The sequence below is a fragment of the Colwellia sp. Bg11-12 genome (genome assembly GCF_014076955.1).
In the GTDB taxonomy this organism is placed as follows: Bacteria; Pseudomonadota; Gammaproteobacteria; order Enterobacterales; family Alteromonadaceae; genus Colwellia_A.
The window spans coordinates 57,672-115,342 of sequence record NZ_JACGUZ010000086.1 but is presented as its reverse complement, the minus strand read 5'-3'; the positions used below and the strand labels follow the sequence as shown (position 1 = coordinate 115,342).

At 37.5% G+C, this 57,671-nt stretch carries 52 protein-coding genes and 4 tRNA genes (2 of these 56 cut by a window edge); 35 read left to right on the top strand and 21 right to left on the bottom strand.

Features of this window, described 5'->3' with window-relative positions; all coding sequences use genetic code 11:
• Positions 1-47, bottom strand: partial view of a terminus macrodomain insulation protein YfbV gene (gene yfbV, locus H4J39_RS18505; RefSeq protein WP_259368891.1) — the start only. The gene continues 379 nt to the left of window position 1, outside the view; 47 of the gene's 426 nt are visible here — the first part of the coding sequence; the start codon lies at positions 45-47; the stop codon falls past the left edge of the window.
• A gap of 196 nt (positions 48-243) precedes the next feature.
• On the opposite strand from yfbV, the gene H4J39_RS18500 reads away from it, so the two are divergent.
• The 7 genes from H4J39_RS18500 (at position 244) to H4J39_RS18470 (ending at position 6,979) form a co-directional block, all read left to right on the top strand.
• Positions 244-1,458: an acetate kinase gene (locus H4J39_RS18500; RefSeq protein ID WP_182229798.1), complete on the top strand. Its 1,215-nt coding sequence runs from the start codon at positions 244-246 to the stop codon at positions 1,456-1,458.
• Positions 1,459-1,462: 4 nt separating this feature from the next.
• Positions 1,463-3,577: a phosphate acetyltransferase gene (pta, locus tag H4J39_RS18495; protein ID WP_182229797.1), complete on the top strand. Its 2,115-nt coding sequence runs from the start codon at positions 1,463-1,465 to the stop codon at positions 3,575-3,577.
• A gap of 542 nt (positions 3,578-4,119) precedes the next feature.
• Entirely contained in the window at positions 4,120-4,500 is a 381-nt protein-coding gene (locus tag H4J39_RS18490; RefSeq protein ID WP_182229796.1) for an ACT domain-containing protein, read from the top strand.
• A 14-nt stretch (positions 4,501-4,514) separates the two neighbouring features.
• Positions 4,515-4,862, top strand: a complete 348-nt coding sequence (locus tag H4J39_RS18485) for an arsenate reductase (RefSeq protein WP_182229795.1) — start codon at positions 4,515-4,517, stop codon at positions 4,860-4,862.
• Positions 4,859-6,022 (top strand): succinyl-diaminopimelate desuccinylase, encoded by a 1,164-nt coding sequence (gene dapE / locus H4J39_RS18480; RefSeq protein ID WP_182229794.1) that lies wholly within the window; start codon positions 4,859-4,861, stop codon positions 6,020-6,022. Before H4J39_RS18485 ends, dapE begins: the two co-directional genes overlap by 4 nt.
• A gap of 5 nt (positions 6,023-6,027) precedes the next feature.
• On the top strand, positions 6,028-6,720 hold the full coding sequence (locus tag H4J39_RS18475) for a M15 family metallopeptidase (protein WP_182229793.1): 693 nt from the start codon (positions 6,028-6,030) through the stop codon (positions 6,718-6,720).
• A complete protein-coding gene (locus tag H4J39_RS18470; protein WP_182229792.1) occupies positions 6,713-6,979 on the top strand; it encodes a hypothetical protein in 267 nt (88 codons plus the stop codon). Before H4J39_RS18475 ends, H4J39_RS18470 begins: the two co-directional genes overlap by 8 nt.
• A 145-nt stretch (positions 6,980-7,124) precedes the next feature.
• Here H4J39_RS18470 and bamC read toward each other — a convergent pair whose 3' ends face one another.
• Complete coding sequence (bamC, locus tag H4J39_RS18465; RefSeq protein ID WP_182229791.1) at positions 7,125-8,210, bottom strand: outer membrane protein assembly factor BamC; 1,086 nt, start codon at positions 8,208-8,210, stop codon at positions 7,125-7,127.
• Positions 8,211-8,552: 342 nt separating this feature from the next.
• On the opposite strand from bamC, the gene H4J39_RS18460 reads away from it, so the two are divergent.
• The 4 genes from H4J39_RS18460 to H4J39_RS18445 all read left to right on the top strand — a co-directional run bounded on the left by H4J39_RS18460 (position 8,553) and on the right by H4J39_RS18445 (position 10,799).
• Positions 8,553-9,080, top strand: coding sequence for a glycine cleavage system protein R (locus tag H4J39_RS18460; RefSeq protein WP_182229790.1), 528 nt, complete (start codon positions 8,553-8,555; stop codon positions 9,078-9,080).
• 23 nt (positions 9,081-9,103) lie between these two features.
• The gene (gene bcp / locus H4J39_RS18455) at positions 9,104-9,577 is read left to right on the top strand and encodes a thioredoxin-dependent thiol peroxidase (protein WP_182229789.1); all 474 of its coding nucleotides are present in this window, start codon (positions 9,104-9,106) and stop codon (positions 9,575-9,577) included.
• Positions 9,578-9,644: 67 nt separating this feature from the next.
• On the top strand, positions 9,645-10,154 hold the full coding sequence (locus tag H4J39_RS18450; RefSeq protein WP_182229788.1) for a M48 family metallopeptidase: 510 nt from the start codon (positions 9,645-9,647) through the stop codon (positions 10,152-10,154).
• 42 nt (positions 10,155-10,196) lie between these two features.
• Positions 10,197-10,799 (top strand): AAA family ATPase, encoded by a 603-nt coding sequence (locus tag H4J39_RS18445; RefSeq protein ID WP_182229787.1) that lies wholly within the window; start codon positions 10,197-10,199, stop codon positions 10,797-10,799.
• 21 nt (positions 10,800-10,820) lie between these two features.
• Here H4J39_RS18445 and H4J39_RS18440 read toward each other — a convergent pair whose 3' ends face one another.
• Together H4J39_RS18440 and H4J39_RS18435 are read right to left on the bottom strand one after the other, a co-directional pair.
• Positions 10,821-11,894 carry an AI-2E family transporter gene (locus H4J39_RS18440; RefSeq protein ID WP_182229786.1) on the bottom strand — a complete coding sequence of 358 codons (1,074 nt, stop codon included), beginning with the start codon at positions 11,892-11,894 and terminating at the stop codon, positions 10,821-10,823.
• Positions 11,895-11,916: 22 nt separating this feature from the next.
• Positions 11,917-12,162, bottom strand: a complete 246-nt coding sequence (locus H4J39_RS18435; protein WP_182229785.1) for a sulfurtransferase TusA family protein — start codon at positions 12,160-12,162, stop codon at positions 11,917-11,919.
• 153 nt (positions 12,163-12,315) lie between these two features.
• Here H4J39_RS18435 and H4J39_RS18430 point away from each other — a divergent pair, with 153 nt between their 5' ends.
• From H4J39_RS18430 to H4J39_RS18410, 5 genes are all read left to right on the top strand, one after another.
• Complete coding sequence (locus H4J39_RS18430; protein WP_182229784.1) at positions 12,316-12,951, top strand: hypothetical protein; 636 nt, start codon at positions 12,316-12,318, stop codon at positions 12,949-12,951.
• Positions 12,952-12,980: 29 nt separating this feature from the next.
• Positions 12,981-14,423 (top strand): M48 family metalloprotease, encoded by a 1,443-nt coding sequence (locus tag H4J39_RS18425; RefSeq protein WP_259368885.1) that lies wholly within the window; start codon positions 12,981-12,983, stop codon positions 14,421-14,423.
• Between the two features lie 100 nt (positions 14,424-14,523).
• Positions 14,524-14,862 (top strand): arsenate reductase (glutaredoxin), encoded by a 339-nt coding sequence (gene arsC / locus H4J39_RS18420; RefSeq protein ID WP_182229782.1) that lies wholly within the window; start codon positions 14,524-14,526, stop codon positions 14,860-14,862.
• Between the two features lie 54 nt (positions 14,863-14,916).
• Positions 14,917-15,315, top strand: a complete 399-nt coding sequence (locus tag H4J39_RS18415; RefSeq protein ID WP_182229781.1) for a DUF2069 domain-containing protein — start codon at positions 14,917-14,919, stop codon at positions 15,313-15,315.
• 53 nt (positions 15,316-15,368) lie between these two features.
• Entirely contained in the window at positions 15,369-17,222 is a 1,854-nt protein-coding gene (locus tag H4J39_RS18410) for a hypothetical protein (protein ID WP_182229780.1), read from the top strand.
• Here H4J39_RS18410 and hda read toward each other — a convergent pair.
• Positions 17,214-17,930, bottom strand: a complete 717-nt coding sequence (gene hda / locus H4J39_RS18405) for a DnaA regulatory inactivator Hda (RefSeq protein ID WP_182229779.1) — start codon at positions 17,928-17,930, stop codon at positions 17,214-17,216. The genes H4J39_RS18410 and hda overlap by 9 nt on opposite strands.
• Positions 17,930-19,102, bottom strand: coding sequence for a DUF2066 domain-containing protein (locus tag H4J39_RS18400; RefSeq protein ID WP_182229778.1), 1,173 nt, complete (start codon positions 19,100-19,102; stop codon positions 17,930-17,932). Before H4J39_RS18400 ends, hda begins: the two co-directional genes overlap by 1 nt.
• A gap of 159 nt (positions 19,103-19,261) precedes the next feature.
• Here H4J39_RS18400 and purM point away from each other — a divergent pair, with 159 nt between their 5' ends.
• The 3 genes from purM to H4J39_RS18385 are packed head-to-tail and all read left to right on the top strand — an operon-like array spanning position 19,262 to position 21,759.
• On the top strand, positions 19,262-20,308 hold the full coding sequence (purM, locus tag H4J39_RS18395) for a phosphoribosylformylglycinamidine cyclo-ligase (protein ID WP_182229777.1): 1,047 nt from the start codon (positions 19,262-19,264) through the stop codon (positions 20,306-20,308).
• Positions 20,309-20,312: 4 nt separating this feature from the next.
• A complete protein-coding gene (gene purN / locus H4J39_RS18390) occupies positions 20,313-20,984 on the top strand; it encodes a phosphoribosylglycinamide formyltransferase (RefSeq protein WP_182229776.1) in 672 nt (223 codons plus the stop codon).
• A gap of 34 nt (positions 20,985-21,018) precedes the next feature.
• On the top strand, positions 21,019-21,759 hold the full coding sequence (locus H4J39_RS18385) for a DUF3108 domain-containing protein (RefSeq protein WP_182229775.1): 741 nt from the start codon (positions 21,019-21,021) through the stop codon (positions 21,757-21,759).
• On the opposite strand, the gene H4J39_RS18380 is transcribed toward H4J39_RS18385, so the two are convergent.
• Positions 21,737-22,555 (bottom strand): class II glutamine amidotransferase, encoded by an 819-nt coding sequence (locus H4J39_RS18380; RefSeq protein ID WP_182229774.1) that lies wholly within the window; start codon positions 22,553-22,555, stop codon positions 21,737-21,739. The genes H4J39_RS18385 and H4J39_RS18380 overlap by 23 nt on opposite strands.
• Positions 22,556-22,712: 157 nt before the next feature.
• On the opposite strand from H4J39_RS18380, the gene fadE reads away from it, so the two are divergent.
• From fadE to H4J39_RS18365, 3 genes are all read left to right on the top strand, one after another.
• Positions 22,713-25,142, top strand: a complete 2,430-nt coding sequence (gene fadE, locus H4J39_RS18375) for an acyl-CoA dehydrogenase FadE (protein ID WP_182229773.1) — start codon at positions 22,713-22,715, stop codon at positions 25,140-25,142.
• Positions 25,143-25,390: 248 nt separating this feature from the next.
• On the top strand, positions 25,391-26,059 hold the full coding sequence (locus tag H4J39_RS18370; protein WP_182229772.1) for a TetR/AcrR family transcriptional regulator: 669 nt from the start codon (positions 25,391-25,393) through the stop codon (positions 26,057-26,059).
• Between the two features lie 126 nt (positions 26,060-26,185).
• A complete protein-coding gene (locus tag H4J39_RS18365) occupies positions 26,186-27,553 on the top strand; it encodes an aldehyde dehydrogenase family protein (protein ID WP_182229771.1) in 1,368 nt (455 codons plus the stop codon).
• 159 nt (positions 27,554-27,712) lie between these two features.
• Here H4J39_RS18365 and H4J39_RS18360 read toward each other — a convergent pair whose 3' ends face one another.
• The 9 genes from H4J39_RS18360 to H4J39_RS18320 all read right to left on the bottom strand — a co-directional run bounded on the left by H4J39_RS18360 (position 27,713) and on the right by H4J39_RS18320 (position 33,891).
• Positions 27,713-29,533 (bottom strand): acyl-CoA dehydrogenase C-terminal domain-containing protein, encoded by a 1,821-nt coding sequence (locus H4J39_RS18360; protein ID WP_182229770.1) that lies wholly within the window; start codon positions 29,531-29,533, stop codon positions 27,713-27,715.
• A gap of 270 nt (positions 29,534-29,803) precedes the next feature.
• A tRNA-Asp gene (locus H4J39_RS18355) sits at positions 29,804-29,880 on the bottom strand.
• Between the two features lie 129 nt (positions 29,881-30,009).
• A tRNA-Asp gene (locus H4J39_RS18350) sits at positions 30,010-30,086 on the bottom strand.
• Positions 30,087-30,233: 147 nt separating this feature from the next.
• Positions 30,234-30,310: transfer RNA gene (locus H4J39_RS18345), tRNA-Asp, on the bottom strand.
• A gap of 52 nt (positions 30,311-30,362) precedes the next feature.
• A tRNA-Asp gene (locus H4J39_RS18340) sits at positions 30,363-30,439 on the bottom strand.
• A gap of 170 nt (positions 30,440-30,609) precedes the next feature.
• Positions 30,610-31,878, bottom strand: a complete 1,269-nt coding sequence (locus tag H4J39_RS18335) for a TIGR03503 family protein (RefSeq protein WP_182229769.1) — start codon at positions 31,876-31,878, stop codon at positions 30,610-30,612.
• A gap of 44 nt (positions 31,879-31,922) precedes the next feature.
• Positions 31,923-32,651, bottom strand: a complete 729-nt coding sequence (dnaQ, locus tag H4J39_RS18330; RefSeq protein WP_182229768.1) for a DNA polymerase III subunit epsilon — start codon at positions 32,649-32,651, stop codon at positions 31,923-31,925.
• On the bottom strand, positions 32,648-33,163 hold the full coding sequence (locus H4J39_RS18325; RefSeq protein ID WP_182229767.1) for a DUF2919 family protein: 516 nt from the start codon (positions 33,161-33,163) through the stop codon (positions 32,648-32,650). Before H4J39_RS18325 ends, dnaQ begins: the two co-directional genes overlap by 4 nt.
• Positions 33,163-33,891: a DUF599 domain-containing protein gene (locus H4J39_RS18320; RefSeq protein ID WP_182229766.1), complete on the bottom strand. Its 729-nt coding sequence runs from the start codon at positions 33,889-33,891 to the stop codon at positions 33,163-33,165. The genes H4J39_RS18325 and H4J39_RS18320 overlap by 1 nt, the downstream gene beginning before the upstream one ends.
• A gap of 253 nt (positions 33,892-34,144) precedes the next feature.
• Here H4J39_RS18320 and H4J39_RS18315 point away from each other — a divergent pair, with 253 nt between their 5' ends.
• Both H4J39_RS18315 and H4J39_RS18310 read left to right on the top strand, forming a co-directional pair.
• Positions 34,145-36,520 (top strand): carbohydrate binding family 9 domain-containing protein, encoded by a 2,376-nt coding sequence (locus tag H4J39_RS18315; RefSeq protein ID WP_182229765.1) that lies wholly within the window; start codon positions 34,145-34,147, stop codon positions 36,518-36,520.
• Between the two features lie 171 nt (positions 36,521-36,691).
• On the top strand, positions 36,692-38,980 hold the full coding sequence (locus H4J39_RS18310; protein ID WP_182229764.1) for a carbohydrate binding family 9 domain-containing protein: 2,289 nt from the start codon (positions 36,692-36,694) through the stop codon (positions 38,978-38,980).
• A gap of 173 nt (positions 38,981-39,153) precedes the next feature.
• Here H4J39_RS18310 and H4J39_RS18305 read toward each other — a convergent pair whose 3' ends face one another.
• Complete coding sequence (locus H4J39_RS18305; RefSeq protein ID WP_182229763.1) at positions 39,154-40,209, bottom strand: hypothetical protein; 1,056 nt, start codon at positions 40,207-40,209, stop codon at positions 39,154-39,156.
• A gap of 79 nt (positions 40,210-40,288) precedes the next feature.
• Positions 40,289-41,341: a hypothetical protein gene (locus tag H4J39_RS18300; RefSeq protein ID WP_182229762.1), complete on the bottom strand. Its 1,053-nt coding sequence runs from the start codon at positions 41,339-41,341 to the stop codon at positions 40,289-40,291.
• 409 nt (positions 41,342-41,750) lie between these two features.
• Here H4J39_RS18300 and cysK point away from each other — a divergent pair, with 409 nt between their 5' ends.
• Positions 41,751-42,719, top strand: coding sequence for a cysteine synthase A (gene cysK / locus H4J39_RS18295; protein WP_182229761.1), 969 nt, complete (start codon positions 41,751-41,753; stop codon positions 42,717-42,719).
• A 59-nt stretch (positions 42,720-42,778) separates the two neighbouring features.
• On the opposite strand, the gene H4J39_RS18290 is transcribed toward cysK, so the two are convergent.
• Complete coding sequence (locus tag H4J39_RS18290; RefSeq protein WP_182229760.1) at positions 42,779-43,564, bottom strand: alpha/beta fold hydrolase; 786 nt, start codon at positions 43,562-43,564, stop codon at positions 42,779-42,781.
• A 265-nt stretch (positions 43,565-43,829) separates the two neighbouring features.
• Here H4J39_RS18290 and H4J39_RS18285 point away from each other — a divergent pair, with 265 nt between their 5' ends.
• The 9 genes from H4J39_RS18285 (at position 43,830) to kynA (ending at position 52,968) form a co-directional block, all read left to right on the top strand.
• A complete protein-coding gene (locus H4J39_RS18285) occupies positions 43,830-44,618 on the top strand; it encodes an SDR family oxidoreductase (RefSeq protein ID WP_182229759.1) in 789 nt (262 codons plus the stop codon).
• Between the two features lie 34 nt (positions 44,619-44,652).
• Complete coding sequence (locus tag H4J39_RS18280) at positions 44,653-46,110, top strand: aldehyde dehydrogenase (protein WP_182229758.1); 1,458 nt, start codon at positions 44,653-44,655, stop codon at positions 46,108-46,110.
• Between the two features lie 263 nt (positions 46,111-46,373).
• Complete coding sequence (locus tag H4J39_RS18275; RefSeq protein WP_182229757.1) at positions 46,374-46,856, top strand: RidA family protein; 483 nt, start codon at positions 46,374-46,376, stop codon at positions 46,854-46,856.
• 2 nt (positions 46,857-46,858) lie between these two features.
• On the top strand, positions 46,859-47,416 hold the full coding sequence (locus H4J39_RS18270; RefSeq protein ID WP_220462254.1) for a 3-hydroxyanthranilate 3,4-dioxygenase: 558 nt from the start codon (positions 46,859-46,861) through the stop codon (positions 47,414-47,416).
• Positions 47,417-47,419: 3 nt separating this feature from the next.
• Positions 47,420-48,427: an amidohydrolase family protein gene (locus tag H4J39_RS18265; protein WP_182229756.1), complete on the top strand. Its 1,008-nt coding sequence runs from the start codon at positions 47,420-47,422 to the stop codon at positions 48,425-48,427.
• Complete coding sequence (locus H4J39_RS18260) at positions 48,424-49,362, top strand: cyclase family protein (RefSeq protein ID WP_182229755.1); 939 nt, start codon at positions 48,424-48,426, stop codon at positions 49,360-49,362. Before H4J39_RS18265 ends, H4J39_RS18260 begins: the two co-directional genes overlap by 4 nt.
• 3 nt (positions 49,363-49,365) lie before the next feature.
• Entirely contained in the window at positions 49,366-50,679 is a 1,314-nt protein-coding gene (kynU, locus tag H4J39_RS18255) for a kynureninase (protein WP_182229754.1), read from the top strand.
• Entirely contained in the window at positions 50,676-52,112 is a 1,437-nt protein-coding gene (locus tag H4J39_RS18250; RefSeq protein ID WP_182229753.1) for an NAD(P)/FAD-dependent oxidoreductase, read from the top strand. The genes kynU and H4J39_RS18250 overlap by 4 nt, the downstream gene beginning before the upstream one ends.
• Complete coding sequence (gene kynA / locus H4J39_RS18245; protein ID WP_182229752.1) at positions 52,105-52,968, top strand: tryptophan 2,3-dioxygenase; 864 nt, start codon at positions 52,105-52,107, stop codon at positions 52,966-52,968. Before H4J39_RS18250 ends, kynA begins: the two co-directional genes overlap by 8 nt.
• 81 nt (positions 52,969-53,049) lie before the next feature.
• On the opposite strand, the gene H4J39_RS18240 is transcribed toward kynA, so the two are convergent.
• Positions 53,050-54,735, bottom strand: coding sequence for a M20/M25/M40 family metallo-hydrolase (locus H4J39_RS18240; RefSeq protein WP_182229751.1), 1,686 nt, complete (start codon positions 54,733-54,735; stop codon positions 53,050-53,052).
• A gap of 383 nt (positions 54,736-55,118) precedes the next feature.
• Between H4J39_RS18240 and H4J39_RS18235 the strand changes: the two genes are divergently transcribed.
• Complete coding sequence (locus H4J39_RS18235; protein WP_182229750.1) at positions 55,119-57,410, top strand: TonB-dependent receptor; 2,292 nt, start codon at positions 55,119-55,121, stop codon at positions 57,408-57,410.
• Between the two features lie 100 nt (positions 57,411-57,510).
• Here H4J39_RS18235 and H4J39_RS18230 read toward each other — a convergent pair whose 3' ends face one another.
• Positions 57,511-57,671 carry the 3' portion of an MGMT family protein gene (locus tag H4J39_RS18230; protein ID WP_182229749.1) on the bottom strand. The gene runs 211 nt beyond the window's last position, so 161 of the gene's 372 nt are visible here — the last part of the coding sequence; its start codon lies off the right edge, out of view; it ends in the stop codon at positions 57,511-57,513.

The window sequence follows — 57,671 nt, the reverse complement described above, 5'->3', positions numbered from 1 at the left end:
AGTTGCATGTACTTTCGACCTAGCTTGATTAGTTCTACTACACTCATATTCATAGGCGACACACTATAACAACTGTTATTTAAAAGATAGCACAAAGTTGTAACTAGTTTTAATGAAATAACCGCAAAGTGACTTTCCTTAGTTTATATCAATATTTCGCCGGTATAATTGGTCTATAATCATTTCCATTAACGTATTGTAATAAAACACTTAACCCCTTTTAAATGAGCATTAAATAATACAATGAAAAAAAATCTAATTTTAGTGTTAAATTGCGGAAGTTCTTCCCTAAAGTTTTCTTTAATAGAGCCTGAAAACGGTGAAACAGTGCTTTCAGGACTAGCCGAACGCTTATTATCTGACCAAGCAAGTATAAAAATCAAATATCAGGGGCAAACAACAAAAAGTATATTATCTAGCCCATTTGATCATCAAACAGCGATACTCACTTTAGTTGAAGCATTAGCCTTGTATAAACTGAATTTACAAATTTTTGCGATAGGCCACCGTGTTGTTCATGGCGGGGAAAGCTATTGCACGCCTACATTAGTTACCGATGAGGTAAAAAAATTAATCGATAATTTATCTCGACTTGCACCCTTACACAACTTTGCAAACTTAATCGGTATTAACGCGGCAGAAGCTGTTTTTTCAAATTTACCTCAAGTAGTTGTTTTTGATACCGCATTTCATCAAACTATGCCAGAAAAAGCTTATATTTATGGTATTCCCTACGCCCTTTACCAAGAAAATGGCATTCGCCGGTATGGTTTTCATGGTACTAGCCATTATTTTGTTGCACAAGAAGCCGCAAAAAAACTTAATAAACCGCTCAACGAAGGTAATTTCATCAGTGCTCATTTAGGTAATGGTTGCAGCGTTTCAGCGATTAAAAATGGGCAGAGTGTCGATACAAGTTTAGGCTTTACACCACTTGAAGGCGTTATGATGGGAACACGCAGTGGCGATGTCGACCCTGGTATTATTTTCTACCTCATCAATCAATTAGGTTATACCACAGAGCAAGTGAGTCATTTGCTGCATAAAGAAAGTGGTCTACTAGGGGTTTCAGGTTTAAGCAACGATTGCCGTGAAATTGAAGATGCTTGGTTGAAAGATAAGAATCCACGAGCAAAGTTAGCATTAGACATATTTTGCTACCGAATCGCAAAATCAATTGCTTCATTTACTGCCAGCTTGACTTCACTAGATGCCTTAATCTTCACTGGTGGCATAGGAGAAAATTCAGCGCTTATTCGTGAAAGTATTATTGAACAACTTAGCCTACTTAATTTTTGGGTCTCTAATGAAAAAAACATAGCATGTCGCTTTGGTCAAGCAGGTCATATAAATACTGAAAATTCTCGTCAAATCTTAGTTATCCCAACCAATGAAGAATGGGTTATTGCCGAGCAAACCTCACAACTTTTATTAAATAAATTACCCGATAAGGAATAAAGCGATGTCTCATAGAATAATGTTGATTCCTGTTGGTTTTGGCGTTGGGCTGACAAGTGTTGCGCAAGGTTTACTTCATGCTTGCCAACAAAAAGGTATTAAGGTCGGGCATTTTAAACCCATAAGCCAGCCCTCGCGCAATTTATTAACCCAAAAAAATAAACCTATTGAAAGTATGACTAACCTGGGTACCTCAATATCATTAGCGTATGTTGAACAGCAAATGGGTGACGGTAAGCATAATATTGTTTTAGAAAAAATTGTCGGTGATTTTATTGATTTTGAAAAAGAATATGATGTCGTTATTATTGAAGGCCTTATTCCAACAACTCGTCAACCTTACGCTGGTAGAATTAACCGCGATGTTGCACAAGCGCTTTCCGCAGATATCGTTCTCGTAGCAGCTCCAGACAACGATAGCCCAGAAGAGTTTGAAGACCGTATAGAAGTTAGTGCAGAAACCTTTGGTGGCATAAAAAACAAACGCGTAATTGGCTGTATCATCAACAAAATTAATAGCCCTGACAAAGACGAATATGGACTACTGCCCCGAGAAAATGAATTTAACAGTGAACTTGATATTACACCTCTGATTAACTTATCTATTTTTAATAACCGTCATTTTGGCTTATTAGGCACTATCATGTGGGAAATGGACTTAATTGCCCCCCGCGTCATTGATATTTGCCATTATCTTAACGCAGAAGTGTTAAATGCTGGAGATATGTCTCATCGCCGCATTCGCAGTATTAGTTTTTGCGCACGTAGCGTTGGCAACTTAATGAGCCATTTACAACCTAGCCGATTAATTGTCACCCCCGGTGACAGAACAGATATTATTATCGCTACCTGTTTATCTGCATTAAATGGTACCAAGGTTGGTGCGTTATTGTTGACCAATGGCTATAAGCCAAATGAACAAGTAATGACCTTATGCCAACAAGCTTTAGATGCTGGACTTCCTGTACTTTCAGTGCCTTGGGATACTTGGCAAACGTCTCGTCATTTAATGAACTTCAACCCAGAAACACCCCTAGATGATATTCAACGACATGAAAAAATAAAAGAATATATTGCTGATAACTTGTCTTCGACCTGGTTACAACAATTGTCCGAGAATGTGGCACAAAGTAGCCAAATGTCTCCACCTGCATTTAGACATAAGTTAACTGAGCTTGCCCGTAGTGCTAATAAACTGATTGTTTTACCTGAAGGTAACGATATCAGAACGATAAAAGCAGCGGCAATATGTGTTGAGCGTGGCATTGCTCGTTGTCAGTTACTGGGCGATAAAGAAAGCATTTTACTGATTGCAGAACAACAAGGCATTCAGTTACCTGATGGGTTATTAATCACCGACCCTGCCTTGATTCGTGACAACTACATAGCTCCCTTAGTGGCATTAAGAAAACATAAAGGATTAACGGACGTTGTTGCTCAACAAGAATTAAAAGATAACGTTGTATTAGCGACAATGATGTTGCAATTAGGTGAAGTAGACGGCTTAGTTTCTGGCGCAGTAAATACAACAGCGAATACGATTAGACCTGCTCTACAGCTAATTAAAACCGCTGAGGGAAGTTCACTCGTATCATCTATTTTCTTTATGTTATTACCAGAACAAGTTCTTGTGTACGGCGACTGTGCTATTAATCCCGAACCCAACGCAGAACAGTTGTCTGAAATAGCGATACAGTCAGCAGATTCAGCAATAAAATTTGGTATTGAGCCTAAAGTCGCCATGATAAGTTACAGCACAGGTAGCTCTGGTTTTGGAGCAGACGTAGAAAAAGTCGCCAAAGCAACTAAACTGGTACAAGCCAAACGACCTGATTTAATTATTGATGGCCCTCTGCAGTACGATGCTGCGATTATGGAAAATGTAGCGAAGAAAAAAGCCCCTAACAGCCCGGTTGCAGGTAAGGCTAATGTCTTTATTTTTCCTGATTTAAATACCGGTAATACCACCTACAAAGCGGTACAACGTTCAGCTAACTTAGTCAGTATCGGACCGATGTTACAAGGAATGAGAAAACCAGTAAATGATCTTTCCCGTGGCGCTTTAGTCGATGACATAGTCTATACAATTGCATTAACAGCTATTCAAGCAAAAACATAGTTTACTAAGCTAAAAGGTCGCTCTATTAACCTTTTAGCTTATATTTTCATTGAGTTGAGGCTGATTTAATATAGAGTTGACTATTTTTATAATTATTTATAATTACATCATTTATTAGCGACTAGACAAAAAACAACCAACAAAATTTTACCTTTAAAAACATAAAGATAAGTGATAAAGCAATAGTTATCCACAACAATGCCCACAGCTTTTGTGGATATCATTAATAACTTTTAGTGGTGATTTAAGAGGTTAACCACTGAGAATTCAATAACTTTTTAATGTTTGATGCTGATTCTATAAAATAACCATCTTTAGCACAAAATACTATCCAAAACAAACATAATATACGCACCAGCTCTGTATAAGTTACATCGGGTCCATAACGAAACAATAATATTTATTTCTGCCTCATTTTCTTGTATAGCGCAGCAACAAAGTACTTACCGATACATCATATAAATCGCTTTCCCGCGGTTATCACTACTTTAAACATTAGCCAGTAAACGCTATAGTAACCTTTTATCTAAAGGTGGCTTGCCATGAGTACGTTTACCCTCAAATTACTTGAAGAAACTTTTGCCATTCATAGCCTAGCGCGCGATGTCGACATACCCAAAGCGGTGTTTGACGCGCCAATATTTTTTATTGCCAAAACCTATGAGGAAACGTCCATTGTTCTCCCTCAAACAATCAATATTATGAGTGATGAAGTCGAAAAAGATTGGCAAGCGCTTGAGGTTGTCGGTCCACTGGATTTTACGCTGACTGGTATTCTCTCTAAAATATCAACAATATTAGCGAATGAAAAAATTAGTATTTTTGCAATATCAACTTTTGATACTGATTATATTTTAGTAAAATCACAAAATGTATCATTGGCAACAGCCGCTTTACTAGCCAATGATTATCAAATAATTTAGTTTTAGGAAATTTCATGACCACCATTTACGGCATAAAAAATTGTGACACTGTTAAAAAAGCGACTAAATGGCTTGATAATCAAGCGATTGAGTACACTTTTTTCGATTTTAAAAAACAACCGCTAACGCCAGAGTTACTCAATGAATTCGTAAGCAAAAGCTCATGGGATGTTTTACTTAATAAACGCAGTACTACCTTTAGAAATCTGCCTGATGAAATTAAAGACAACTTAACCGATGAGGCTATTTTTCAGGCGGTGTTAGCTCAACCCACGTTACTTAAAAGACCATTAGCTGATCACAACACGTGCTTTGAAGTGGGTTTTAAAGAACCGTTATATCAAGCGCTATTTTTATCATGAGTGATATTAACCTTACCCATGAAGTGATTTCACTCGCCATTGATTTAATCGCGCGCCCTTCGGTAACACCTGAAGATTTTGGTTGTCAAAAAATGATGGCTGAACGTCTAGAAAATTTCGGTTTTAATAATGAAACACTGATCTTTGAAGATACCACCAACCTGTGGTCTAGACGTGGAACAACCGCGCCCGTATTTTGTTTTGCTGGTCATACTGATGTTGTTCCTGCCGGGAATTTAGAACGTTGGCATACCCCCCCTTTTGAACCCACCATTATAGACGGCATGTTATATGGTCGTGGTGCAGCTGATATGAAAGGCAGTTTAGCGGCTATGATCATCGCTACTGAACGTTTTGTCAAAGATCACCCTGACCATCATGGTTCAATCGCATATTTAATCACCAGTGATGAAGAAGGCCCTTTTATCAATGGCACTACACGTGTTATCGATACACTCGAAGCCCGTAACGAAAAAATAGATTACTGTATTGTTGGTGAGCCAACAAGTTCTCATCAGGTTGGCGATATTGTTAAAAATGGTCGTCGGGGCTCTATCTCGGGAGAGTTAATTATACACGGTAAACAAGGCCATGTGGCTTACCCTGATCATGTCAAAAACCCCATTCACCTAGCAATGCCTGCATTAGATGAATTGAGTAAAATGCATTGGGATAACGGTAATGCCTATTTTCCTATGACGAGTTTTCAATTATCAAACATAGAGTCAGGCACTGGCGCAACTAATGTTGTGCCTGGTCATTTAACTGCTTGGTTTAATTTACGCTTTAGTACAGAGTTAAACTTTCAGAATATTATGGATAAGATTGATGCGGTACTTACAGAGCATCAATTAACCTACGAAATAAAATGGACATTTAACGGAAAACCCTTCATTACAGAACCTGGAACTTTACTTGATTCGGCGGTTAAAGCAATAAAAACGGTGACCAATATTGATGCCGAGCTATCGACATCTGGTGGTACATCCGACGGTCGATTTATCGCACCGACAGGGGCCCAAGTGATTGAACTTGGCCCTTGCAATGCGACTATTCACCAAGTGAATGAAAGTGTTCGCTGCGATGACTTAATCTCTCTCACTGATATTTATTATCATACGCTCGTTAATGCCTTAACTGATCAAACACCAGCAGCATAACGTTAATGACAAAAATATTAAGTGAAAAGCAATTAACAGGACATGACGATAGTCATATTACTTGGTTAGATGAGAGGACAGGAATTCATCAACAAGCATTGTCTGCATGGATAGCAATGTCTGAAGAGGCAAAGTCAGCGGGCTTGGATCTAAAAATAGCCAGTGGATATAGAGGTTTCGACCGGCAATTAACCATTTGGAATAGAAAGTTTTCTGGGCAATTACCGATTAAAAACCAACAAGGTGAAATCCTCAATATTGAAGTAATGACTGAGCAAGAAATTATTAATGCTATTTTATATTTTTCAGCATTACCTGGAGCAAGTCGCCATCATTGGGGATGCGATATTGATATCTATGCAGCAAATTTATTGCCGGCAAACCAGAAGTTACAGTTAGAGCCTTGGGAATTTGCCGCAGACGGGCCTTTTTACTTACTGAGCCAGTGGTTAGCTAAAAATGCCTGTCGCTTTGATTTCTATCTTCCATACGACAAGTTTCGCGGTGGTGTCGCGATAGAGCCTTGGCATTTATCATATTGGCCAATAGCGCAATATGGCGAAAAGCGATTAACCCTTAATTGTATTGAAGCCGTTATTCTAAAAGCAGAAATATCAGGTAAAAATGAAATAATGAGACAGTTGTCAAAAATTTATCAAAACTATATACAAAATATTGGGAGTATCCACTATGGATAACTGGCTAGTCATCGTCATTATTATTGCTGCTTTCGCTTTAGTCCTTGGCAACTTTAGTGTTGTTCAAAAGAATGCGCAAACGCCCTTACGAAAACAGAGTTTAAATGACTTAAAAGAAACCCTGCCGCGTACACATAAACAGGCACATAAAATGCCAACAATTGTTTCAAATGATCCTGTTGAGCTAAAAGAAAGAAGTACCTTAGTAACAGAAGCCAATGAAATAGCAAAGCAGTCTGCTTTAAAAAAAGAGTCTTAAGGTCGTCGCTTTCGTTACTTTAAAACTTTTATACTAACTCAGTTCACTAACAATAATGTTGTTAGTTATTTTAAATTATCGATTAAAACAAAAACGCCGCTAAATCAATTTAGCGGCGTTTTTTATTAACTACGTTTAAAGAGTATTACAAAGCGTCTCTAAAAGATAAGCCTGCTTCCATTACTGGAAAAATACGCTCTAATGTTTCTATCGGTAATACATTACCGTCAACATCATAAATAGTTACTGATGTTTTACCTTTTTCATCGCTAAGCACAAATTGATATTTGGCTTCATCAACATCAATGACAGGTACATCATCGCCCCAAATAACTGACCATAAGCTATTTTCGGGTTTAACAAAATCTACAAAGTAAATTTTCTTACTTTCATTTAAATCTGTTATTTCAAAGCCATAATCTGCAAAAAACAATGGCATGTTAGACCAAAGCATTTCAATATCAATTTCTGCGATATAAGCAGGCTCTGCTTGAGCATTTTCACCAATAGTGACAAACTTTTGATTCGCTCGCATTAAGCGGTTTTCACGTTGTTTTAAACGATACTTAAAGTCAACTTGGGCAACAATTTGATTGAGCATCGCCATTTCAGCCCGTTGCTTGTCAATTAAGTCCATCGTTTTACTCGCGCCACTTTTATCTGTACGCATGTAATCAATCAATTTCACCGTTAAGGCGACACTACGACCATGGGGTTTGCTTTCAAATGAATAGTTAAAACGAACACTTTCACTGCTATCTACCGTTTTAAATAACCAATACCCAGAAATTTCTTCATTATGGTACCAGTCTGATTCAAACACTTTATCTTCTGTGTCGAGAGCAGTTAACACAACACCATCATTAACGAGTTGCTCTCGCAATGCATCGGTTAAAAATTCTTTTAAATCAGTATCTTCTAATACTTGGTCAAACCAAATTTTAGAGTCTGTTGTGCCAGGAACAACACGTGAAGATGACGCCACTGGAAGTACAAGTGAAGGTGCTCTCACATCAACACTTTGACCCACGGGCCCTTTGTGATTAATATCATCAGAGATAAAAAACTTTGTATTTTTTTTAGGTTTATTTAAACCTGTTGGAATACTTAATTCTTGAGCTTCTTTCTCTTTGGCGTATTCAAAGTCGCCCATAGCGCTTTTGTTATTAATACTACCACAACCTGTTACTGCGAGACTTAACAAGGAAAAATAAAATATACGACGATTCATTAACACTCCTGAGGATACAATCTGAATCTTTTAAAGTTTGTTCTTATGTAAAGCTGATATAAAAGTTAACCTTGCGTCATTAATTTAACACAACGAAAACTTTAACCTGCTCTTTGAGTAAATTATCTGTATTAAGTTCCAATATTATCTTTAGATTTTATTGTTCAGCATTTACAAGCATGTTATCAGACAAATTAATGGGCTCCATGGTACTTGGCTGTTTTTACAAACACAAGAATTCAACTCGAAAAATCACAAATAAATATTTTCTCTCTTTAATACGGGTTTTTATCTGGTTCAAATACGTTACAATAGCCGCTTTTTAAAACACTTAGGTTAACTATGTCTCAATATTTAGTGCTCACAGCGATGGGCGCAGACAGAACAGGAAGTGTGAGCGAACTCACTAAGCTCGCCAGTAAATGTGGCTGTAATATTATAGACAGTAGAATGGCAATTTTTGGTCTAGAGTTTTCTTTGATTATGCTTTTAAATGGCAGCGCAAAAGCGATTAATCAAATTGAAAACAAATTACCCGCTATGGCAGTTAAACTTGAATTAACCACGATGATGAAAAGAACCTCTGGATATAAAAAGAGAGAGTTCACCCATCATTATCAAGTTGATTATGCTGGCATTGATCAACCTGGTGTATTAAAAGCAATGACTGCATTTTTTGCTACCCGAAATATTGACTTATCTTCTTTGAAATCAGAAATTGACCCGGTAAGTAATCAAATGTGCGCCACAATACTGATTGCCTTAACCGAAGAAACGAGTATAGAAAAGCTTGAAAGCGACTATTTTGAACTCTGTGAACAAGTTGGGGTGCAAGGCTGTATTAAAAAAGTTAATTCAAACCTTATATAAACATAATACTTAGTAGGATAACCATGAAAACAATAACTGTTGGCGAAACCGCCCCACTATTTACTTTACTTGATGAAAATAGCAATGAAGTTGCTTTAGCTGATTATATAGGTAAAAAACAAGTGTTGGTGTATTTTTACCCTAAAGCAATGACACCTGGCTGTACTGTTCAGGCGCAAGGACTAAGAGACAATAAAGCCGAACTTGAGCAATTAAATACGGTTGTATTTGGTATTAGTCCTGACGAGCCTAAACGCTTAATTAAATTTTGTCAGCGTGATGAATTAAATTTCACCTTACTTTCTGACGTTGATCACAGTGTTGCTGATGCTTTTGGCGTGTGGGGTTTAAAGAAATTTATGGGTAAAGAATATGACGGAATACATCGTTTAACATTCCTTATTGGTCTTGATGGTAAAATTAGTCATGTGTTTAATAAATTTAAAACCAAAGATCATCATCAAGTAGTGTTAGACTTTTTAAAGACTGAAAATTAATAAAACGGCTAGTTTGTTCAATGTAATAGCCATTGATATAAACTAGCCATTTAACTAGAATGAGATAATGACTGTACCTTTAAAATACCTTTCCGCTTACTCCTTAGATATTCAAACCAAAGTGCAAGAAATGATAAGCGGTAAAACGTTATCAGTGTATTTATTAGCAAAATACCCAACGGCTCATCAAATATACAATGATAAAGCCCTACGTGGTTACGTACTTGAGATTAAAAATCAGTATCTAAAAAAATCAGAACCTTTGAGCCAAATAAAATATGACGATAAAATTCATGTCATTAATAATGCGCTTGGCTTACACACTTATATATCGAGAGTTCAGGGCAGTAAACTGAAAAGTAAAAATGAAATTCGTATTGGCGCTTTATTTAAAAAAAGTCCTGAAACATTTTTAAAAATGATTGTTGTACACGAACTTGCCCATTTAAAAGAGAAAGATCACAATAAAAACTTTTACAAGCTATGCGAGCATATGCAAAGCGATTACCATCAAGTAGAGCTTGATTTACGTATTTATTTAACTCAAATAGAGTTATTTGGCGATATTTACCAATAACCTTTAAGCCTTTTTTATGCCAACTACCGTAAGAGAAAACTGATGAAAATAACAAATATAAAAAAACGTATCGTACTTACTGGTGGACCTGGAGGCGGAAAAACCACAGCGCTTGATCTTATTCGTCGCGAATTTTCAGGAAAAATTGCCACAGTACCTGAGGCAGCAACCATGATTTTTAGTGGTGGTATTGAGCGTTCAAACAATAATCAGGTATTAAAAGCCCAGCAAACCGCTATTTTTTATTTACAAAAACATTTAGAAAATATTCAGCGAGCGACATTTGAGCACAGCATCATATTATGTGACCGAGGTTCATTAGACGGCCTCGCTTATTGGCCAGATGGTCCTGATGAATTTTTTAAGACTATGAATACCAACCTTGAAGATGAACTCGCCCGTTACGATGCGGTTATATTCTTTGAAAGTGCGGCAAAATCTGGTGAAAGTATAAAAAGTAACAACCCTATTCGCAATGAATCAGAAAATGCAGCGATTATTATTGATGATAAACTGCAAGCAATTTGGTCGCAGCATCCCAACTTTAACTTAATTAACAGTGACGAATCATTTATTAATAAAGTTATGTTTGGTATAACGACCATTCAAAAAATCATCGAACAGTATCAAAAAGCAGCACGATAGGTTTGAAAAACCTTATCGTATTTAGCATTTATCCTGCTCGGGAAAGTCATTATTTGAGGGCCAAGCATTTAAAACAGCCTTGACGAGTGTTGCCAGTGGAATCGCGAAAAATATCCCCCAAAAACCCCACATACCACCAAAGAGAATAACAGCCACAATAATAGTGACAGGATGTAAATTCACGGCTTCTGAAAACAATAAAGGGACAATAATATTACCGTCAATGGCTTGAATAATACCATAAGCTATCATGACATAACCAAACTCACTGCCAGTACCAAATTGAAATAGCGCAACTAATAAAACAGGAAAAGTAACAATAGTTGCTCCAACATAGGGTACGAGAACAGACAAGCCCACTAAGACGCCCAGTAAAACACCATAATTCAACCCCAAAGCAACAAAAGCAATAGTAGAAGCGGCACCCACAATGATGATTTCAATAATCTTACCACGAATATAATTCATAATTTGTCGATACATTTCATCGCCAACTTGCGTAGCCATTAAGCGCTCTTTAGGTAAGAACGAGGTAAAACTCGAGATTAATTCTTTCTTATCTTTTAAAAAGAAGAACACCATTAACGGTACTAAAATTAAATAAATCATTAACGCGACAATATCAGAAATAGAATTAAGTGAAGCTCTTAAGGCAACTTGTCCCCATTCAATTAACTTATCATTCACCGCTGATATTAAGGTTTCAATTTGCCCAGCATTGATTAAATCGGGATATTGTTCAGGAAGGGTCAGCAAATAAATTTGGCCTTGCGACACCATATAGGGCACTTCTTTTAACAAGTTACTACTTTGCTGCCATATAACGGGCATTAATCCTAAAATACCCACTAAAGAAATACCAATAAACATCACAACAACTAAACTCACAGCAAATGTTCTTGATAAGCCTATATGCATTAAACGATGAACAGGTAGGTCTAATAAAAACGCAATGGCAATCGCAACAAATACCGGCATAAGTAAATTATTAAAGAAAAAAACAAAGAAAAATGCACATAACAGTATAACTAATAACGTTACGGCATTAGGGTCAGAAAATTTACGTTTATACCATTGAGAAAATAATGAAACCATTTATATTACTTACCTATTTGATTTACGTGCGGTTAAAGGAAGTGTCATTCGCTTTTCGAATAAAAAGCTCAAGTGTGTTTTTTTCAAGCCAAGACTCATCATAGGTAAAGCCTTGTTTAGTTAATAGTTTTGGAATATCTTTAATCGAACCTTGATCGGATATTTTTAATAAACAAAAGTCATCACTCGACATTTTTTTTAACAGTAATCTTAATTGTACTAAAGGCACCGGACATTTTTCAGATCTGCCATCATATTCATAGATCATAAGTACCTATCACTTAAAAACTCATCGGTTAACAACATTGTCACTAAATAACGATAAACAAACCTTTTGTTTGATTATCTAATTTGCGACAATTGATTACAATGTTATTGTATTATTTATTTTAATTTGATGAAGAATAAGTGCAGAGGTAAAATGAACGAATTACCGATAACATCTAATTTGAAAGAAATTACCGCTTATAAAAAGAAACTTAATTGGGGTGATGTTCCAGCTATATATCATATGGCGGCATCTTCAATTAGTGATATGGACGGCATTCTGACTCATGGTTTTGATAGTGCATACAAAGAACTGTTTAACAAAAACAATTGGAACTATACACTTTTGGAAGGTGCTAGTGATGAAAATGGCAACGTTACGGTCACAAAAAAACCACAAATAACCTTACGTCATTATTATGATGAGCAAAATTATGAACTTCATTGTTTTCCGATAGTCGAAGGTGAACGGGTCTATGGAACATTATCACAACATCCATTATGCCCATTTACACAATGGTCACCTGAAAAAATGCAAATGTTGTTTAGGGTTAGTAGCTTAATTTCCTTTATCGTTTTTACTTTTAAGAACGGAGACCTAGCAGATTTAGCGTTAATAAAATACTCACATAAACGTGTTCAAGAGTTAATAAATGAACTCAGTAAATCATTTGAAATAGTCGATGTGATGGGTTATTCCATTGCAGATTTTTGTAAAGAGCTCTATAGAAGAAGACCTAACTTCACCATAGCTGATTTACTCGATAACCTTGACCCAAATACGGAATAATTAATTTGCCTTATCAACGTATATTTAAATTGAAATCATTATTATTTGCTTGCACATTGACCACATTACTGGCGAGCCCTTACGGCTTTTCTCAAGATAATAAAAACAAACTGCCCGAAATTGGCACGTCTGGATTTAGTGTTTTATCGATAGATAAAGAACGTCAAATTGGTGGTGCTATGATGCGTCATATTCGTGCTTCGCAGCCGCTTATCAATGATCCCGTTTTAATTGAATATATTAACGATTTAGGTAACCGTTTAGTCAAAAATGCTCAAGATGTAAATTATAGCTTTGAATTTTTTATTATAAGAAATAAAGAAATTAATGCCTTTGCTTTTTTTGGTGGGCATGTCGGTATTCATAGTGGCTTAATTACGCTCGCCGATACTGAAAGCGAGTTAGCTTCGGTTATTGGCCATGAAATATCTCACGTTACCCAACGTCACTTAGCCAGAAGACTTGAGGCTCAAAGTAGAAATCAACCCTTAACAACCGCAGCAATGATTTCAGGTGTACTACTTGCACTCGTCAATCCTTCTGTAGGTATGGCTGCATTAACAACGACAATGGCTGCATCGAAACAATCAAGTATTAACTTTACTCGTGGCAACGAACAAGAGGCCGACCGCGTAGGCATAACGCTATTAGCACAAAGTGGATTCGACCCCCAAGGTGCGCCAGATTTTTTTGGTAAAATGGCCACCAAGTATCGTTATACATCAAAGCCCCCTGCCATGCTTTTAACGCATCCAGTGCCTGAATCTCGTATAGCAGACGCACGTATTCGTGCTCATGGTTTAGAATCACGTCCTTCAGCACCTAGCTTAAACTTTGCACTAGCAAAAGCACGTATTCAAGCACGATACGAATCAACACCCCAAGAAAATATTGCGACTTTTGAAGATGATATAAAAAAACAAAATTATACTTATAAAGCAGCAGTTAATTATGGCTTAGCCCTTTCACTTTTTGAAAATAAAGATTATCAAGATGCTAAAAAAATCCTTGAAAAATTAATAGCTGATGATAAGAACAACCTATTTTATGCTGACGCGCTAACCGATGTTTATATTAAAACAAAAGAGATAGATAAAGCGTTAGTCATGCTCAATGAGCTAAACCTACTGATGCCTAACAACCAAGTTGTTACTTTAAACTATGCCAACGCTTTGCTTGAAAATGAAAAATATTCAGCTGCTGAAGTACTTTTACAAGACTTCCTATTAGTTAAGCCCGGTAACTTTATCGCTTATGACATTTTAACGACTGTTTATCAAAAACAAGATAAAAAAGCACTGATGCATGCCACCAAAGGAGAAGTTTTCGCTCTTTTAGGCGCATACTCGCGCGCTGTTGATGAATTACAGACTGGTTATAATTTTACAGAAAATCAACCCATTGTCGAAAAACGTATCAAAGCACGAATTTTACAACTTCAAGATCAAGAACAAAAACTAAAAAGGCTATAACCCAGCATCACTTGCATTATCTGAATAGAGTGAATAACCTCTCATTCAAAAGATAAAGCGAGTATAATTATTTATTTTTTTACGCTATTGAGATTAAAACATGTTAACTATTTATCACAACCCTCGTTGTTCAAAAAGCCGTCAAACCTTGACGTTGATTGAAGAAAATAATCAAGAGGTTTGTATTGTAGAATATTTAAAAACACCCCTAGATGAATCTACCATCAAATTACTTTTATCACGTTTAAATGTTTCACCTATCGAAATGATGCGCACTAAAGAGAAAGAGTTTAAAGAACAAAACTTAGCGGGTGCTTCTGATGAACAGCTAATAACAGCAATGATAAATACGCCTAAGCTCATTGAACGCCCGATTGTGACTACGCAGACGAAAGCAATCATTGGTCGTCCTCCTGAAAACGTACTCACACTCTTTTAATTTAACTCTCTTTAATATGTTGGCGGTAAATGTCTCGTCAACAGGATAACTTTCATGAATAAAACACAGCGATTATCAACTCCAACCCTAAAAAAAATCACTTTAAGTGGATATTTTTCTTTATTGTTTTTTATGCCTCTTTGGCTGCTTTATTTAAACCCTTCACAAGGCTTGTCACCCATATTAAGTTTATGTTTATTTACCGTGCCACTTTTATTTCCATTGAAAGGGCTTCTTGCTGGTAATCCATATACTTATGCTTGGTCAAGTTTTGTTGTGATGATTTATTTTTTACACAGTTTAACGACGTTATGGGTATCTCCAGAAGACCTAATATGGGCGTCGTTAGAGCTGATATTTGCAACAACTATGTTTATTGGTGGTAGTTATTACGCTAAATATAGAGGTCAGGAACTCGGCTTGAGCATCAGAAAAGAAAAAGATAAAACGTAACTCATTTGCGGTAACGCTATTGAACAAATAGCGTTTCTATTTAAGGATTAACAGTGAAAAAAATTCTCTCTATTGTAATACTAATCCCTCTTTTATTTGCTTGTAACAATAATAGTGAATCAACTAAAATTGTTACAACGGACAATGAGGTAAGAGTAGCTCAAGCAGTAGAGTTGGTTTTTTTTGCGCCGACAAGTAATGTTACGAATATTATTTGGACGCAAACAGCTGGCGAGCCTGTTAATTTTTTAGCCTACACAAGCAAGGTTATCGCTTTTACGCCTAACGTTGCAGGAACATATAGCTTTAATGTTTCATTTGAACTTGCTGATGGTAGCAAAGAAAACCTGACTCATTCTATTGCGGTATTAAGTGAACAAAGCCAAATTTCTGCTCGTTTAGGCCATGCCACTCTAGAAGGCAGTAAAGTTTCATTAAGGGCTTCAATATCAAGCGAACTTTCAGCAGATACTTTAGTTTGGCAGCAAACCTCTGGACCTGAGGTTAATTTTACGGCAGAAGAAACTAATGGTGATTATGTTGTATTCTTTAATGCGCCAGAGGTCACTAAAGATACCTTATTAGAATTTACCGTTACTTCTGGAGCTTATAGCGACAAAGTAGCTATTCTTGTTGAAAACGCAGCGCTAATAGATACCGAATCAAAAGATACCGCTTATACCGAACGTTTAGCCCGTGTATTCCCGTTCGTTAAAAACTCTGCTTATGCCGATGTACTTGTTGATTGTGTTTATAGCAACAAAATAAATTTTAATAAAACCTGCTCGTTTGATACCCTACCTTTAATTGCCCACGATACAACCACACCGACAATTGACGACATAATGGATCGAGTAGTCGTTTCTCATTATTGGATGGGAGAAAGGTTTAAGGCATTTCTTGAAAATTTTGATCCAAACAATGATTTCAAAAACTTACTCAGAGCCAATACCGCCATTGTTATTTCTTATGATATCAGGCCTTCATATTACTGGGTGGTCAGTGGCGCTATTCACTTAGATGCTAACTATTTTTGGTTAACCCCCGACGAACGTGACACGATAAATCAGGCACCAGATTATAGAGCATCCTTTGGTCGTGATCTCAATTTTGCAATGCCATGGCGTTATGTAAAAAACAACAATTACACCACAAATTATTTTTCTGAGAATGTCCGATCGACTCGAGAACCAGAGGATGTTTTATATAGTTTAACCGCTTTAATGTACCATGAACTTGCTCATGCAAACGACTTTTTCCCTAGTAGTGATTGGTCAAGTTTAGACAGAAATGAACCGATTTTATCTGTAGCACAACGCATATCTGACGACACTGGATTTAAATCAGATCAACTTAAAAGTGCACTACCATTGTTCGGTGATGAAATGTTAGCTTTAGCGCAAGTTCGCTTTCATGGTGTGGACGCAACAGACACCCAAAAAGCTTATCAGCCTAATGATGTCAGCACATTTTTTAGTCGTGAAAGTGCCCCTCAATTTTATAACTACTCAAGTATTCGTGAAGATTACGCCATGCTTTTTGACGGTTTTATGATGCAAACTCGTTTTGGTATTAGCCGAGATGTAGCCATAACCAACGCCCCTAAAAACACGACTGAACGTTATATCGTAAACTGGGGACAACGAGGACGCATTGGTGAAGAAAATATTAAACCTCGCGTATTATATGCGGTAAGTCATATTTTACCTGAAGTAGCTGATGTACAAAGCCTAGTGGGAAATTTACCTAGCCCTATCATGATGAATGTGGGAGAAAGTTGGGATGATAATCTAACCATCAGCCCTTTTATAACAGAGCCGTCAGCACTAAAAAAGGTTTCAGCTAAGAAAACAGAAAGACGCTTTATTCAACATGAGTTTTATGAAAAACCAAGCCCTTTAAAATAAGATAGCTTTAATGAATGGAATAGTGATTTTACGCTGTTCTCTTATTGAAGCTTCGTCAAGCTCCCCTAAAGCTAAGATCAAGTGACTCATTTCACGTGATAAGTGACTGAGTAAATACTTAGCAACTTCATCTGTTAATAATAAACCGCGCTGCTGCGCTCTAAACTTTAACGCGATTAATTTTTCTTCGTCATCGAGGGGCTTTATTTGCTCTGTCATCCCCCATGACAATCGCGAAACGAGGTCCGCTAAACCTAATTTCAACTGTGACACACTCTGGTCACCCGTAATGATTAAACGCTTGTTCTGCTCGATAACGCGATTAAATAAATCAAAAACCGCCCGTTGCCAAAGTTTGTCACCTGCAATTAATTGCACATCGTCGAGGCAAATTAAATCAATATTTTCTAAACCGTCTAACACTTCAACCGACAACTGTTTTAATTCAGAAAAAGATAAACAAACTGATGACAACCCCAATTTTTCGGCAAAAGTACAACTGGCATGTAACAAATGTGATTTACCTACCCCAGACAAACCAAACAAATAAAAACTATTAACATGCGCTGATTCAACAACATGGTTGCCAGCTTTGATAAATGACTTTAACTGTTCAGTTGCAGAGTAATTAGCAATACTTTGAAAACTTGAAAAGGTTTCATCATCGGGTAATTGAACGGACAAGGTTAATTGAGAAGTGACTTTCACTATGGCTTCCAATAAAAAACAGGTATCGCATCAACCACTTTTTCAGCAAGTGGGTCAACAAAACGATCTAATTGCTTATTCAGTTTTAATGAAGCGAGAAATGCTTGCCCTGAACTCTTTAATGCTAATTCAAAACGACGATTATCGCCTGAAGCATTGATTAACTTAACTGACTTAACAGATGATAATTGCTCAAGAAATCGTTCAACTTCAATGAAACTTTGCAATGATGAGATATTGGCAACATCAATAATATAATTATTATCAACATCACTATTTAGAGCATATTTTTGATAAATTTGATCACTAATAAGCGAAAGTGCTTCTTGTAATAATTCATCAGGGGAATTGCCATAGCTAATATCACCAAAGATTTGTGCGCCAATTTGATCTCGATTGTAACCTTGGGCATCGGCAATAAAACTCCAGTCTAGTGCATATTGCTGTGTCTCTTTTGGACATAGTAAACAATCGTTAACTTGCTCAGAATTGTCTTTTTGTGGCAATAAACTACTGTTTGATAGACGAATAATAATAATAGATTCTGGATTATAACGTTGTGAGCCTGCTTGGACTTGTGCGGCAAATCGTCCCCACACATCAAAAGTCGAGATATTATTGACATCCGTTAAATCCATTAACGGCATTAAAATAGGTAACCCTCTAAGTGTAGAAAATTGTTCGACCGTTATAGGTAAATTGTAAGTTATTGGTGAAGACGTATTATCAGAAAAAGATGAATGCGTTACATTAGATATGGTCGTTCGCTGCAAACCATTCTCTTCAACGAGCCATAATAAAATTTGAGGCCGTAAACTTCCCCATATTGGTGCACTTGCTTGTTCAAACAGCTGATTAATTTTACTTTCATCAAAGGTAACTAAAAGTTCAGTCTTATCAGCGTTACGTTGATAACGATATTTAACAACATATCGACTGTAATTTCTTAGGCCTTCTTTTATCGTTGAGTTTGATAGTAGTGCTTGTTGACCACCAACTTTTAGCACAACGGCGCCCATTGCTTGTTTCAATGCACGCTTTTGCTCTGAGTTGGTTTGTGAGCTTACTATAACCTTTGCGTTGTATAAGTTTTTAACTTCGACAGCCGGAGCCTGCACTGAAGCAAAGAAAAGACTTAAAGCAACAACTAATACAATGAAATATCTAAACATATTATTTAAGTTGACCATTTTTATGTGTAAGATCTTATCATAGTGTTAATCAATTTAAATACTAATAAAAAATAATTTATTATAAAGATTTTCACCACGCCATTGCGCTGGTAGAATGCGCCATTAAAGTTCTTATGCTAATTAATTGAGGTTTCCCCCGTGAGCGAACAAAAACAGTCTCTAAGCTATAAAGATGCTGGCGTTGATATAGATGCAGGTAACGCCCTAGTAGAAAACATTAAAGGTGCGGTAAAACGTACAACTCGTCCTGAAGTGATGAGTGGTTTAGGCGGTTTTGGCTCTGTATGCCGAATACCAACTGGTTATAAAGAACCTGTAATGGTTGCGGGAACAGATGGTGTAGGTACAAAGTTACGCTTGGCTATTGATTTAAAGAAACATGACACGGTTGGTATCGATTTAGTAGCTATGTGTGTAAATGATCTCATTGTACAAGGTGCTGAGCCTTTATTCTTTTTAGATTATTATGCAACAGACAAGCTTGATGTTGATATTGCGTCAGCAGTTGTTGCTGGTATTGCTGATGGCTGTGTTTTATCAAACTGTGCTTTAGTTGGCGGTGAAACAGCTGAAATGCCAGGTATGTACCACAAAGGTGATTACGACATCGCGGGTTTTTGTGTCGGTATCGCGGAAAAGTCACGTTTAATTGACGGCACAAAAGTAGCTTCAGGTGACCAATTAATTGCTTTAGCGTCTTCTGGTGCACATTCAAATGGTTTCTCATTAATTCGTAAGGTATTAGAAGTAAACAAAACAGATACTAATGAGTTATTAAATGGCAAATCAATTGGTGACCATTTGATTGAACCAACCAAAATTTATGTAAAATCTGTTTTAGAATTGCATAAAGAAGTTGATATACATGCTTTATCACATATTACAGGTGGTGGCTTTTGGGAAAATATTCCACGCGTACTTCCAGAAAGTGCACAAGCTATTATTGACGGTAACAGCTGGCAGTGGCCTGAAATTTTCAATTGGCTACAAGAGAAAGGTAACATTACGACGCACGAAATGTACCGTACCTTCAACTGTGGTGTTGGTATGATCATCGTTGTTCCTGCAGAAGATCTTGCAAAAAGTATTGAAATTTTATCCGCTCATGGTGAAAACGCATGGCACATTGGCGAAATTGCAGATATGCAAACTGGCGCTGAGCAAGTAGTGATCAATAAAGGTTAATTTTATGCCATCAAAGAACATACAAACCTGCAATTTATCAAGTAATATTGTTGTGTTAATTTCTGGTGGCGGCACAAATTTACAGGCGATTATAGACGCCTGTAAATCTGCTGATTATCCAGGAAAAGTTGTTGGGGTTATTTCAAATAAAGCAGACGCTTATGGCTTAACTCGTGCTAAAAATGCAAGCATAGACCATTGTGTGCTGTCTCATAAAGACTTTGACAGTAGAGAAGTTTACGACCAAGCCTTAATCAAGCAAATTGATTTATACCAGGCTGATGTTGTTGTTTTAGCTGGTTTTATGAGAATATTAACACCACAGTTTGTACAGCATTACCAGGGTAAGTTAATCAACATTCATCCTTCTTTATTACCTAAATACCAAGGTTTACATACGCACCAACGTGCTATTGATGCCGGTGATAAAGAGCATGGTGTTAGTGTGCATTATGTTACAGAAGAACTCGATGGTGGTCCCGTAATATTACAAGCAAAAGTACCAATTTTTGAAGGTGATACCGCTGATGATCTGGCACTTAGAGTTCACGAACAAGAACATAGAATTTATCCTTTAGTGGTAAAATGGTGTTGTAATCAGCGTATTTCTATGCACAATGACACAGTACTTTTTGAAGGTAATGCACTCCCTGCTTCTGGTTATGCGAGTGATTAAATAAAATATTAAATGATGAGTTATAGGTAAATAAATGCTGAATAAATTATGTGGTATTGCTCTAGTATTAATCGCTGGAAGCAATTTAGTTTTCGCAAACGATGCAACTAATATAAATACAGAACAACATGTTATTCAGCCTTTTACTGCAAAATATAACCTTATACGCTCAGCTGACATTGTCGGCTCTGCTTCAAGAACACTAGAATATATATCACCAGAACATGCTAAATATAGCTATAAAACAGATATTGAGTGGTTAATATTTTCAGATAACCGTCAAGAAGTCTCCTTAGTAAATATAGACCTTCATAAAGTCACTCCTGTGCAATATGACTTTCAACGAGAAGGTACAGGACCAGATAAAAGCTATGTTTGGCAATATAACATTGCTGACAACCTCGCTAAAAACCTCAAAGACAATACAGAGATAGCCGTTGATTTTCCTAGTAATATTCAAGACAAGCTCAGTTATCATTTACAAAACCGCTTAAACTTAATTCAACACCCCGAACAAAAACTTTTTGTTTACCCCGTGATCAGCCATTCAGGGAAAATAAAGAATTATGTTTATCAGTATGATGGCGAAGATGAATTAATGCTTCCCTTTGGTATGGTAAAAGCCATCCGATTGAAAAGAGAAGTCATTGAAAAGAAAAAGGTAACTTACGCATGGTTCGCTCCGGAGCTAAATTACTTACTGGTTAAAATACAACAAATAAAATCTGATGTTGAACAATTTGATGCACAACTTACTTCCCTTGAAGTGCATTAACTTCAGTACTTAACAGCTCTTGTCCTGAAGCAATAGATTCACCTAAACAAAATAAATGCCATTGCCCTTTTGTCATCTTGTGCCATGTTTCATTATTGGTTAATGGTTGCGTAGCAATCACACTGACAACATCACTTTCTGTGGTTTCTTCTGTGAAATTAATGACCACTTCTGCATCAATCAAACTCGCTTTACCAAAAGGAGCTCTTCGAGTGATCCAATGTAAGTTATTGGCACAATAAGCAAATAGATACTCGCCATTCGTAATGTTGACATTAAAAACACCCAGAGTATTTATTCTCACACTTAGCAGAGCAATATATTGAAACAATTCCACCGCTGGTGGCTCTTTATCAGCAAACTTGAAATGAAGTTGATCTAAAATCCAACAAAAAGCGTGCTCGCTGTCGGTTGCGCCAACAGGGATATGCAACTTAACTGGGAGTTCCTCTTTAACATTCTTTAACTGGCCATTATGCGCATAAGTCCAATGTCTTCCCCACATTTGACGAGTAAATGGATGCGTATTCTCCAAGGAAATCCCCCCTGAGTTAGCTTGGCGAATATGACAAATAACCGCTTCACTTTTTATTGGGTAGCTTGTCACTAATTGAGCAATAGGCGATTGCGCACTCGGTAATGGATCTTTAAAACTACGGCAACCTTTCCCTTCATAGAAAGTAATTCCCCAGCCATCTTTATGAGGCCCTGTGTTACCACCACGCTGCATTAACCCGCTAAAGCTAAAACAAATATCAGTGGGTACGTTTGCACTCATGGCCAATAGTTCACACATAAATTAATTTCCGAATAGATAATTGTGGTTATTATCCTATAAATAAGGGGACAACGATAAATATATTTGTAATTTATTGAACATAGATTTAAGCTAAAAGAATGGTCAGACCTCTTTATTTTTATCGTGAGGTTTTTATTTAAAAAAAGGAAAATTAATGGAACAATTTACTTGGTTCATTTATGCCATTATCTTAACGGGTTTTATGGCATACACCCGCGCTTCGCTCTCAACGTTTACTTTAAGTTTTGCAGCATTAATGGCGCTTGGCACTATATTTGACGCACTGTCATTTTTTAGTTGGATAATATTTGCACTTATTGCCCTTCCCCTCAATATCTCTGACTTTAGAAAGCAGTATATTAGTCAACCTCTGCTCAAAATTTTCAGATCTATTATGCCGCAAATGTCTAAAACTGAGCAAGAAGCCATAGATGCTGGTACCACTTGGTTTGAGGCTGAACTGTTTCGTGGTAATCCTGATTGGAAAAAGCTTCATAATTATGATGCACCACGTTTAAGTGTTGAAGAGCAAAGCTTTTTAAATGGTCCTGTAGAAGAAGTTTGTAAAATGACTAATGATTGGCAAACTACACATGTAGATGCTGATTTATCCCCCGAAGTTTGGCAGTTTTTAAAAGATAATAAGTTCTTTGCGATGATTATCAAAAAGAAATATGGTGGTTTAGAATTCTGCGCCTATGCACAATCTCGAGTTTTACAAAAACTATCAGGTGTCAGTGCCGTTTTAGCAAGTACTGTTGGGGTACCTAACTCTTTAGGCCCTGGTGAATTGTTACAACTGTACGGCACAAAAGAACAACAAGACTACTACCTTCCTCGTTTAGCGGTTGGTGATGAAATTCCTTGTTTTGCACTGACAAGTCCAGAAGCTGGTTCAGATGCTGGTGCGATACCAGATGAAGGTATTGTTTGTCACGGAGAATTTGAAGGTAAAGAAGTACTTGGTATGAGATTAACTTGGGACAAACGTTATATAACGTTAGCTCCTATTGCCACGGTACTTGGCTTAGCTTTTAAGCTTAAAGACCCTGATAATTTACTTGGCGATACGGTCGACTTAGGTATTACTTGTGCATTGATCCCAACAGACCTTGACGGTGTTATTTGTGGTCGTCGACATTTCCCATTAAATGTCCCTTTTCAAAATGGTCCTACTCAAGGTAACGGTGTCTTTGTCCCACTTGACTTTATTATCGGTGGCGCTGAAATGGCCGGTCAAGGCTGGCGCATGTTAATGGAGTGCTTATCTGTTGGTCGTGCTATTACACTACCGTCTAATAGCGCAGGTGGCATCAAGTCTATAGCACTTGCTACAGGTGCTTACAGCCGCATTCGTCGTCAGTTTAAATTACCGATTGGTAAAATGGAGGGCATTGAAGAACCACTTGCTCGAATTGGTGGTAATGCTTACTTAATGGATGCAGTAACAACGATGTCTACAGGAGCGATCGATTTAGGTGAGAAGCCTTCTGTTATCTCTGCAATCGCCAAATACCATTTAACTGAAAAAATGCGCGTATGTGTCAATGATGCAATGGACATTCATGGTGGTAAAGGTATTTGCATGGGTGAAGGTAATTATCTTGCTCGCGGTTATCAAGGTGCACCAATTGCAATAACCGTTGAAGGTGCAAATATTTTAACACGTAGCTTAATTATTTATGGCCAAGGAGCTATCCGTTGTCACCCTTACGTATTAGCTGAATTAGAAGCAGCAAATCAAACAGATGATGAAATCGCACTAAAAGAATTTGATTATGCCTTATTTGGCCATATCGGCTTCGCTATTAGTAATGTGGTTCGCAGCATATGGTTTTCAATAACGGGGGCACGACTACTAAGAACACCTTTTCGTGATCAAACTTCTCGCTACTATCAACTACTTACTCGCTTTAGTAGTAACTTAGCGATGTTATCAGACATCTCAATGCTAACATTGGGTGGAGACTTAAAACGAAAAGAAAGAATTTCAGCACGTTTAGGTGATGTTCTCAGCCATTTATACTTGGCTTCAGCAAGCTTAAAGCGTTACAACGACGAAGGCCGTCAGCAAGAAGACTTACCTCTACTACAATGGGCTGTTGAAGATAGCTTGTATGAAACACAACAAGCTATTGATGCGTTAATCAGTAATTTCCCCAATAAAATAGTCGCTATTTTCCTTAGAGCGATGATTTTCCCAATAGGGACATGGTTAAACAAACCCTCTGATATAACCGACCATAAAGTTGCACAAATATTGCAAACCCCCTGTAAAGCGCGTGAGCGTTTAGGACAAGGTCAATATTTAACTCGAGAGCCAGAAAATGTTTTAGGGCAACTTGAGCAAACTTTAGAAGACATTATTGCGTGTGAACCTATATTTAAAAAGGTTTGTCAGGCTATAAGCGTTGATCTACCTTTTTACAAACTTGATGAAGTTGCCCAAAAAGGCTTAGACGCTAATGCAATTAATAAAGTAGAAGCAGAGTTATTATGCAAAGCTGAATTAGGTAGAAAAGCAGCTATTGATGTTGATGATTTTGATTCAAAAGAGCTTAGAGCAAAGACGTCGAGTCTTTAAGTTATTATCATGGGTTAACCTTGATGTGACCATGATGGCCTAAATGTAGGTGATCATGATTTTTATACCGTATATATGAGCCCAATTTTCTATTGGGCTTTTTTATTAATACCCCCTACTATTTATAATTTTTCCTTTTATTCCCCCTATTGATAACCCCCATATTACGATATTCTTCGTTAGTAGATTGAATTTCCCTTAAAAATAAGTTAAATTTATGTTAATTAGAATTATACGACTTAAATAATATGTTTTTGACTAAGGAAAGCCCCACAGTAAAACGACGGAGCAAAGGTGAACAAACTCGTTTACTAATATTACAATCAGCAACTGAAGTGTTAGCAAAAAATGGCATAAAAGGTACTACACATCGTGCTATTGCTAACCATGCAAATATTCAACTCTCACTTACAACCTATTATTTTAAAGATATACAAGAATTAGTTCATCAAGCATTTACACTGTGTTCTTCACAAATAACAGCGAAAACAAGTTTAGCTTGGCAGCCCGCTATTGATTTATTATCGGGTATAAATAAAACAGCTTTACGTAAAGTAAGTGAAAAAGAAAATTTACGTGAAAGACTTTCAGATATGATCACTCAACAATTAATAAAAAGTATTATTAACTCTCCCGTAGAGCTTACTGTACAACAATTATTATTCTCTGAAGTTCAAGTTAGCCCACAATTACATGCCTTAGCTGAAATGCATCGAGAAACATTACTCGCCCCATTTATTCGCTTATGTGAATTTTTTAATGTGCGCGATGCTCAAATTGATGCTGATATTATGCTAACGGTCTTCACACAGCTCCAATATCGCAACCTAGCCATACCATCAGAAGTATTAGCATTTCAAAACATTCACGCAACGGTTATCCGGGTTATTGGCAACATAATGAACTTGAAAGGCTAAGCAATTTTTCACTTAGCGAGAAAACTCTTTGATTAGCTTTGTACAAATGTAGATATTGATGTAAATTAGTTTTATCTGGTCGTACCAATAAAACTATAAGACCCACTATCAACATTAAGGTTACCCATGGCTTACAATGCAATTATCACGAAACATCATCAGTATTTTGATACAAATATCACTCGGGATATTTCATGGCGTAAACAACAATTACAAGCAATAAAAAGACTTGTTATTGAAAATGAAGCTCAACTCTTAAAAGCGTTGCAAGAGGACCTGGCAAAACCGACACTCGAAGCATGGATCACTGAAATATCGTATGTAACGAGTGATGTTGATCACGTCTGCAAGCACCTCAATAGTTGGGCAAAACCCACACGTGTCAGTACACCTATAGTTGCACAACCTGGTAAGTCTTTTATTAAACCAGAGCCACAAGGTACAGTATTAATTATTGGCGCATGGAATTATCCCCTTCAATTAGTGCTTGCTCCTTTAATTGCTGTTATTGCTGCCGGTAATTGTGCAGTGCTTAAACCGTCAGAACTTGCTCCTGCCATGGCTGCACTTATTAGCAAGCTCGTTCCTCAATATTTAGACAATAAGGCAGTCAGTGTGGTTGAAGGAGGTGTAACAGAAACAACCGAACTACTCACCTTATCTTTTGATCACATTATGTATACTGGTAATGGTCAAGTTGCTCGTATTGTGATGGCAGCTGCAGCAAAAAACTTAACGCCTGTAACATTAGAGCTTGGCGGAAAAAGCCCCGTTTATGTCGACGAAAGTGCCGATTTAAAAATAACAGCACAACGCATAGCTTGGGGTAAATGGATGAATGCAGGACAAACCTGTATTGCTCCTGATTATTTATTAGTAAAAGAAAGTCTGCTTGAACCGTTAACACTTGCCTTAAAAGAACAAATAATATCAATGTTTGGTGAAAACCCTAAAACCAGCAAAAGTTATGGCCGCATTATTAATCAACGTCATTGCCAGCGTATTGCTTCTTACTTCACTGATGGCGAAGTAATTGCGGGTGGTGAAAGCGACATTGAAAGTTGCTACATAGCACCAACCATCATTATTAACCCATCTTTAGATAGTCCTTTAATGACAGAAGAGATATTTGGCGCTATTTTACCTATCGTCACTATTGCCGATTTTGATGAAGCCAAATCATTTGTTAAACAACGTGAAAAACCGCTTTCTGCTTATATTTTCAGCCGTAACAATGATCAAATAGAGCAATGGATAAATGAAATAAGTTCAGGTAGTCAGTGTATTAATGATGTCATTATGTTCAATGCAGTACCTGACTTACCCTTTGGTGGTACTGGCCCTAGCGGCATAGGACAATACAGTGGTAAAGCAGGGTTTGATAACTTTAGTCATTTAAAATCGGTGCTAAAAAGACCGTTTCTAAAAGATTTACCAGTACGTTTTGCCCCTTATTCCCAATGGAAACTTAAATTTTTGCGTTTTATCCGATAAAGATCCATCTTAATATTTCCTCGGAGAATGATGTTGCCAAAAAATTGATAAATTTTTATTGCTAGCCTAGGAGATATTTATATTTCATCCAAAAGATAAAAACCTTTTACAGAATACTGTAAAAGGTTTTTTATTGACTATATGATCAAAAGCTAAGTTTTACAAAAACGATAATAACTCTTCATCTAATTGCATTAACGTTTTAGGATCAGCCATCATTGTTACAGATAATGATTTAGTTCTTGGTAACATACGTTCAAAGTAAAACTCTGCCGTTTTAATTTTTGCACGGTAGAAGTCTCTATTTTCAACATCTGTAGCGAGCTTTTCATAAGCCGCTTGCGCCATTTGAGCCCAGAAGTATGCCATTACAACGTAACCAGAAAACATTAAGTAATCAACCGATGCAGAGCCTATCACGTCACGGTTTTTCTTTGCCTTAATGGCTAAACTTACGGTGTTTTTCTGCCAGCTAGCGACAGCTTTACTCAATGGCCAAATAAACTTATTCATTTGACGCTTATGAGGGTTACTCGAAATCATACTCTTGTCTTTACAAAAGCTTAGAATTTCCATAGTAAAATGTTTTAAATACTTACCACGATTCAATAATATTTTACGACCAAGCAAATCAAGCGCCTGAATACCCGTTGTTCCTTCATATAAAGTAGAAATACGCGTATCACGAACAATTTGCTCCATGCCCCACTCTTTAATGTAGCCATGTCCGCCAAATATTTGTAAACCATGATTAGCACTTTCAGAACCTAATTCTGTTAAAAATGCTTTTAAAATTGGCGTAATAAAACCTAAGCGATTATCTGCTTTTCGGCGTTGCTTATCATCTTTTAACATTTGAATGTCATCAACCAACTTCGCCGTATAATAAATCATTGCACGGCCACCTTCAGTGATCGCTTTTTGAGTCATTAACATTTTACGAACATCAGGGTGAACAATAATAGGGTCAGCAACTAGATCAGGGTTCTTAGTACCGGTTAATGAACGCATAGACAAACGTTCTTTTGCGTAAATCAAAGAGTTTTGGTATGCAAGTTCAGCCGCACAAATACCTTGTAACGCTGTACCAACTCGTGCTGTATTCATAAAGGTAAACATACATAGTAAACCTTTATTTTCTTCACCTATGAGAACACCTTTCGCGTTATCAAAGTTTAAGACAGCAGTAGCTGAACCTTTAATACCCATTTTTTCTTCAATTGAACCACAGACAACATTATTACTTTCACCAACATTACCCTGCTCATCAACCTGCATTTTAGGTACGATAAACAATGAGATACCACGAGTACCTTTCGGTGCATTAGGTAATCTTGCTAAAACAATATGAACTATATTTTCAGTTAAGTCGTGTTCACCCGCTGAAATAAATATTTTGGTGCCAGTGATGTTAAACGTACCATCATCGTTTGGCTCAGCTTTGGTTTTTACTTGGCCTAAATCTGTACCACATTGTGGTTCAGTTAAACACATAGTGCCTGTCCAAGTACCTTCGGTAAGTTTAGTTAAATATATTTCTTTCTGTTGTTTTGTACCATGAAGTTGCACGGTATCCATTGCACCATGGCTTAAACCAGGATACATAGCCCACGACCAGTTTGCCGTGCCCATCATCTCTGACTTTACCATGCCTAAAGAAGCAGGAAGGCCTTGTCCGCCATGTTCAATGGGATGAGACAAACTCTGCCATCCACCTTCAACATATTTCTTATAAGCTTCTTTAAAGCCTTTAGGTGTCGTTACTTTACCATTATCAAAAGTACAACCTTCTTTGTCGCCACTTTGATTAATAGGTAACAATTCATTTTCACAGAATTTTGCACACTCTTGGAATATCGCATCAACCAAGTCAGGTGTCGCTTCTTCAAATTCTGGATACTGCTTATAGTGGTCATAATAATTAAAGACATCTTCAAATAAAAATTTCATGTCTGTGAGCGGTGCTTTATAACTGAGCATGTATCTCTCCAATGCTTTTTAAACTATTTATTTAACTTCTTTCGAATATAACAGAAAAACAACTGGTCATACCACTGTTTTTTTACTAATAAATACTTATATATTAAGAAATAGGGCTTAAGTGTAGAAGATAACGGAATTTATTGAACAGAATAACGTAAGAAAATTAGTTTTGAAGTTTTGAAGTTTTGAAGTTTTGAAGTTTTAAAGTTTTAAAGTTTTAAAGTTTTTTCTGCATATAAGAGATATACAGAATGTGAAAAACAATGTTGGCGGAGTGGACGGGACTCGAACCCGCGACCCCCGGCGTGACAGGCCGGTATTCTAACCAACTGAACTACCACTCCGCTGTATTGTTTTCTTTAAGTTTACTACTGTAAGTAGACAGGACTCAAAACCCGCGATAACAACTGAACCACAACTGGGTTATATTGCCACCTAAATTTTTATACGGAACTTTAACCGTTAAACAATGTTGGCGGAGTGGACGGGACTCGAACCCGCGACCCCCGGCGTGACAGGCCGGTATTCTAACCAACTGAACTACCACTCCGCTATATTGCTTACTTTGAGATTAACTGCCGTGCCATAAAGACTAAGCATACGGGACTCAAACCGCCTTACTATTTTTGATACTTATTAATAAAAGATGTCACGCCTTTTAAAAATAATACAATCAAAATATAACTTAAAACAATGTTGGCGGAGTGGACGGGACTCGAACCCGCGACCCCCGGCGTGACAGGCCGGTATTCTAACCAACTGAACTACCACTCCGCTATATTGTTTTTAAACGTTTAGTAAAACTAGGTGCTTAACCTTGATTAGTTGGCGGAGTGGACGGGACTCGAACCCGCGACCCCCGGCGTGACAGGCCGGTATTCTAACCAACTGAACTACCACTCCGCTGCATAATCACTGCATTCGTCAACAAGTCGTTGAATGCGGCGGAGATAATACGGTTAAGATGGAGAGCAGTCAACCACTTTTTTAATATAATTAACCGTATGCACGTTTGATGAACAATACGCGGGAATTACATTCAAAAACCACTGTATTTATTTAACTATCCACCGTTATTTCTGCTTTTTACGACGAGATACAAAATAAAATAACAACGCAATTAAGACAATTCCTACGTTTGCAACGCCAATTATTATATAAGTTTGCTGTTCTTTTTCTTTTGCTGCCATTTTTTGCGCTTTTTTTGCTTCTTCTAATTCAATCGCTAATTTTTTTGCATTCTCTTCTGCCTGTTTAATTTTATCAGTGATAACGCCGTCACCAGTTTCTAAGCTAGCGGAAGTAACTTCACCATTAATGTCGAGCGTTGGCATTAACAAACCACTCTTACTTTCTGCATTAAACGTAAACTCAGGCAACACCAAACGAAATTCACGTCCATTAATAGTTTTACCAAAAACATTCACCGCTATACGGTGAACACCCGATTCTGTATAAGCAATCTCATAAACACGAGAGGTGCCTTTACCTTCCATAAGAGAAAACGGATCGACTTGGCGGTCAGGAAAAGTAACTTTCCCTTGAAACAACACACTGTCAGGGTCAACAAAGGTAGGGTCAATAGTAAAAGTAACGTTATGTGACTTCCCTACTTCACCAGCGGTGTCGACAGATATTTTAATGGGGGTCTTTTGCAATATGATCGGTTTTTGTCGTAACTCTCTTGTTGCCATCGGCATTTCAACATAATAAATAGGTAGCCATTCACCGGGAGCAAAATCAAGTTCAAATTCCCCAGTAAACACACCATCATTAGCATATTCATCTAAATCACGACCATCATCACGAAACTGGGCTATTTTAATGGGCTCAGCGCCAAAATTATCAAACGCCGAATTATTGGTACTAAAAAAATCGACATTTAGATTAAGTACATCACGAAATAATGGGTCATCAATAGCCTGTTCGCCATTATAAAGGTGTCCTTCAACTTTCAACGTTTCCCCCGAAAGTATTACTTCAGGTAAAGGGTCAACTTTAATGGTGACCTCAGTAACGACCATAATATGACTGCCAGGTAAAATATCGCCAATCGCTTGCCAAGGACCCGGCATAGGATTTTTAATTGTTATTAAATCAAAGGTGCGATCGTCAAACCAAGTAATTTTATCTTTAGGTAAATTATTAATTTTAATTTTTGTACCATCAGGTCGCACCAGAATAATCGGTGGCGTACCACTGCGTCGATAAAAAAGAAGTGTTATTTCCTCAAGCAACGCATCTATTTTAAAGCGATTGTCAAAATAAGGAATTTGATTAGTAATGTTATCTGACTTGTAATAATCCACCTGGGTTTGTTGTCCATAACTTTTTACAGACATGAAAATACAAACGATGGATATGAATATGAAAAGTTTATTTTGACCTATTTGGGCCATATCGGTTCGCTCCCTTTATTAGCAACTACCGCTAATCTTTCATCATGCTTAATGAGTTCATCGGCAGAAGCTTGAATAACCTTTAATTTTGTTCTCTGTGAAGATAAACGCCGAATGGCATTACTGTCCTCACCCGACTCACTTCCTGCTGATAAGTTCAAGACAGACTGCTTACGCGTCATCTCTATATAAACAAAAGCTAAAAGCTGAGCATCAACTAATGCGCCGTGATAAGTGCGGTCAACTAATTTATCAACACGATAAAAGCGCGCTAAATAATCAAGTGTTTTTGGTGAGCCAAATTCATCTTTAGAGACATGTAAGGTATCTATGACTGTACACATGTCGCGTGTATTAGGGATGTTGCGCTTAAGTAAAGCAAATTCATTATCCATAAAGCCAATATCGAACTTAGCATTATGAATAACAAGGCGAGCACCTTTAATAAATTCAATAAACTCATCAGCAACTTGCGTAAACAAAGGTTTATCACGAAGAAAATCATTGGTTAACCCGTGAATATTAATAACTTCCTGTTCCATTTCAAACAAGGGATTAATATAAACATGAAAGCTGCGGCCAGTTAACTGACGGTTGATCATTTCAACACAGCCTACTTCAACAATTCGGTGCCCTTCCCTTGGATTAATACCTGTAGTTTCGGTATCAAGAATGATTAATCGTTCATCAGGTTGTACGTCTTGTTCAATACTCATGGTAATTTAATAACCTTTTTTTTCTTTTCGGGAAGTGGCTCAGGGAATTCAGCGATATTAATCATAAATTTTTTACTACTATTTAATATGATTATAAGTCCTCCAACAATAATAGCCTGAGTAATTAACCAGGTTAGCGACAATAAATGCCAATAAAAGAAAGCCACTAAGCAGATAATCAAATCAAACAGTAAGGCTAGAGTGAGAATACCTTTAACATGCAGCCAAGAACGTTTAACCCAGCTCTTCGCTTTAGGTCTACGTAAGCTCAACACAATAACAATAAAGATCCCTAAAGCACCAGAGCCTAAACTTAGGTAAAATAATGAAGTCTCGGGGTATATCCATTGGATAATACCCACACGGTCTTTCATATTGGTTACCGACATCAACCAAACGACATAACCGCGTAAAATAAAAATCAAAGAGAGATACACCCACTTCGATATTTTTAAACAATCATAGTGGTCAAAATCTTGTACCGAATAAGCAGAGTAGTTATGTCTATTCATTAATACTTTAACCGAGATTTTTTCGTTTGCTCTATCCTTAGATATTCTTGACCGGAGGTGATCGCCTTTACCGCTCTAGATCTAAATTCACGGTCATATAATGTAAATACAACAAATAAACTGGCGAAAATAAATAAAATGGGATGAAAAAACCAACACATCGCTGCAATAGAAAAATAATAAGAGCGCAAACCATAATTATAGGAGTGTGCAGCTTGGTCTTGAACAATCGCCATTTCTTTGGCATAGGCACGTAAGTTTTCATCCATACCCGACTTATCATAAGGCGCAGCGCCAATCATGACATTTAAGAAGCCATACTGACGCATCGACCAGGTAAATTGGAAAAATGACATAATAAAGATAAAAGCTAAAACACCTAATTTTAATTGTATTGCCGCATGATTTGGAAAATCAGCTAATGGAATTGAGCCAATAACTGCTTCTAATCGTTCAACTTGTGCAAATAAGGTTAACACCCCCGCTAAAACAAGTAAGGTTGTTGAGGCAAAAAAAGCAATATTTCGCTCTAAATTTGCTAGTAATGCAGCGTCGCCAACACGAATATCACGAGTCATTAACTCATTCATCCAATGAATTCTGTGTTGATGTAAACATCGAGCGATGCAATTAGTGTTTTTTGCTTTAATACGAGCAAACCAAGTGTAACCAATCCAACAGGTTACGAAGCATAGAAAAGCAAGAATATCGAGTAGAGTAAATGGCATAATAGTTAGAATATAAATAACGGTATTTCTATTATGCAGCAGAATTTTTATAGATTCGAGCTAAATTTACGCGCATTTAACTATACAAAAGATGTTAGAAAAAACCATTAATCTTATTCCTTACCCCAGTTATCGTAATTCCTTTGACACAAAGTGTAACTTTCTTCACCATCGCCCTTAAATCTATAGCCTAAGTTTATGTTCAAAATTGCGAAAATAAACTAAAGGCAAACACTTTCACCTTGGAGTAACAATGTTTACTGTCAAATTCAGCCATATTTTGACTATTTCCGCTTTACTATTCTCTTTTCCTTTTAAAGCTGATGCACAACAGCCAAGTGAGATCCCACGCATTTCAGGAAAAATAACGATAGATGCTAAATTGGATGAAAAACAATGGCGTCATGCAAAAAAAATATTAATCAATAATATTACGCGTCCTTTCGACAATATTCCCAGCCATGTTCATACAGAAGCACTACTGATGGAAGATGGTGGTACATTTTATATCGCCTTTATTGCTGAAGACCCTGATCCAAGCCAAATTAGAGCGTTTTACCGTGATAGAGATAAATCATGGGGTGATGATATTGTCGGTATAAAAATTGATACTTATAACGACCAACGGTCAGCTTATCGTTTTTTAGTTAACCCATTAGGTTCGCAAATAGACGGTATTGAAAATGAAATAACAAAAAATGAAAGTGACTCATGGGATGGCATTTGGGACAGTGCCGGAAAAATTAATGACAAGGGCTACATTGTAGAGATGGCTTTACCCCTTCGAATGCTCAACTTTACTGAGAAATCATCGCTTCAAGACTGGGGCATTGAGTTAATGCGTTTTTACCCCAGAAACGAATTTTTTCGTTTATCCAATATCAGACTCGAGCGAGATAATGATTGTGAATTATGTCAGCTTCATACCGTTGAAGGTTTTACTGGCGCAAAACAAGGGGATAATTTAACGGTCATACCATCATTAGTCACCGGCATTAATGAAGACAGAGATGACAATGACGATTGGCAGCGCGAAAACAATACTGAGGCGAGCTTAGATATTCGTTGGGGCATAACCCCTGACTGGTTGTTAAATGCCACCATCAACCCAGATTTCTCAACGGTTGAAACTGACAATGCTCAGTTAAACATTAATAACAATTTTGCACTTTTCACCCAAGAAAAAAGACCCTTCTTTTTAGATAATGCTGATTACTTTGACTCTAATTATAATTTGATTTATACACGAAATATTAATGCACCTAACTATGGTGCGAAATTAACAGGTCGAGAAAATAATCATTCCTTTGGTTTATTTATTACCGATGACGACAGTACCAACATTTTGATCCCCGGTAACCGAGGGTCTTCTATTGCAAGTATTGACGGAGAATCAAAGGCCAGTGCATTTCGCTATCGCTACAGCTTCAATGAAGATATTACCATGGGAACAGTAAGCACCATACGTACCGCTGAAGATTACCAGAATATTGTTCACAGTGTAGGTACGCGTATAAGAGTTTCAACGGCTGATGTATTTGAGTTTCAAACACTTTATTCAACGACTGAATACCCAGACGATTTATTTGAACAGTTTTGTAATGCCGATGATTCCGATGACTCAAGCGAGTCAAACAATTGCCATGCACCACCAGAAAACATTGACTGCGGCTATGGCCATTGTGATTATAATGAGCAAGTTTTACGAACCTTAAAAAAAGATAAGTTTAGTGGTAATGCCTTTAAAACCAGTTATTCTCACAATGACCAAGATTGGTATTACCGAGTGAAATACGATAAACAAAATGCAGGTTTTCGTGGTGATTTAGGTTTTATTCCTAATGTTGACTACAACCGTTTCTCTATTGGCGGTGACCGAAAATGGTACGCAAAACCAGGGAATTGGTGGACAAAATTTAAAATATATTCTGATTGGGATATCATTCACAATGACAACAACGAGTTAATAGAAAAAGAATTTGATATTAATGCTCAACTCAATTCAACGATGAACTCATACTTCCGCTTTTCCTATTCAAACCGTGACTTAGTGGGTTTAAGAGAAGATAAAAGTATTTTAGCAATTGATGGCAACACCACGCTATTTACAGAAAATCAATTTTCACTTTTTGGTGAATTTAAGCCAATGCTAGGTTTGTATGTTAACAGTAACTTTAAATACGGCGATGCGATTGATTATAGAAACAATCGTCTTGGCCGAACCAAGCAGTGGAGCTCAAAAGTAAGTTGGAACGTCGATAAGCATTTAGAATTAAACATCAAACATACGTTTAACCAACTAAATGCTGAAGGTGCTAATGTTTTTAATGCACGATTAACTGACTTTAGAGCAACTTATCAATTTGATGTATTAAGTTTTATACGTTTCAGTTTTATTTATAATAATACCAACAGAAATATTAACAATTATACTTACACTGACCCTGAAGACATCACAGAAAGTCGGAAAAACGTCTCTACTGAATTGTTGTACGCATACAAACTGAACCCACAAACAGTATTTTATTTAGGCTACGCTGATAGACATTATACAGAAGAAAGTTTTGGCGATTTAAATCAGAATAAACGTAATTTATTTATGAAATTTAGCTATGCTTGGATGAAGTAAAAATAAAGAATTTATCTGTTACGATTTACTAAAAGTCGCCATTTGGCGACTTTTTTATGATGAGTTAACCATGCAACTAAAATAACTAATGATTGTTTTAATTGCTTTTTTTTGACACAATTTGTCCAAAATGACTATATAAAAATAATAAAAAATATTTCTGGAGAAAAAATGTTGTTGTTAAGAAGTAGCTACAAAGCCGTAGTAGCTAGTGTATTCTTACTGTTTTCACAAAATAGTTTTGCTGAACAAAACACCAAAGAACAGAGTACAAAAGAACAAACAATCAATAAAATCGCTCATTTATCGATACCTCATGCTAAAAAAGAAGTCGTTATTGATGGTGAAATCAGCGATGAAGAATGGTCACAAGCATTATCTATTGAGCTAAATATTGTTAACGACCCTTGGAATAACAAGCCCAGCCCAGTAAAAACAACCGCAAAAATTTTTGAAGATGGCGACACTATTTATATCTCTTTTGTTGCCCAAGATCCCAATCCTGAAGAAATCATTGCCTATTTAGGTGACAGAGATACCCGACTTGAAGACGATGTTGTGGGTATAAAACTTGATACCTATAATAACAGACGCTTAAGTTATGAATTATTTGTCAATCCTTACGGCGCACAAATTGACAGAATAAAGAATGAACTAACCGGAGATGTAAATTCAGCCTGGAATGGCATGTGGCAATCGTTTGGCAAAAGAACACCTACCGGCTATCAAGTAGAGATGGCTGTGCCCTACCACACGCTAAACTTTGCCGACACCGGTGAAGAAAAAACATGGGCCATTGAATTTATTCGTCTCTACCCTCGAGATTCTCGACTGCGTATATCTCATATTCCGCTTGACCGAGACAACGATTGTTGGTTGTGCCAAATTCCAGAGGCAAAAGGCTTCAAGGATGCAAAAACCGGTAATAACGTTATGATCACACCGGCTGTCGTGGCAAGTAAAAATGATACCCGTGATATTTACGACGCACAAGATGAATGGCATAGCGATAACGACACCGAAGCTGGGGTAGATGTACGCTGGGGTATTAATGCTAATACTCTGTTAAACGTAACAGTAAGCCCTGATTTTTCTACCGTTGAGTCTGATGTTGGTCAACTGAGCGTCAATAAAACCTATTCTTTATTTTATCAAGAAGCTCGCCCTTTCTTTGTTGAAAACTCAGATTATTTTTCTTCAAATTTCAATTTAGTTTATACCCGTAATATTGCTGACCCTGATTATGGTGCAAAACTTACGGGCACTAATGATAATCACACCTATGGTGCATTTATAAGTCATGACACTGAAACTAATTTTATTGTGCCAGGTAATACGGGTTCAAGTTTAAAATCGTTAAATGAAGAAAGTCACTCGGGTGCTTTTAAATACCGTTACGACTTTTCAGAAGACTTCTCTTTAGGTGCAATAAGTACACTGCGAAAGTCAGATAATTATCAAAATACGGTTGCGGGTATCAATACTAAATATAGAATGGATGATTCAAACGCTGTTCTTGCACAAGTTGTTCATTCAAACAGTGATGATTCAATAAAACAGTCTGATGATCTCTCTGATCAAGCGATGAAAGTAAGTTTTGAACATGACTCTGAATATTGGTCGGTAAATGCTGAGCATCAACAAATAGGTAAAGATTTTCGTGCCGATTTAGGTTTTATGACAAAAGCTGATTATCAAGATGAAAGAGTCTTAGTTGACCGATACTTTTATGGTGATGCTGATAGCCTTTGGCAAGATGCAAAATTGTCGGGACAATGGCAAATTAAACACAATGAGAATGGTGAATTGCTGGAAAAAAGCCTAGCGTCAAGTTTTACTATTTACGGTCCTAAACTTTCAGCATTCGATATTATGCTTACCTATGCTGATAAAATAGGGTTACGAAAAAATAAATTAGACGATGCTATTGATGGTAATACCGACCGTTTTACCGAAAAGCTTGTCACTATGTTTGGTTATATAAAACCAACACGATACTTATATGGTGAACTCAGTTTTACTTTTGGCGAAAAAATAGATTACCTAAATAACCGTCTAGCCGACTATAGAGAGTTTTATGCCAATACTCGTCTTAACCCTACGAGTCATTTGGAAGTCGACTTTTCATATACCTATGAAACCCTCGATGCTGACGGTGGTAAAGTCTATGATGCCAGTTTAGTTGAGTTAAGAGTCTCGTATCAATTTGACGTAAACAGCTACCTTAAATTAAATGTTGTCTACTCAGATGTTGATCAAAACCTTGCTAATAATGTTTCTGCTTATTCTAGAATCAATAGCGACTTATCAACACAGTTAATTTATAGCTATAAGCTCAACCCACAAACGGTATTTTTCTTAGGGTACTCTGATAACAGTTATCAAGATGATGATTTAACTGACTTAAGACGTGGCGAACGTACTTTGTTTACAAAAGTTAGCTACGCTTGGATGCCTTAGGCATTTTAATAATGGGATAAAACTCAGTTAGATACTCGATTATCCAACTGAGTTTCACCCAGGAACTTTTGTCGACGCCCTCCTATAAGTTTGTAAAAACTAAAAATGTTTTTGCTAACCTTTCATTACAAATGCTATAACGTTGAAAAGTTACTCAAAAAACTTTTAGCCCTTTATCTTCCCTCAGCCATATTTTGTAATAATAACAAGCGTTGCTGTTCCTGCTTAGAAGGTTGATAAGGTCTATGGCTTAAACTAGCAACTGCAAAATCTTTTATTACATACTCTTTAAGTAAACTATCTCCATATTTTGCTGGTGTACCCGGCGCAGGCGACATTAACTCAATAGAAAAAGTAGATAAATAAAAGGGCGCTTTCCGCCCTTGCAATACTGATTGGTGAGCTTTTAAATAAAGACTAGTATTGCCTTTATCGAGTTTTTCTTTACTCACCAGATGTGCAATGGGTTGGTCATTAGCATCAAACAAATTTGCTCGTATTCGATAAAGCCCCTGCTCTCTGGTTTTTAGGTGAGCTTTTATCACCATATCAGCCTTATCATGAAAGGCAGAATCAAAACCTTCTAATGTGGCAACGGAGTCAACATATTTAAGCGCCAGCGTAATATTGATGTTCTTACCGTTAATGTGTGCTTTTATTGATGCTTGCAATTGGCTAGGAAGATTTCTTTGACCTTCAAATTGTGTCTGCCAGTTTTCTTCACTCTGTTCAAATTTACGGGTCAATAATAATTCCCCGGTTTCAATATCAACAAGCTGAAGCTCCGCATGAGTAATATTTTCTCCCGTTAGCGTCGCAAAAACAGCTTCAGGATAAGTGTAACGATACTTTGATAGTGCAGCAGACACCTTGGTACCATCGTCGTCAACGAGCATCGATTGAGGGTTAAAAAAGTTAGGGTTCAAACGATCAAAATCTTTATCTGTTAACGGTTGAGAGTATGGTGGAAAGACTAATTCGCCAGCATACGCTTTAGCAACTAAAAGAGCAGAGTCATTTGAAGTAATTTTTTTGGGCTTACCCGTCACTGAAACAGGCTGAACCACTTTTTTTTGTGGTGGGTTTATTGTTTTTATGGTGGTTTTTTTTGTTAACCTTTCGTTAGCTGTCGATAATTGTTTAGGTGCGATTGATGGCCAAAAAAGCCAAACAACTATTGCAGTAATGCTAATAGCCACCATTTTCTTTAAAAAGGAATGTTTTTTCATAACTCGTTTATTTTCCTGCTTAGGTGCTATTGATTTTTCTCAGTTAATTTAGAAAAATCAACAGCCCTTTCTCTATTATTTAATTAGGAATCGCGTCATAAATTAGCGTTGACATACTGTCATCATTTGAGTTTTGTACGTAAAGGTAATTACTTTTCCAAAGCCACCAACCCGTAGTTTTTGTGTAAGTATCAAAATGGATACTTTCTCCTGACAACATATTATTTTGGTTACTTGCTGCCGTCACTTTCCCTTCCTGACTTGGCTCAAGTAATGAACCATGGCTATAAGCTTCTCCCATAAGCATTGGATAATGGTATGGCATAAAACCTGAAACAGCATTGCCTTGATTTTCAATTTTACCGTTAAACGCGACGCTGCCACTACAGCTGCCATATCTTCCTTGGCGATTACCGCCGCACGATGAATGCGAACCAACAACGCCATCATCATGACCTTGAATAAAGGGGCTAGTAACGCCTAAATATTCACTTGCATCGCCAACAAAACGTAGACGAGGGATCCTCGCATCCGGTAACGGTGCAAGTTGCCTCGCATTATTGACTTTTAAATCATTGAGCACACCCATTTCATCGCCAAGATCTCCGCCAAGCCATGCTTCTAATGCCGCTTCGATTATAAAAGACCAGCTTTCTGTTGCTTGTGCAACACTTACCGCTAGATCCGCAAGCTCACTGCCACCACCAGCGCCAGCAATATCGAATGTTGCCACTATATTTAGAGGTGCTAAACCCGCATTTTCCAGCCAAGTTTCTTGGTTATCTATAATATACCGTGCGACTAAATCGCCGGTAGAGTGAGTCACAAAGATACAACCTGGGGAGCAAAAGTTACTTTCAGAAAACGACTTTAACTTTGGCCAAACATAGTCCGTCGCTATTTTTCCCTCTATTCGCTCGTAAGAAGGCCAATCAATACGAGCATCACTTAGGTTATCCCAATAACCTTGCCAATATTGTTGACCACTCTCGGTAACATCTCCATCAACGATAAGTTGTTGTGGTTGAAAACCATGGATAAGCACTATTTTATATTCTTTACTATATGATGCTGATGAGCTGAGTGCTAAGTAGACACCTGCAACAGCTGTTATACTTTTGATTATATTCATTATTTCCCCAATATCTTTTATAATTATTTTTGTTACGTCTTATTTTTATGGTTGAACGTTAACTGATCGGACGTTCGACCAGTTAAAAATATAATAGAGGAGTGACTATTTATTATCCAATCACCTTTTATTTATAACGGTGATAATGAAAATAAACAAAAAACATAATCTTATTGCTTATACTGTTAAAGCAACATTAACAGTCATCTCGCCTTTTATAAGATAAAGAAAATAAACAAATTTGTCTTTAATGAGATGATAATCAGATCAATATAAAACCTAATTCAACTAAATAAGCATTTCTTTATTCTTTTTTTGTATATAAGTTAACAAAATATCACTTCTTTTATTTCTATAAAGCGCTAACCTTGTTCTACTAAAGTAAATAAAGCTTATTCAAGGATATAAGATGACCACAATATTTGAAGATAACTCAACCTCTATTGGCAATACGCCCCTCGTAAGACTAAACCGTGTCACTAAAGGTAATGTTTTTGCTAAAATAGAATCAAGAAATCCTAGTGCGAGTATTAAGTGTCGCATTGGCGCAAATATGATCTGGGATGCCGAGAAAAAAGGATTATTAACGCCTGGTAAAGAAATTGTTGAGCCTACCAGTGGTAACACCGGCATAGCACTTGCGTTTGTTGCCGCCGCTCGTGGCTACGCCATCACGTTAACTATGCCACATACCATGAGTTTAGAGCGCAGAAAATTATTAGCCGCTTTAGGGGCAAAGCTTGAATTGACTGATGGTGCTAAAGGCATGAATGGTGCTATTGCTAAAGCTCAAGCAATTAAAGACTCAGATCCAGATAAGTACGTTTTATTGGGGCAATTCGAAAACCCTGCTAACCCAGAAATTCACGAAAAAACAACGGGTCCAGAAATCTGGGAAGCGACAGACGGTAACATCGACATATTTGTTGCTGGTGTTGGTACTGGTGGAACAATTACGGGTGTTAGTCGTTACATTAAAAATACCGCAGGAAAAAACATCATGTCTGTTGCGGTAGAGCCAACTGACTCTCCTGTTATTAGTCAAAAAATGGCCGGTGAAGAACTAACGCCAGGACCACACAAGATTCAAGGAATCGGTGCAGGTTTTATCCCAGGAAACCTAGACTTAAGCATGATTGATGCTGTTGAAAAAGTAACGAATGACGAAGCAATGGCAATGTGTCACCGCCTGATGAAAGAAGAAGGTATTCTTGCTGGTATCTCTTCTGGTGCTGCCGTTGTTGCTGCGAAACGTTTAGCTGAAAAACCAGAAAACGAAGGAAAAAATATTGTTGTTATTTTAGCAAGCTCTGCAGAGCGTTACCTGTCAAGCGCACTTTTTAGCGATGAATTCACTGATAAAGAACTTTTACAATAGCGTTAAAATTTAACGATAAAAAAAGACGCTTAGGCGTCTTTTTTTAAATGATTTTTATTTCAGATTTTGTTAATAAAATCAGCAATGCTAGCATGAATTAACTCACTGTGACTTACCGGCCCCATGTGTCCTGTTGGAAAGCTTTTATGCATCACATTAGGTAAACTAGCCGTAATTTTATTTGCCAATAATAAGCTTAATTCTGGGCTTTTTTCACCTGTCATCATTAGCGATTTGCATGTAATACGGTTTAGGTCTTTTAATGAGTATTTTTCTGAGGTTAATCCTTTAAAGTCTAAGCTTACTTTAGGCATATCTCTTGCCATTAAATCTTGCATCTTTTGTGGTAAAGCCCTAAAAAATCCAGCTTTGTTCCAAAAATTAGTAAATATCTCTGCCGCTTGATAACTGTCGCCAATAGCAACCTTACGAGCAAAGTTATCAGCTAACAATCTAGCTTCACTTCCTTGTTCTAGTAAATGAAAAGCGACCGGCTCATATAAAGATAGGCTCAATATTTTTTCTGGATTTTCAACAGCTAATTTTAACGCAATAGCGCCTCCGCAAGAATGGCCCACTAAATGAAAGGATTGATTTGGAGCGACATTCGCCAGAATTTTTTCAATACGATCAATTTCAATATCAAAATTATAATGTAGTTCATCTGCAACTTTATCTGCCTTCCCGTAACCGAGAATATCGATGTTAATTACTAAATAGTTAACATCAAGTAGCTTAACCAACGGCTGCCATTGTCTGGCTGAACTTAGCGAACTGTGAAGAAGTACAACAGGTGTTCCCTGCCCTGAAGTATAGACGCCTGTCGGCAAGTTATTTATCGTCATTACTGCTATTTTCTTTGGAATAATAAAGCATTATCAGCCTAATCTAACAAATGTCAAAATAAAGTGACGATTCGCCCTCCTCACGAAGACTTCAATATGTACGGCTATAAATGTTTACAAAGTAAAAAAATAAAACTTAACAATTTTGCTGACATTAAATTATTTAATGTGATAAAAAAAGGTCAACTCAAAATCTCACTATTACTAATGAAACTCAGTTTTCAAAAAATAGTGTGATAAAACAATTAAAATAAAAAGAGTCTTCATGGATATAAATCTTCAAGGTAAAAGCGCATTAGTCTGTGGTTCAAGTCAAGGTATTGGCAAGGCTTGTGCTATAGAGCTTGCTAATCTAGGCGCAAGTGTCACGCTATTTTCACGTAATCAAACAGCACTTGAACAAGTAAAAGCTGAACTCAATACTGAACAGGGTCAAAAGCATCAAGTGTTAGTGGCTGACTTCTCGAACACAGAACAAGTCAAAGAAGTGATTAATGATCATGTAAACTCTTTAGGTGGTTATGAAATATTAATCAATAATACCGGAGGCCCTGCACCTGGGCCGGCGAATGCAGCGAGTGTTGATGAATTTATTAACGCCTTTAATTTACACTTGGTATCGAACCATCATTTAGTGCAAGCGCTTATCCCTCATATGAAAGAAAAGCAATATGGCCGTATCATCAATGTTATTTCAACCTCAGTTAAACAACCCCTTAATGGCTTAGGTGTCTCTAATACGATTCGTGGCGCCGTTGCAAGTTGGGCAAAAACCTTAGCGAACGAATTAGGCGAGTTTGGTATTACCGTTAATAACGTATTACCAGGTGCAACAGCAACCGCACGTTTAGACGCGATAATTTCGGGTAAAGCGAAGAAGCAGAATATTTCAATTGAACAAGCCACACTTAATGAGAAAGCAATAATTCCTATGCGCCGTTTTGCTAAGCCAGAAGAGTTTGCAGCGGCCGCTGCTTTTCTAGCCTCTCCTGCAGCAGGTTACATCACCGGTATTAATTTACCCGTTGATGGCGGTAGAACCGCTTGTTTATAAACGTCCTTTAAATAAACGTCTAGAGGAATAAACAATGACGACTGCAAATAATATCATTGATAATTTCATTGATGGCGAATATCAAGCGCCCATCAATAATAACTATTTGGACAACATCGAACCCGCAACGGGTTTGGTTTATGGCAAAATACCCAGCAGTGATGGTGCTGATGTTGAACAAGCGGTAACTGCGGCTGAACAGGCACTTCCTGCTTGGCGCGCTTTGGACTTAGAGCAACGGGCTAATTACTTAATTGCTATTGCGCAAGAAATTGAACACCAGCTTGACCCATTGGCACTTGCCGAAGCAATTGACAATGGTAAACCGGTTTCTTTAGCGAGAATGGTAGATATTCCACGTGCGGCAAGTAACTTTAAATTCTTTGCTCATGCCTGTTCGCAATTCGCTAGTGAATCTCATGCGATTGCTCATACGGCAATCAATTACACCTTGCGCCAACCTGTTGGTATTGTCGGCTGTATTTCCCCTTGGAATTTACCGCTGTATTTATTTACTTGGAAAATAGCACCAGCACTTGCTGCAGGTAATTGCGTGATTGCTAAACCCTCTGAAATAACCCCAAAAACGGCAGCGATGCTCGGCGCTATTTGTCAAAAAATAGGTTTGCCTAAAGGTGTTTTAAATATATTACATGGAACAGGTGCAAGTGTTGGCGCTGCAATATGTAACCATCCAAAAGTGAAAGCTATTTCATTTACTGGCGGCTCTGCAACAGGTGCGGCAATAGCGACACAGCTTGCACCAAAATTTAAAAAGCTATCTTTAGAGCTTGGCGGGAAAAATCCAGCTTTAATTTTTGATGACTGTGATTTTGAAAATACCGTTGAAGAAGTTTTCCGCGCCAGCTTTGCCAACCAAGGTCAAATTTGTTTATGTGCTTCACGTTTATATATCCAGCGGGGCATATATGAGAAATTCAAAGCCGCATTAGTTGCAAAAGCACAAGCGCTTGTGCCACAAGACCCTTTACTTAATGAAACAAAAATGGGCGCGATTGTCTCCAAAACTCACTTGGAAAAAGTACTTGGCTATATTGATTTATCAAAAAAAGAAGGTGGTACTATTTTAGCGGGCGGTAAGCAAGTGCTATTGTCTGGTCGCTGTGAACAAGGTTATTTTTTACAACCCACTATCATTGAAGGCTTAAGTAATGATGCGAGTTGCAACCAGCAAGAGATATTTGGCCCTGTTATTACCTTACAAATATTTGATACTGACGAACAAGCACTGGCACTTGCCAACGAAAGCCAATATGGCTTAGCGGCGACTATTTGGACGCAAAACATTAATAGAGCACATCAACTCGCTGAACAAATAAATACTGGTATTGTGTGGATAAATTGTTGGTTACTGCGTGATTTACGAACGCCTTTTGGTGGTATGAATCATTCAGGTGTTGGCCGAGAAGGTGGTTTAGAAGCCATGCGATTTTTTACTGAACCCAAAAATGTATGCATAAAATACTCATAGGCTCAAACTAAACAATGAACCAAATTTGTCATAAATTTAAATCTTCAGGAGCAATATTTGCCAGCGTATTAGGCTGTAAATGGACGCTTATTTAACCTGCTTTCTCAGGAGTACTTTAGGGGTGGGGGCGAGAATTTCGAAATCCCCTACTCAGTCGTACTCAAGTCTACATGCAATTGAAATAAATGAAGAACAAAGGTCTTTGATTGATTTTTGTCTACACTTACAACCATAAAAATATATTAATTACATCAGGATCCCTTATGAGCGATGTTAAAATTAAAACGTCTTTGAACCCGAAAATAATCAACGCGGAACAAGCCCCAAAACCGGTAGGTTTATACCCTCACGCCCGACAAGTAGGCGATTTATTATTTCTTTCTGGTGTTGGCCCAAGAAAAGCCGGTTGCAAAGATATCCCAGGGGTTGAACTTGACGAGCAAGGTAAAATTAAAAGTTACGATATTGAAGCGCAATGCCATAGTGTCTTCACCAATATTCGCTTAATTCTTGAAGCGTCAAATGCAAACTGGATGGACTTGGTTGATGTCACCGTATTCTTAACCAATATGAATGACGACTTTGCCACCTACAATCGTATTTACGCAGAATACTTTGCTGATAACCAACCTTGTCGCACCACGGTTGAAATTAACAAATTACCAACGCCCATAGCCATTGAACTTAAATGTATCGCTGCGTTGAATCAACATAAAAAGCCTGATACTAAAACGACGGGGGAATAGTCATGTCAATGCTAAAAAACAGCATCGCTATGCCTTTTAATTTACATGCTTGGATTGATGAACATCGCCATTTACTTAAACCTCCAGTTTGTAATAAACAAATTTTTGAACAAGACAATTTTATTGTGATGATTGTCGGCGGCCCTAATAATCGTAACGATTATCACTATAACGAAACCCCTGAATTGTTTTATCAAATTGAAGGCGAAATGGTACTTTCAGTTATTGATGGTTCGGTTGAAAAGAATGATCATCATGATCCCGAAAATTTTCAGGATATAAAAATTAACGCTGGCGAGATATTCTTACTGCCTCCAAAAATGTTGCATTCCCCACAACGCTTTGCAAACAGCGTAGGTTTAGTGGTTGAACAAAAGCGAGCAAATAATCAAAAAGATGCACTTTATTGGTTTTGTCCTGACTGCAAAAAACAACTCTACACAGAAGCTTTTTGTCTCGACAATATAGAAACAGACTTACCTAAAGTATTCACCCATTTTTATGACACACCTGAAAATTGCACTTGTCAGCAATGTGGCACAACAGTGACGAAGGGATAAGTTATGTTAAAGATAGATATTCACACGCATATATTACCGAAGACCTGGCCTAATTTACGTGAAAAATACGGATACGGTGGTTTTGCTAGTTTAGACCATCATAAATGTGGCTGTGCCCGAATGATGGTTGATGAAAAGTTTTTTCGTGAAATAGACCATAATTGTTGGGACCCTAAAGTTCGACTTGACGACTGTAAAAAGCACCATGTAGACGTACAAGTACTTTCAACGGTTCCTGTGATGTTTAATTACTGGGCAAAACCTAAAGATACTCTAGATTTATCGATGTATTTGAATGATCACATTGCCAGCATTGTTAACGACCACCCTAAGCGTTTTGTAGGATTAGGTACTTTACCGATGCAATCGCCAGATCTTGCAATAAAAGAGCTGGAACGTTGCATGAAAATTGGTTTAGCGGGCATTCAAATTGGTTCTCATATTAATGAATGGAATTTAGACCAAAAAGAGTTATTTCCTATTTTTGAAGCCGCACAAGATTTAGGCGCTGCTGTTTTTGTTCATCCATGGGACATGATGGCGAAAGAAAAAATGCCTAAATATTGGTTACCCTGGCTTGTTGGTATGCCTGCGGAGTCAAGCTTAGCGATATGTTCGATGATCTTTGGCGGCGTACTACAACGTTTACCTAAACTTAAAATAGCCTTTGCTCATGGTGGTGGCTCATTTCCGTCTACAATTGGTCGTATTGAACACGGTTTTAATGTTCGTCCTGATTTATGTGCGGTTGACTGTTCTATTAACCCACGAGATTTTCTTCCGCAAATTTATCTAGATTCATTAGTACATGATGAATTAGCACTGAAATATTTAGTCGATTTGATGGGGCCAGACAATATTGCCTTGGGTACTGATTACCCATTTCCATTGGGTGAATTAGAACCAGGAAAGCTTATCGAGAATAGTCAGTTTTCTGATGATATTAAAGAAAAGTTACTGCATGGCTCAGCGCTTAAATGGTTAGGATTATCAAAAGAGCAATTTTTATGAGTATAGCGAACACGAAAGTTAACGTAAAAAATAGCACGATAAAAATAACCATAGAACTTCAAAATGCTAGTTATCAAGTCAATATAGCAAACTCATGGTCATTGGCTATTCCTGTTAACTTTAATCAACCAACGCAACAACCTAATCACTTTTCTGCAAATACGGCTCTAGCCAGTCCAATGCAAGTGGGGGATTTTATTGGTGATACGAAACAAGGTGGCAGTTGCAATGTAAATGAATTGACGATTAATCCGCATTGTAATGGCACTCATACCGAATCTATCGCACATATTTGTGATTTTTCGATGAACACTCATGCTGTCAGTAACCGTATAAATAATGAAACGCAGGTAAAGACATTAGCAGAACTTAACTTACCCGCGTTAATGCCCTGTGCTGTAATATCATTAACACCTGAATTAGCGATAGAAAGTAAGGAGAATTACAGCCCTGACTTTTCTAAGCATGATGTCATCATCAGCAAATCTGCACTTAAGAAAGCACTTGTTGATTATCACAATGAGCAATTACAAGCGTTGGTTATTCGAAGTTTGCCAAATAACAGTAGCAAAAAACAACAAGCTTATAACAGTGAGAACCAACCTGCTTTTTTCAGTCGTGAAGCCATTTTATATTTGAATGAACGCGGTGTTGAACACCTAATAGTAGATCTACCATCAATTGACCGCTTGCATGATGAGGGATTAATGACTTGTCATCATTTATTTTGGCAAGTTAATGAAGGTAGTCAGCAAGTAAACGAAAATAGCTTAGTGAATAAGACGATTACCGAAATAGCGTTTATTGATAATGAGATCCCTGATGACTTTTATTTTATCAATATTCAAACACCTGCTTTTCATAATGATGCAGCACCAAGTCGCCCTGTCTTATTTTCAGCAAAAGAATTTAATGCTAAAGAAATGAGTAAATAACTTATGACTATTACTAATAAAACAATAAAAAATAATAAAACGACATTAGCATACGCCCAAGAACTTGACCTTAATGATCCGTTAGCGAAAATACGCGACCAGTTTTCCATTCCTAAACAAGCCAGTGGTCAAGATGAGTACTACTTCACAGGAAATTCTCTTGGTTTACAGCCAAAGCTCGCCAGAGAATATGTCATTGAATTACTTGACTCTTGGGGACAACGAGGCGTAAAAGGTCATTTTGAAGGTGACTTCCCTTGGATGCCCTATCACGAACTTTTAACCGAGCAATCAGCATTATTAGTGGGTGGTAAAAATGAAGAAGTGGTGATGATGAATTCATTAACCACAAACTTACATTTAATGATGGTGAGTTTTTATCAACCCCAAGGTAAACGTACTAAAATACTGATTGAAGATCACGCGTTCCCTTCTGATCATTACGCCGTGGAATCTCAACTAAAACATCACAAACAAGATGTTGGTAAGAATATGCAGCTGTGGACACCAAGAGCAGGCGAAGAGCTATTAAATCATGATGATTTGTATCAAATAATTGAACAACAAGGCGATGAAATAGCACTAATATTATTACCGGGCGTTCAGTACTACACTGGCCAAGTGCTGGATATGAAAACCATCACAGAAAAGGCGCACGCGAAAGGTATCATGGTGGGTTTTGATTTAGCCCACGCCGTTGGCAACATCGAAATGGAACTGCATAACTGGCAAGTAGACTTTGCATGTTGGTGCAGTTACAAATATTTAAACAGTGGTGCAGGCTCTGTTGCTGGTTGTTTTGTTCATGAAATCCATAGCACTAATTCAAACAGTGAAACGCAAGTGAACCGCTTTGCGGGTTGGTGGGGACACGACAAGTCAACCCGATTTAAAATGGAAAACAATTTTAAGCCTATTGCTAGTGCTGAAGGTTGGCAATTATCAAATCCTCCTGTGTTGTCATTAGCCGCCATTCGCGGGTCACTTGATACCATAAAAATGGCAGGTGGGATCAGAGAGCTTCGCAAAAAATCAGTCAAGCTTACCCAATATATGACCGAATTAATCGCCAGTGAACTCGGCGATAAAATTCGTATTATCACCCCCAGCAACCAAGCTGAACGGGGTTGTCAGTTATCGTTAATGATTAATGTTAAAGGCCTTGACGGCAAAGCTATGTTTAACGCATTAGAAGAAAATGGCGTAACCACAGATTGGCGTGAACCCAATGTTATTCGAGTGGCTCCTGTGCCACTTTACAATCAGTTCCAAGATATTTATCACTTTGTCCGACTTTTAAAGGAGTGTTTACAATGAGCGTAAATGTTATATCTAAACCTGCCAATGAAACTAACATCACGGTAGCTGGAGCTGGTCCTATTGGCGCACTGCTTGCAATAATACTCGCTCGAAAAGGCTATAATATTAATTTATTTGAATCTCGCCCAGATTCTCGCCAGCATGACATATACCAAGGAAAGTCGATTAACATTGCCCTATCAGACCGTGGTTGGCTAGCCTTAGAAGCCGTTGGTATTGCTGAAAAAGTGCGTAAAGAAGCGCTTCCTATGAAAAAACGTGTCATGCATGGCGTTGATGGAACGATAACAGAACAAGCTTATGGAAAAGACGACCAAGCTATTTGGTCGGTATCGCGCGCGGGGATTAATGAACAATTACTTAATTTGGCAGAAAAAGAAGCAAACGTAGCGTTGCACTTTGAAAAAAGACTTACTCATGTTGACTTTACTACAGGGTGTTCATCTTTCAGCTTTGATGTCGCACAAAGTAAAGGTCATATTGAAATTGACGCTGATTATATTTTTGGCGCCGACGGTGCTTTTTCAAAAGTGCGCCGCCTTGCCCAAGAAACGCCACGTTTTAGCTATAGCCAATCTTTCATGCCTCAGTCTTATATCGAATTAACGATCCCAGCAAACGAAAACGAAACAGGGGATTCGCGCTTTAAAATGGAAAAAGAAGCTCTGCATATTTGGCCAAGAAAAGATTTTATGCTTATAGCTCTGCCCAACCCTGATGGTTCGTTCACTTGTACATTGTTTATGAATTATGAAAGTAAACATGAAGGGGAACATTCATTTTGCAACTTAACAGAAAGAAGTCATGTCATTAAATTTTTCAACGAAAATTTTGCTGATGCAATGCCGATATTAGCAGACCCCATCGACGACTTTATGTCCAAGAAAGCTAGCCCACTCTTTTTAGTTAAAGTAGACCCTTGGGTGATCAACAATAAAGTCGCATTAATTGGTGATGCTGCCCATGCAATGGTGCCTTATTACGGTCAAGGCATGAACTGTGGTTTTGAAGATTGCCGAGATCTTGGTGAAATTATTGATCAATATAAAGGTCAATGGTCTGATATTTTTCCTGCTTATCAAAAACAGCGAAAAATAAATGCGGATGCTATTACTGAATTAGCTCAGCGTAATTTTGTTGAAATGAGTGAGCTCTCTGGTGACAGTAATTTTCTATTGCAGAAAAAAATTGAAGCTAAATTTCATCAACTTCATCCTGAGCTTTGGGTGCCACTTTATTCTATGGTAACCTTTTGCCCACAATTGCCTTATTCGCAAGCATTAGCAATCGGTGATCAGCAAAAATTAATTATGGCTGAAATAATGCAAATTCCCAACATAAATACATGCTGGGAAGACGACTTTATTTACCAAAAACTTCGACAACTTGTCTGTGCACAAGATAAAAACAAGGGAAATCACCATGTCTAATTCAGGCTGCCCTTTTAGTGGTGATGCAAATAAACGTGAACTAGAGCAAGATATTCATACCGATTTCAAGGATGATATGTCTTATAGCGATTACTTGCAGCTTGATCAGATATTATCAGCTCAGCAACAGTTATCGAACGAGCATGATGAAATGTTGTTTATTGTTATCCACCAAAGTAGCGAACTATGGCTAAAACTTGCTGGGCATGAATTAGCCAAAGCGCTGGAATGTTTACGCGCGAATGATTTTGGTCCTGCATTTAAAGTTATCGCCCGCGTAAAACAAATATTCATCCAGCTGACCCAGTCATGGAATATTCTGTCAACTCTTACCCCCGTTGATTATTTGAAGTTTCGTGATGATTTAGGCCGTTCATCAGGCTTTCAATCGCACGGTTATCGAAAGCTAGAATTCCTTCTCGGTAATAAAAACAGTGACATGCTCAAAGTACACAAACAAAATAATAAAGCTTATCAAGAACTAAAGTTATTACTCAATAGTCCAAGTCTATATGACGAAGTCATTGTTACATTAGTGAAAGCAGGCTTTAACATTGACGATTGCGTGCTCAATAGAGATGTGACTCAAGCTTACCAAAGTAATGAAAGTGTCGTAAAAGCATGGTTAGCGGTCTATCAACAACCTGAGAAGTATTTTGAATTATACGAACTGGCCGAGAAATTGGTTGATATCGAAGATTCTTTTCAACAATGGCGTTTTAAACACATGTACACCGTACAACGCATTATTGGCTATAAAGCAGGAACTGGAGGTTCTTCTGGGGTAAGTTTTTTAAAAAAAGCGTTAGAGGTTAGCTTTTTTCCTGAGTTATTTGAAGTGCGAACACATTTATAGAGCGGCTTAGCTTCAAATTAGGAACAGATATAAAAATGCACTCATCAACTGAGTGCATTTTTTATTGGCTAAAATTAACGATTAATTTTTTACAGCATTAATCTCTAAATTTTTATTACCGTCTTTTTCGCGTTTTTTACGGGCTTTCTCAGACTTCAATTGCATCTGTTGTTTTTGCAACGATGAAATATCTCGTGGCATAGGTTTACGAGGCATACGCTCGTCAGCCATTGCCGCTTTATATAAGAATCCCGCAAGGATAACTGAGGCTTGTTTTAAATCAGCTTCTACGACATGGTCAATCGAGTCAATGTGGGTATGATGTAAACGAGAGCCATAATCTAACTTGTCTTGAATAAACTGGAAACCGGGTAAGCCAACATCATCAAAAGACTCATGGTCAGTACCACCGGTACTTTTATTCGTAACCGTACCTGTGCTTAGATCACTATAAGGACTAAACCAATTGCTAAATATTGATTTTGCCGCAACATTACCCTCAGTATAGATACCTCTGAAACGGCCACTGCCGTTATCCATATTGAAATACACCGAGAATTTTTCATGATCGGCTTTAGTTTCAATAGGCCAACCTTGGTCTTTCCATAGGTAACTTGGCAGTGCTTGTTCATTCTTATCACTTGGTTTAGGACGAGTCGCAAAGTGTTCCTCAACATAAGATGATGAACCAAAAAGGCCTTGCTCTTCACCAGACCACAACGCTATTCGTATAGTACGTTTAGGTTTAAAATCTAGTGCTTGAAGAATACGAACTGCTTCCATAGACACGGCAACGCCAGCACCATTATCTACAGCACCATCACTGGCATGCCAAGAGTCTAAGTGGCCACCGACCATAACAATTTCAGGATTTTCATCACTGCCTGGGATCTCTGCAATGGTATTATAAGCGTTACGGTCTTCATCATAAAAACGTGCATCAATATTGAGTGACAATTTTGGTGTTTTGCCGTTATCAATCATACGAGACAATGAGTTGTAATGCTCAGCTTCAATAATCATCGCAGGTACCGGAAATGTTTTCCCTACACGATGGTCACTACCAAAAACGTTAATTAAACCACCTTGTCGCCAACTACGATATATAACACCCGCAACTTTTTCATCTTTTAAAAATGTATTTAATGACTTACGGAAATTATAACGCTGCATCGCGCTATCTCGTCGGTCAGCCGAAACCCAAGGAGAATGACTTGGCGAGCTCATCACATCAAAATCTTTTAGTTTGGAAAGCTCTCCAGAGTCATAACGTTTGAAGACACTATTTTCAGGCGCATCAATATTTTTTCCTGCGCCCATCATGATAATTTTACCTTTAAGCTTACCTTTATATTGTGCTAAGTCTGCAACTGAACTGGCATCAAAAATAACAACATCGCCTTTTACTTCTCCTTTGGTTCCTGGTGTCCAAGCAACAGGGATACCATGTAAAGAAACTTCACGAGGACTTAAAACATCGATTGAAGCAGAGTCATGTGACCAACCTCTACCAAACTCAAAAGGGTCTAAGTAAGCATTTTTTAGTCCCCAACCTTTAAGTTTTTCTAAGGTCCAGTCATTCGCTTTTTTCATTTGAGGTGAGCCTGATAAACGTGGCCCTATTTGGTCAGTAAGTTGTTCTAAGGTGTGCATAACTTCAGAATTATAAAAGCCTTCTGCTCTTATTTTATTGGCCATATCTAAATCATCACTTGCGTAAGCAGTCGATAAAGAAAGACATAATAAAGATAACCCGAATTTTTTCATTATTGTTCCCTAATTATTATATTTTTTGTCATCGTTAATTTAGTACAAAAAAATAGAATAAAAAAGACGGATAAGACGAAATCCATTGAATTAGAGACCATTGGTTTTAGAAGATAAAATATCCTGACACTATAAAAATATCAGCATATTTGTTTATTTGTTGCAAACCGACAACAACCCACATAAAACCAATAAAAATCAACAAATTAAATTAATCATATAAAAATAAAATATCGAATTTATTGAAATTAGACTATGGTACAATTTATAAAAATAAATACTTTCTATTTAGAAGTTTGTATAATTTCGACTAACCTAATAAGTATTAAAATAACAATAAAACTCAGTTTACATAAAAAACATCGCACTCTTGGAGAAAATTAATGAATTTGTTCAAAAATTCCGCTTTAGCTACAGCCGTTAAACTTGCTGTATTAACATCATCAGTTGGATATTCTGCAGCGACTTTAGCTGAAGAAGTAAAAGAAAAAGTTGTTGGCCTAGAAATCATTGAAGTAACAGCCCGTAAAAGAGTAGAAAACGTTCAAGAAGTTCCTGTAGCTATTAGTGCGCTCCAAGGTGAAAAGCTGAATGTATTAAGTTCTGCCGCTATGGACATTCGTTTTTTAAATGCCCGCGTGCCGAGTCTTTCTGTTGAATCTTCTTTTGGTCGTACTTTTCCACGCTTTTATATGCGTGGTTTAGGTAATTCTGATTTTGATTTAAATGCATCACAGCCGGTTTCTTTAGTCGTTGATGAAGTTGTTCAAGAAAACCCAATTTTGAAAGGTTTTCCAGTATTTGATGTTGGCCGCGTAGAAGTGTTACGTGGTCCACAAGGTACACTATTTGGTCGTAACACACCTGCCGGTTTAATTAAGTTTGAATCAGTAAAACCATCACAAGATTTTGATGGTTTTGGCTCACTTTCATACGGTAGTAAAAATACTACCGATATGCGTGCTGCTGTTGGAGGTGGTTTAACCGATAAATTATCTGCTCGTGTTTCGTTACTCAATCAAACTAGAGATGACTACATAGATAATCAAGCACCCGGTTTTGAACAAAAAGAAGTTTTAGGCGGCTACACTGACAAAGCGGCTCGTATTCAATTTCTTTATGAAGATGACGCTTTCACCGCATTATTTAATTACCACATGCGCGACTTGGACGGCAAACCTGTTGCTTTTTATGCCAATGCTTTTAAACCTGGAAGTAACGAACTGGTTAATAATTTTGAAAGAGATACTGTTTACCATGACTCTGCATCAAGAGCGACACAACAAGTTGAAACCGAAGGCGGCAGTTTAAAATTAGAATTTGAATTAGGTGAATTTACCCTAACGTCAATTTCAGGTTATGAAAGTGCCGAGTTGTACTCGCGTGCCGATGTTGATGGTGGTTATGGTGCAACCGCTGATTATTTCCCTGGCGCTTCTGGACCAGGCACAATAGGTGTTGAATCAGAAACCGCAGATGCTATTCCAGACCATGAGCAACTAACACAAGAAATTCGCCTATCAAGTAATTTTGACGGTCAGTTCAACTATCAGGTAGGCGCTTTTTACTTTAACGAAGATTTAACCATTGAAAGCTTTGCCTTCGATCCTTTATTTAGCGGTGGCGCCCAAACCGGTTATGTTATTCAAGAGCAAGAAACGACTGCATGGGCTGTTTTTGGTTCGTTTGATTATGACTATAACGACAAAACCTCAGTAACGTTTGGCTTACGTTATTCTGATGATGACAAAGACTATAGCAACCAAAGAACTAAATCACCTTTATCATTTTTAGGTTTCCCTGATGCTGTCTCTGGTGAAGTAAACCCAAGCGATTCACATGTTAGCTGGGATATCAGTGTTACGCATAAATATACCGATGACATAAACTTATATGCACGCATTGCCGACACGTTTAGAGCGCCAAGTATTCAAGGACGTTCGTTATTTGCTTTTGGAAATGGTATTTCTGTTGCTGACTCAGAAACTATTTTATCTTTAGAAACGGGTGTTAAATCTGATATTTTAGACGGCTTTGGTCGTATTAATGCCTCGGTCTTTTATTTTACCATGGATGATCAGCAACTAACCTCTGTTGGTGGTGGTGGCAATACCGCGAGTTTACTTAACGCTGAAGAAACAACCGGCTACGGTTTTGAAATTGATTCAGAATTTATGCTAACCGATAATTGGTGGTTAACGGCGAGTGTCAGTTATAACAATACCGAAATAAATGACAGTGACTTAGCCGTCGCTGCTTGTAGGTTATGTACTATTACCGATAATTTCTACACCGATGATTTGGGTAGTAGATTTGCCGAAGTAGACGGTAATAGCTTACCACATGCGCCAGAGTGGATTTTTAACTTTACCTTACGTTATTCTGTTGAAGTTGCTGATGGTGAATTCTATGCTTACACTGATTGGTCTTACCGAGATGACATTAGTTTCTTTTTGTATGAATCAAAAGAATTTAATGGAAAATCATTATTTGAAGGTGGCGCACGTACCGGTTATACCTGGGACGGTGATAACAAAGAATATGAAGTTGCCTTATTTGTTCGTAACATAACGGATGAGCAAATCGCTATTGGCGCTGTAGACTTTAGTAACAATACCGCTATTGTTAATGAAGAACGCTTTTTTGGCGCTGAATTTAAAGTTAATTTCTATTAAGCTAAACGCATAATATTAATGATAAAGGCGACTATGATTAGTCGCCTTTTTTATTGTTAATGCCAAGGTAAAAGGCTAAGCAACGTCAGAAATTCAGGCCTTAGTAAGCTAATTTAAAAAGTAATTCTCCTAAGTCGGGTTGCCACTGAAAATCTTTTAATTTAATTCTGCATCCAATAATCACAACTTGTTCGTCTTGAAGTAGATTTCTTTGTTTGGCAAAAAGTTCACTATCAACGGGGAATGAAATTTTTCCCTGAG

Excerpts from the sequence above, each read along its gene's own strand:
- dnaQ (WP_182229768.1), bottom strand. The coding sequence starts at position 32,651 with ATGAGTATTGAACAAGACGTACAACCTGATGAACGATTAATCATTCTT.
- H4J39_RS18415 (WP_182229781.1), top strand. The coding sequence starts at position 14,917 with ATGAATAAAACACAGCGATTATCAACTCCAACCCTAAAAAAAATCACT.
- pta (WP_182229797.1), top strand. The coding sequence starts at position 1,463 with ATGTCTCATAGAATAATGTTGATTCCTGTTGGTTTTGGCGTTGGGCTG.
- H4J39_RS18435 (WP_182229785.1), bottom strand. The coding sequence starts at position 12,162 with ATGATCTATGAATATGATGGCAGATCTGAAAAATGTCCGGTGCCTTTA.
- H4J39_RS18285 (WP_182229759.1), top strand. The coding sequence starts at position 43,830 with ATGGATATAAATCTTCAAGGTAAAAGCGCATTAGTCTGTGGTTCAAGT.
- H4J39_RS18325 (WP_182229767.1), bottom strand. The coding sequence starts at position 33,163 with ATGAATAGACATAACTACTCTGCTTATTCGGTACAAGATTTTGACCAC.
- kynA (WP_182229752.1), top strand. The coding sequence starts at position 52,105 with ATGTCTAATTCAGGCTGCCCTTTTAGTGGTGATGCAAATAAACGTGAA.
- H4J39_RS18370 (WP_182229772.1), top strand. The coding sequence starts at position 25,391 with ATGTTTTTGACTAAGGAAAGCCCCACAGTAAAACGACGGAGCAAAGGT.
- H4J39_RS18385 (WP_182229775.1), top strand. The coding sequence starts at position 21,019 with ATGCTGAATAAATTATGTGGTATTGCTCTAGTATTAATCGCTGGAAGC.
- H4J39_RS18360 (WP_182229770.1), bottom strand. The coding sequence starts at position 29,533 with ATGCTCAGTTATAAAGCACCGCTCACAGACATGAAATTTTTATTTGAA.
- bcp (WP_182229789.1), top strand. The coding sequence starts at position 9,104 with ATGAAAACAATAACTGTTGGCGAAACCGCCCCACTATTTACTTTACTT.
- fadE (WP_182229773.1), top strand. The coding sequence starts at position 22,713 with ATGGAACAATTTACTTGGTTCATTTATGCCATTATCTTAACGGGTTTT.
- H4J39_RS18365 (WP_182229771.1), top strand. The coding sequence starts at position 26,186 with ATGGCTTACAATGCAATTATCACGAAACATCATCAGTATTTTGATACA.
- H4J39_RS18240 (WP_182229751.1), bottom strand. The coding sequence starts at position 54,735 with ATGAAAAAATTCGGGTTATCTTTATTATGTCTTTCTTTATCGACTGCT.
- bamC (WP_182229791.1), bottom strand. The coding sequence starts at position 8,210 with ATGAATCGTCGTATATTTTATTTTTCCTTGTTAAGTCTCGCAGTAACA.
- H4J39_RS18250 (WP_182229753.1), top strand. The coding sequence starts at position 50,676 with ATGAGCGTAAATGTTATATCTAAACCTGCCAATGAAACTAACATCACG.
- H4J39_RS18460 (WP_182229790.1), top strand. The coding sequence starts at position 8,553 with ATGTCTCAATATTTAGTGCTCACAGCGATGGGCGCAGACAGAACAGGA.
- H4J39_RS18270 (WP_220462254.1), top strand. The coding sequence starts at position 46,859 with ATGTCAATGCTAAAAAACAGCATCGCTATGCCTTTTAATTTACATGCT.
- H4J39_RS18470 (WP_182229792.1), top strand. The coding sequence starts at position 6,713 with ATGGATAACTGGCTAGTCATCGTCATTATTATTGCTGCTTTCGCTTTA.
- H4J39_RS18260 (WP_182229755.1), top strand. The coding sequence starts at position 48,424 with ATGAGTATAGCGAACACGAAAGTTAACGTAAAAAATAGCACGATAAAA.
- arsC (WP_182229782.1), top strand. The coding sequence starts at position 14,524 with ATGTTAACTATTTATCACAACCCTCGTTGTTCAAAAAGCCGTCAAACC.
- cysK (WP_182229761.1), top strand. The coding sequence starts at position 41,751 with ATGACCACAATATTTGAAGATAACTCAACCTCTATTGGCAATACGCCC.
- kynU (WP_182229754.1), top strand. The coding sequence starts at position 49,366 with ATGACTATTACTAATAAAACAATAAAAAATAATAAAACGACATTAGCA.
- H4J39_RS18500 (WP_182229798.1), top strand. The coding sequence starts at position 244 with ATGAAAAAAAATCTAATTTTAGTGTTAAATTGCGGAAGTTCTTCCCTA.
- H4J39_RS18440 (WP_182229786.1), bottom strand. The coding sequence starts at position 11,894 with ATGGTTTCATTATTTTCTCAATGGTATAAACGTAAATTTTCTGACCCT.
- H4J39_RS18290 (WP_182229760.1), bottom strand. The coding sequence starts at position 43,564 with ATGACGATAAATAACTTGCCGACAGGCGTCTATACTTCAGGGCAGGGA.
- H4J39_RS18490 (WP_182229796.1), top strand. The coding sequence starts at position 4,120 with ATGAGTACGTTTACCCTCAAATTACTTGAAGAAACTTTTGCCATTCAT.
- H4J39_RS18265 (WP_182229756.1), top strand. The coding sequence starts at position 47,420 with ATGTTAAAGATAGATATTCACACGCATATATTACCGAAGACCTGGCCT.
- H4J39_RS18315 (WP_182229765.1), top strand. The coding sequence starts at position 34,145 with ATGTTTACTGTCAAATTCAGCCATATTTTGACTATTTCCGCTTTACTA.
- purN (WP_182229776.1), top strand. The coding sequence starts at position 20,313 with ATGCCATCAAAGAACATACAAACCTGCAATTTATCAAGTAATATTGTT.
- H4J39_RS18275 (WP_182229757.1), top strand. The coding sequence starts at position 46,374 with ATGAGCGATGTTAAAATTAAAACGTCTTTGAACCCGAAAATAATCAAC.
- H4J39_RS18485 (WP_182229795.1), top strand. The coding sequence starts at position 4,515 with ATGACCACCATTTACGGCATAAAAAATTGTGACACTGTTAAAAAAGCG.
- H4J39_RS18320 (WP_182229766.1), bottom strand. The coding sequence starts at position 33,891 with ATGCCATTTACTCTACTCGATATTCTTGCTTTTCTATGCTTCGTAACC.
- H4J39_RS18445 (WP_182229787.1), top strand. The coding sequence starts at position 10,197 with ATGAAAATAACAAATATAAAAAAACGTATCGTACTTACTGGTGGACCT.
- H4J39_RS18380 (WP_182229774.1), bottom strand. The coding sequence starts at position 22,555 with ATGTGTGAACTATTGGCCATGAGTGCAAACGTACCCACTGATATTTGT.
- H4J39_RS18280 (WP_182229758.1), top strand. The coding sequence starts at position 44,653 with ATGACGACTGCAAATAATATCATTGATAATTTCATTGATGGCGAATAT.
- H4J39_RS18300 (WP_182229762.1), bottom strand. The coding sequence starts at position 41,341 with ATGAATATAATCAAAAGTATAACAGCTGTTGCAGGTGTCTACTTAGCA.
- H4J39_RS18305 (WP_182229763.1), bottom strand. The coding sequence starts at position 40,209 with ATGAAAAAACATTCCTTTTTAAAGAAAATGGTGGCTATTAGCATTACT.
- H4J39_RS18235 (WP_182229750.1), top strand. The coding sequence starts at position 55,119 with ATGAATTTGTTCAAAAATTCCGCTTTAGCTACAGCCGTTAAACTTGCT.
- H4J39_RS18310 (WP_182229764.1), top strand. The coding sequence starts at position 36,692 with ATGTTGTTGTTAAGAAGTAGCTACAAAGCCGTAGTAGCTAGTGTATTC.
- dapE (WP_182229794.1), top strand. The coding sequence starts at position 4,859 with ATGAGTGATATTAACCTTACCCATGAAGTGATTTCACTCGCCATTGAT.
- H4J39_RS18430 (WP_182229784.1), top strand. The coding sequence starts at position 12,316 with ATGAACGAATTACCGATAACATCTAATTTGAAAGAAATTACCGCTTAT.
- H4J39_RS18335 (WP_182229769.1), bottom strand. The coding sequence starts at position 31,878 with ATGTCTGTAAAAAGTTATGGACAACAAACCCAGGTGGATTATTACAAG.
- H4J39_RS18475 (WP_182229793.1), top strand. The coding sequence starts at position 6,028 with ATGACAAAAATATTAAGTGAAAAGCAATTAACAGGACATGACGATAGT.
- H4J39_RS18450 (WP_182229788.1), top strand. The coding sequence starts at position 9,645 with ATGACTGTACCTTTAAAATACCTTTCCGCTTACTCCTTAGATATTCAA.
- H4J39_RS18400 (WP_182229778.1), bottom strand. The coding sequence starts at position 19,102 with ATGTTTAGATATTTCATTGTATTAGTTGTTGCTTTAAGTCTTTTCTTT.